The 43,111-nt window shown below is 39.5% G+C and carries 35 protein-coding genes; 22 read left to right on the top strand and 13 right to left on the bottom strand.

What is annotated here, in order from left to right:
- The coding region (locus LBQ60_16440; GenBank protein MDR2039513.1) for a RimK family alpha-L-glutamate ligase at nucleotides 1-839 on the top strand (839 nt) is incomplete at its 5' end.
- A 20-nt stretch (nucleotides 840-859) separates the two neighbouring features.
- The gene (rimI, locus tag LBQ60_16435) at nucleotides 860-1,312 is read left to right on the top strand and encodes a ribosomal protein S18-alanine N-acetyltransferase (protein MDR2039512.1); all 453 of its coding nucleotides are present in this window, start codon (nucleotides 860-862) and stop codon (nucleotides 1,310-1,312) included.
- 143 nt (nucleotides 1,313-1,455) lie between these two features.
- On the opposite strand, the gene LBQ60_16430 is transcribed toward rimI, so the two are convergent.
- The gene (locus LBQ60_16430) at nucleotides 1,456-3,222 is read right to left on the bottom strand and encodes a S41 family peptidase (GenBank protein ID MDR2039511.1); all 1,767 of its coding nucleotides are present in this window, start codon (nucleotides 3,220-3,222) and stop codon (nucleotides 1,456-1,458) included.
- Between the two features lie 348 nt (nucleotides 3,223-3,570).
- Complete coding sequence (locus tag LBQ60_16425; protein MDR2039510.1) at nucleotides 3,571-6,378, bottom strand: hypothetical protein; 2,808 nt, start codon at nucleotides 6,376-6,378, stop codon at nucleotides 3,571-3,573.
- Between the two features lie 870 nt (nucleotides 6,379-7,248).
- Between LBQ60_16425 and LBQ60_16420 the strand changes: the two genes are divergently transcribed.
- The 5 genes from LBQ60_16420 to LBQ60_16400 all read left to right on the top strand — a co-directional run bounded on the left by LBQ60_16420 (nucleotide 7,249) and on the right by LBQ60_16400 (nucleotide 12,817).
- Nucleotides 7,249-9,579, top strand: a complete 2,331-nt coding sequence (locus tag LBQ60_16420) for a TonB-dependent receptor (protein MDR2039509.1) — start codon at nucleotides 7,249-7,251, stop codon at nucleotides 9,577-9,579.
- Nucleotides 9,580-9,599: 20 nt separating this feature from the next.
- Entirely contained in the window at nucleotides 9,600-10,460 is an 861-nt protein-coding gene (locus LBQ60_16415; protein MDR2039508.1) for a DUF4249 domain-containing protein, read from the top strand.
- Between the two features lie 424 nt (nucleotides 10,461-10,884).
- Complete coding sequence (locus LBQ60_16410; protein ID MDR2039507.1) at nucleotides 10,885-11,355, top strand: sigma-70 family RNA polymerase sigma factor; 471 nt, start codon at nucleotides 10,885-10,887, stop codon at nucleotides 11,353-11,355.
- A 10-nt stretch (nucleotides 11,356-11,365) separates the two neighbouring features.
- Complete coding sequence (locus LBQ60_16405) at nucleotides 11,366-11,941, top strand: hypothetical protein (protein ID MDR2039506.1); 576 nt, start codon at nucleotides 11,366-11,368, stop codon at nucleotides 11,939-11,941.
- A 120-nt stretch (nucleotides 11,942-12,061) separates the two neighbouring features.
- Nucleotides 12,062-12,817 carry a hypothetical protein gene (locus LBQ60_16400; protein ID MDR2039505.1) on the top strand — a complete coding sequence of 252 codons (756 nt, stop codon included), beginning with the start codon at nucleotides 12,062-12,064 and terminating at the stop codon, nucleotides 12,815-12,817.
- Between the two features lie 159 nt (nucleotides 12,818-12,976).
- Here LBQ60_16400 and LBQ60_16395 read toward each other — a convergent pair whose 3' ends face one another.
- Both LBQ60_16395 and LBQ60_16390 read right to left on the bottom strand, forming a co-directional pair.
- Nucleotides 12,977-13,849: a DMT family transporter gene (locus tag LBQ60_16395; GenBank protein ID MDR2039504.1), complete on the bottom strand. Its 873-nt coding sequence runs from the start codon at nucleotides 13,847-13,849 to the stop codon at nucleotides 12,977-12,979.
- A gap of 32 nt (nucleotides 13,850-13,881) precedes the next feature.
- Nucleotides 13,882-14,751, bottom strand: coding sequence for an esterase family protein (locus LBQ60_16390; GenBank protein MDR2039503.1), 870 nt, complete (start codon nucleotides 14,749-14,751; stop codon nucleotides 13,882-13,884).
- A gap of 284 nt (nucleotides 14,752-15,035) precedes the next feature.
- Here LBQ60_16390 and LBQ60_16385 point away from each other — a divergent pair, with 284 nt between their 5' ends.
- The 3 genes from LBQ60_16385 to LBQ60_16375 all read left to right on the top strand — a co-directional run bounded on the left by LBQ60_16385 (nucleotide 15,036) and on the right by LBQ60_16375 (nucleotide 17,553).
- Nucleotides 15,036-16,094 (top strand): class I fructose-bisphosphate aldolase, encoded by a 1,059-nt coding sequence (locus tag LBQ60_16385; protein MDR2039502.1) that lies wholly within the window; start codon nucleotides 15,036-15,038, stop codon nucleotides 16,092-16,094.
- Nucleotides 16,095-16,106: 12 nt separating this feature from the next.
- Nucleotides 16,107-17,114: a 2-hydroxyacid dehydrogenase gene (locus tag LBQ60_16380; protein ID MDR2039501.1), complete on the top strand. Its 1,008-nt coding sequence runs from the start codon at nucleotides 16,107-16,109 to the stop codon at nucleotides 17,112-17,114.
- A 70-nt stretch (nucleotides 17,115-17,184) separates the two neighbouring features.
- Complete coding sequence (locus LBQ60_16375) at nucleotides 17,185-17,553, top strand: hypothetical protein (protein MDR2039500.1); 369 nt, start codon at nucleotides 17,185-17,187, stop codon at nucleotides 17,551-17,553.
- Between the two features lie 17 nt (nucleotides 17,554-17,570).
- Here LBQ60_16375 and LBQ60_16370 read toward each other — a convergent pair whose 3' ends face one another.
- Nucleotides 17,571-18,098 carry a TlpA family protein disulfide reductase gene (locus LBQ60_16370; GenBank protein ID MDR2039499.1) on the bottom strand — a complete coding sequence of 176 codons (528 nt, stop codon included), beginning with the start codon at nucleotides 18,096-18,098 and terminating at the stop codon, nucleotides 17,571-17,573.
- A gap of 140 nt (nucleotides 18,099-18,238) precedes the next feature.
- On the opposite strand from LBQ60_16370, the gene LBQ60_16365 reads away from it, so the two are divergent.
- The 10 genes from LBQ60_16365 to LBQ60_16320 all read left to right on the top strand — a co-directional run bounded on the left by LBQ60_16365 (nucleotide 18,239) and on the right by LBQ60_16320 (nucleotide 30,956).
- A complete protein-coding gene (locus tag LBQ60_16365; protein ID MDR2039498.1) occupies nucleotides 18,239-19,108 on the top strand; it encodes an MBL fold metallo-hydrolase in 870 nt (289 codons plus the stop codon).
- A gap of 669 nt (nucleotides 19,109-19,777) precedes the next feature.
- Nucleotides 19,778-21,082 (top strand): TolC family protein, encoded by a 1,305-nt coding sequence (locus LBQ60_16360; protein ID MDR2039497.1) that lies wholly within the window; start codon nucleotides 19,778-19,780, stop codon nucleotides 21,080-21,082.
- 22 nt (nucleotides 21,083-21,104) lie between these two features.
- Complete coding sequence (locus LBQ60_16355; GenBank protein ID MDR2039496.1) at nucleotides 21,105-22,271, top strand: efflux RND transporter periplasmic adaptor subunit; 1,167 nt, start codon at nucleotides 21,105-21,107, stop codon at nucleotides 22,269-22,271.
- Between the two features lie 11 nt (nucleotides 22,272-22,282).
- Nucleotides 22,283-23,023, top strand: coding sequence for an ABC transporter ATP-binding protein (locus LBQ60_16350; protein MDR2039495.1), 741 nt, complete (start codon nucleotides 22,283-22,285; stop codon nucleotides 23,021-23,023).
- Between the two features lie 46 nt (nucleotides 23,024-23,069).
- Nucleotides 23,070-24,290: an ABC transporter permease gene (locus tag LBQ60_16345; protein ID MDR2039494.1), complete on the top strand. Its 1,221-nt coding sequence runs from the start codon at nucleotides 23,070-23,072 to the stop codon at nucleotides 24,288-24,290.
- Nucleotides 24,291-24,587: 297 nt separating this feature from the next.
- Nucleotides 24,588-25,661 carry a histidine kinase gene (locus LBQ60_16340; protein MDR2039493.1) on the top strand — a complete coding sequence of 358 codons (1,074 nt, stop codon included), beginning with the start codon at nucleotides 24,588-24,590 and terminating at the stop codon, nucleotides 25,659-25,661.
- Entirely contained in the window at nucleotides 25,658-26,425 is a 768-nt protein-coding gene (locus LBQ60_16335; GenBank protein ID MDR2039492.1) for a LytTR family DNA-binding domain-containing protein, read from the top strand. The genes LBQ60_16340 and LBQ60_16335 overlap by 4 nt, the downstream gene beginning before the upstream one ends.
- A 247-nt stretch (nucleotides 26,426-26,672) precedes the next feature.
- A complete protein-coding gene (locus LBQ60_16330) occupies nucleotides 26,673-28,292 on the top strand; it encodes an ATP-binding cassette domain-containing protein (protein MDR2039491.1) in 1,620 nt (539 codons plus the stop codon).
- Nucleotides 28,293-28,800: 508 nt separating this feature from the next.
- Nucleotides 28,801-29,913 (top strand): glycosyltransferase, encoded by a 1,113-nt coding sequence (locus LBQ60_16325; GenBank protein ID MDR2039490.1) that lies wholly within the window; start codon nucleotides 28,801-28,803, stop codon nucleotides 29,911-29,913.
- Nucleotides 29,910-30,956 carry a PCMD domain-containing protein gene (locus LBQ60_16320; protein ID MDR2039489.1) on the top strand — a complete coding sequence of 349 codons (1,047 nt, stop codon included), beginning with the start codon at nucleotides 29,910-29,912 and terminating at the stop codon, nucleotides 30,954-30,956. Before LBQ60_16325 ends, LBQ60_16320 begins: the two co-directional genes overlap by 4 nt.
- Nucleotides 30,957-31,163: 207 nt before the next feature.
- Here LBQ60_16320 and LBQ60_16315 read toward each other — a convergent pair whose 3' ends face one another.
- From LBQ60_16315 to LBQ60_16305, 3 genes are all read right to left on the bottom strand, one after another.
- Nucleotides 31,164-31,925, bottom strand: a complete 762-nt coding sequence (locus tag LBQ60_16315) for a lipopolysaccharide kinase InaA family protein (protein MDR2039488.1) — start codon at nucleotides 31,923-31,925, stop codon at nucleotides 31,164-31,166.
- A gap of 464 nt (nucleotides 31,926-32,389) precedes the next feature.
- Nucleotides 32,390-34,042, bottom strand: a complete 1,653-nt coding sequence (locus LBQ60_16310; protein MDR2039487.1) for an AMP-binding protein — start codon at nucleotides 34,040-34,042, stop codon at nucleotides 32,390-32,392.
- A 10-nt stretch (nucleotides 34,043-34,052) separates the two neighbouring features.
- Nucleotides 34,053-34,634: an XRE family transcriptional regulator gene (locus LBQ60_16305; protein ID MDR2039486.1), complete on the bottom strand. Its 582-nt coding sequence runs from the start codon at nucleotides 34,632-34,634 to the stop codon at nucleotides 34,053-34,055.
- A 217-nt stretch (nucleotides 34,635-34,851) separates the two neighbouring features.
- On the opposite strand from LBQ60_16305, the gene zupT reads away from it, so the two are divergent.
- Both zupT and LBQ60_16295 read left to right on the top strand, forming a co-directional pair.
- Nucleotides 34,852-35,661 carry a zinc transporter ZupT gene (gene zupT / locus LBQ60_16300; GenBank protein MDR2039485.1) on the top strand — a complete coding sequence of 270 codons (810 nt, stop codon included), beginning with the start codon at nucleotides 34,852-34,854 and terminating at the stop codon, nucleotides 35,659-35,661.
- Between the two features lie 84 nt (nucleotides 35,662-35,745).
- A complete protein-coding gene (locus LBQ60_16295; protein MDR2039484.1) occupies nucleotides 35,746-37,863 on the top strand; it encodes a right-handed parallel beta-helix repeat-containing protein in 2,118 nt (705 codons plus the stop codon).
- Nucleotides 37,864-38,048: 185 nt separating this feature from the next.
- Here the strand turns inward: LBQ60_16295 and LBQ60_16290 are convergent, their stop codons facing one another.
- From LBQ60_16290 to LBQ60_16270, 5 genes are all read right to left on the bottom strand, one after another.
- Nucleotides 38,049-39,089: a hypothetical protein gene (locus LBQ60_16290; protein MDR2039483.1), complete on the bottom strand. Its 1,041-nt coding sequence runs from the start codon at nucleotides 39,087-39,089 to the stop codon at nucleotides 38,049-38,051.
- A gap of 499 nt (nucleotides 39,090-39,588) precedes the next feature.
- Nucleotides 39,589-40,956 carry a dipeptidase gene (locus LBQ60_16285; GenBank protein MDR2039482.1) on the bottom strand — a complete coding sequence of 456 codons (1,368 nt, stop codon included), beginning with the start codon at nucleotides 40,954-40,956 and terminating at the stop codon, nucleotides 39,589-39,591.
- A gap of 28 nt (nucleotides 40,957-40,984) precedes the next feature.
- On the bottom strand, nucleotides 40,985-42,232 hold the full coding sequence (metK, locus tag LBQ60_16280) for a methionine adenosyltransferase (GenBank protein MDR2039481.1): 1,248 nt from the start codon (nucleotides 42,230-42,232) through the stop codon (nucleotides 40,985-40,987).
- 88 nt (nucleotides 42,233-42,320) lie between these two features.
- Nucleotides 42,321-42,665, bottom strand: a complete 345-nt coding sequence (locus LBQ60_16275) for an MmcQ/YjbR family DNA-binding protein (protein MDR2039480.1) — start codon at nucleotides 42,663-42,665, stop codon at nucleotides 42,321-42,323.
- A gap of 28 nt (nucleotides 42,666-42,693) precedes the next feature.
- A partial coding sequence (locus tag LBQ60_16270; GenBank protein MDR2039479.1) for a hypothetical protein occupies nucleotides 42,694-43,111 on the bottom strand: 418 nt, incomplete at its 5' end.

The following is a 43,111-nucleotide window of genomic DNA, read 5'->3' as shown; positions in this document are numbered from 1 at the left end:
AGGCATTGAATAAATTCCTGGAAATTGCCAGAAAAATGAATATCTATGCCGAATTACTCACTGAAGACGATGCAACCAGGTTAATGGAATTCGATGCGCTTTTCATACGTACCACCACTGCCCTGAATCATATCACTTTTCACCTGTCACAGAAAGCGACACTAAATGATATGGTGGTGATCGACGATCCGATGTCTATTATACGATGCACCAATAAAGTATATTTAAATGAATTGCTGGAAAAGGAAAAAATTCCGGCACCGGCTTCCATGCTTATTTTCCGGTCGAATGATAATTCTTTTGATAACATTAGCCAGCAACTGGGTAATCCATTCATTGTAAAAATACCGGATGGGTCTTTTTCTCATGGAATGCGGAAGATCACCTGTGAATCGGAACTAAAAGATGCATTGGATATCTTATTTGAAAAATCAGCTATTTTACTAGCACAGGAGTTTATTCCCACCGAATATGACTGGCGGATCGGTATCCTGAACGGAGAACCTCTTTTTGCCTGTAAATATTACATGGCCAAAGGACATTGGCAGATATACAATCATTCATCCAATACCGGAAAAAACAAAACCGGCCTGGTTGATACGATCCCGATTTACCAGGTTCCTCAAAATATACTTAAAACAGCTGTCAAAGCAACTTCTTTCATCGGGAAGGGATTGTACGGAGTGGATTTAAAAGTGGTGAACAACAGAGCGGTTGTGATCGAGATCAACGACAATCCGAGCATTGATTATGAAGTTGAGGACGCCATATTAGGTGATGAACTTTATTACCGCATCCTGAATCATTTTGTCAGGGCAATGGAAATGAAACATTATTAACCACCGGTTTTATTACTGAGATGGAAGCAAAGATCACCATTGATACAGCTACACTCGCTGATATTGACCAGATCCTTGAAATCGAGAAGTTGAGTTTTGATTCGGACAGATTTTCAAAACAACAATTCTCTTACCTGATCAGTAAAGCAAAAGGCAGATTTTATGTCTTAAGATACGAAGGAAAAATAATGGCCTATATTTCATTGACTTTCAACCAAAGAACCTGTCTTTTTCGAATCTATTCTATTGCCGTGCATCCCGAAGGAAGGGGCAAAAACCTGGCCCAACAGTTGATAGCCAAAGCTACTGAATATGCCCGTGAGAAGGGGGCAAAAGCCATGACACTTGAAGTGAAAACCACCAATCTGGCTGCCATAAGATTATATGAAAAGAACGGCTTCACAAAAACATCCGTGAAGCACCGCTATTATACAGATGGAGAAGATGCATACAGCATGCGTCTTATATTTTAGTGTAAATTATTTTTCACAAATTATATCCTGATATAAAACACGCAAACTTTTACTCTTGCGTAAAAATAATAAAAACCGGAAATCAAAATTGCTCTTCGGGAGTAATTTTGATTTCCGGTTTTATCACCTTTCTTGATCTGGTTCTATTCTTTTTTATAAAACTCTATCTCCATACAGGAAACACGTTTAATATCATCATCCAGACTTGCTGATGACATTACCCTTAACTCAATCGTAAGAGGATCTTCGAGTGATCTGGGAAATTGAAAACATGATGGAGCATTCGATTCATGAAAATCATGGGTTGCTATTTTTTCCAATTCCGGACTGGATTTTGTACTTGCCCAGATTTCCACTTTTCCAAATAATCCGTTAATTATGTCTGTTCTGGGATAGTGAATAAAATAATCGATTTGTGGCTGTTCTTCAAAATCGAATGTCAGGACAACAGGATATACCACACTTTTCCGCCATGGAGAATGATATCTGGTATAAAAATTTCCATCCAGTGCTTTATCGATATTTTCATTCGGTTGGTGGTCACTGGCTGTTGCATTTTTGACCATCAGTTTGGTTCCTTTGGGAAATTCTTCGGGACCAGACGAAAGTTCCGGATCGATCTGATGCAGGAAAGACAATAAATCGGTCAGTTCATATTTTGATTTACTATAATCCAGCTTCACGGACGCATCCGGCAACACACCCTGGTCTTCCCTCCCATCGGGCAAAGCTTTCCAGTATTTATAGGCACAACCAAAATAAATCTGCGATTTCGGTAATTTAAATCCAGCCATATCAATATAAACGGCCGTAGCCTGACCTGTTTGTTCTCCAATATTTTTCGCCTTATCTAATTCTTTCATCCATTCAGCAACATCAATAGCTGCAGAATAACTCCCATATCCCTGAATCAGATAAATATTCCCATCAAAACCAGTCCGATTAGGTAAAGTAATATTGGTGAAGGTATCGCTTCTCATGTACCCTAATTCTTTTTTTCCATCTTCTACATAAGGGTCATATTGTTTTTGCACAGCATAAGTTAAACGAATGGTATCGTCATGTTTGATACGCTTGAATAAATGATCATTATTATCAGTATACCCTCCCCCATTGCGACTGATATCAATAAAAAGGGTCTTTATTTTCTTATCTGCTATTTCCCTGAATTGTCTATCGAACCAAGTATTCAGCTGATTTTGCATAGCCTCATCCAGTCCAAAAAAACAGCTGTTGTAATCAATGATGGCTATTGACTTTTCCGGGTACATCCGAAATGTGACCGGGGTTTGTCTATCAAACCCAGAAGGCATTTTTTTTACATCTTTCATGGGAACTCCTTCTAATACAGTGGTACCATTTTCTGTGACTACAGAATAAGGAGCCTGTATATCAGTCTGAATATACAATGACTGCGAAAATCTTGGAGATACCCTTAATTCACTTGCAGCATTTATCTCATTGATATTAATTATCTTGTTATAAATATCCGATGATTGTACCTGGTTAATAGATAATATACGACCTTTTTTAGTGCCATTCCCATCCAGTAAATACATTTCCCCTCCGACAATATCTACAGGTAAAGGGAAAAATCCATCATAATTATTCAATTCCTGATCATAATCAAATGAGACTGAAGTATGCCCGTCAAACATATCATTCAACCGGCACATATATCTATTGAAATCAATGGCTTTCATGGGTTTTGAACATAACTTATATAGCTGGTTTTTCCTTTCATCCATGGTTTCCTTTGTAACAAAAGCATAGATATTTACATGCACCTTTACTATAGTATTAAAGAAAAAGTCAATATCTTTTTTCATTTCCCCAGGCGTAAGTATGGTTGAAGCTTCTACAGGTACAGCAGGTTCCTGTCCGGAATAAAGATCGGTTCTATGCAGCATGCTCTCCTCTTGTTTGTAATCTCTATTTTCAAACGAGTTTTGAACGGACTCATTGATCCTCCGATTTTCAGATAGAAAATCATGACCATGTAACATAACAAGACAAACCATAAAACAGGAGATAACAAGTAATTTTTTTATCATAATTTTGCTTTTAAGGTTATTGCGAATACACAATAACGTATTTTCAATTCAATGTATTTATTAAAATTATTCTCTACAAATTATAACCCTGTAAAAAACACGCAATCTTTTATTCTTGCGTAAATATAATAAAAACCGGAAATAAAAATTGTTACTCAGAAGTAATTTTTATTTCCGGTTTTATCATCTACTTTTGGTCTGGTTCTATTCTTTTTTATAAAACTCTATTTCTGCACATGAAACATGCTGGTTATAATCCTGTGTCGCGGACGACATCACCCTTAATTCGATCTTAAGAGGATCTTTCAGGGATTGAGGAAATTGAAAATATGACGGAGCATTCGACTCCTGAAAATCATGGGTTGCTATTTTTTTCAGTTTCGGACTGGATTTTGTACCCGCCCATATCTCCACTATTCCGAACAACCCGTTAAGCATGTCTGTCCTGGGGTAGTAAATAAAATAATCTATTTGCGGTTGTTTTTCGAAATCGAACGTCAGGGTAACAGGATATTTTGCACCTTCTGTCCATGGAGTATGGTACATTGTTGAAAAATTCCCGTCCAATGCTTTGTTGATATCTTCATTGGGTTGATAGGCACTGGCAGTAGCATTTTTAACCATTACTTTGGTTCCCTGAGGAAATTTCTCAGGACCATCCGAAAGCGTAGGATCAATCTGATGCAGGAAAGACAACAGATCATTCAGTTCGTATTTCGATTTACTATAATCCAGTTTCACCGGTACATCAGGTAACACTCCCTGGTCTTCCCTCCCATCGGGTAAAGCTTTCCAGTATTTAAAGGCGCAACCAAAATAGATCTGCGATTTTGGTAATTTAAATCCGGTCATATCGATATATACGGCCGTAGCCTGACCGGTCTGTTCTCCTATGCTTTTCGCATTACCTGATTCCTTCATCCATTCAGCAACACCAATAGCTGCAGAATAACTTCCATATCCCTGGATCAGGTAAATATCCCCATCAAAACCGGTTCGATTAGGTAAAGTAATATTGGTGAAAGTATCGCTTCTCATGTATCCCAATTCTTTTTTCCCATCTTCTGCATATGGATCATACTGCTTTTGCACCACATAAGTTAAACGAATGGTATCGTCATGTTTGATCCGTTCGAATATATAATCGTTATTGGCCGAGTTTCCTCCCCCATTACGGCTGATATCTATAAAAAGCGTCTTTATTTTCTTATCAGCAATTTCCTTGAATCGTCTGTCGAACCAAGTATTCATCTGATTTTTCATAGCCTCATCGCGTCCAAAAGAGCAGCTGTTGTAGTCAATGATGGCTATTGACTTTTCAGGATATATCCGGAAGGTAAGATGAGATTGCCTATCAAATCCTGAAGGCATCTTTTTTACATCTTTCATGGAAACTCCTTCCAATACAGTGGTACCATTTTCTGTAACTACCGAATAAGGAGGTCGGATATCAGTCTGGATAAATAATAACCGCGAAAATTGGGGAGATCTCCTTAATTCACTTGTCGCTTTTATTTCATTGATATTAATAATCTTATTATATATATCCGATGATTGTACCTGATTGATGGATAATATACGTCCTTTGTTGGTTCCATTCTCATCCAATAAATAGATCTTTCCCCCGGTAATATGTACAGGTAACGGAAAAAATCCATCATAACTGTTCAATTCCTGGTTATAAATAAATGTGACTGAAGTATTCCCGTCAAACATATCATTCAACCGACACATATGCATATTGAAATCAATAGCTTTCATTGGTTTTGAACATAGTTCATATAGCTGTTTTTTTCTTTCATCCATGGTTTCTTTTGTCACAAAAGCGTATATGTTTGCATGTACCTTTCCTATGATATTGAAAAAAAAGTCAATATCTTTTTTCATTTCTTCTGGCGTGAGCATAGCAGAAGCCTCTACAGGAACATCGGGTCTCTGCCAGAAATAACCGGGGTCATGAGTAACCAGATTATTCCCCCAATGCTTTCGTTCGTACCCTAACGGTAACAGTGATATATACTTTTCATTGGTATTCCGGTAATTGGTTTCTATGTTAAAGAAGCTCCTTGCCGGACATTGAAACCAATAGAGGTTTTTCGCCATATAATAATCTATATACCATTCCTTATTCTGTGGATTACCGTTCCTGTTGGCATCTTCGTTAAGGATAACCGGCTGTTCCTTAATTATCCGGTCACGTACTTCAGCTATGCTCAACAAATTATCATTCTCATCTTTCAGATAAGCATTGAATGAAGGATCCATCCATATCCATTTTCTCAATGTGGTGGAATATACACTGTTAATGACATGACAATCCGGATCATTTACATCCTTAGGCAAACAGGTGATAAACCGGGATTTAAACCCCATCGACAAATAACATTCGTTCAACATAATGGCTAAAGCCCTGCAATTCACACCTCTTCCATTATTGGCTTTCGAATAATTATAGATATCTATGGCATCAATTTCACAGGTGGGCCAGTGGCTTCCATCATGCTTTACGGCATTATGCACCCAATTCAGAATGTTAATGATCTTAGAAATTTCATCACCCTGCCCGGCTACCGAGTCGAGTTTGAAATATGTTTTCACATCCCGGATACGTTTATTCCTGATATCTTCATATTCAAAAGCAGGGTAATCCGAGGCATCCTCTTCCTGATAACCTCCTGCCTGTTGTAAAATGTATGGATAATCACCCAATACACGGATCTCATCCATCAGTTGGACAAATCTTTTTTCTTTGCGGATATAATCCAGATCTGTATCCGATTTAATATGGGAATAATTAGTATATCCATGTTTCACAGCTTTCTCAAAATTCTCCATCGCTTTCTTCTTATTCTTCGTCAATGAATAAATGCATGCCAGATTATAATAATTTCCAGCTTGTACCCACTGATATTTCTGTTGATCGTTCTCTGATAATCCGGAATAAAGATCGATCGCTTCATATAAGAGAGCTTCTCCCTGTTTGTAATCTTTATCTTTAAAAACTTTTTGCATGGCCTCTTCTATTCTCCGAGTTTCAGACAGAAAGTCCTGACCATATATCATAACAGAGCAAACAGTAAAACAAAAAATAACGAATAATTTTTTCATCATTTAATTAATTAAGGTTATGACTATAAGACGATGTTTTTTTCATTTTGCTGCATCAGGTAATATCATTTAGACAGGATTTTTTTCCAACAATTGCATTGAAAAGATAAAACCCTAATTATCAGAAAAATAAAAAATCTTAAATTTATTAGTAATGTGAATCAGGGGTTGAAATGAATGTTGCGATTTTATCGGATATCCCGAAGGGATTGAATATGAATAACCACGGGTTACACCCGTGGCTGGAAGATCACCTTCTTTTGTGTCCCCGAAGGGGGCAAACGGTGTTAGTATGATATTCGCCCCCTTCGGGGACACCATAACATATTGTCCATTTTTTCCATGGGTTACACCCGTGGTTATTCACATTGAAGTCTTTCAGACCTCCTTTATTCAACCCTTGATTCGCATTAGTAATAAGAAATTGGATGGTTATCTGCTTTCACAGTCATCATATTTTGTTGTTCTGAGCACTCTATTTAGTAATAATAAAACAATTAATGTGATGATTTATGAACGTAATCCACTTTATCAATGCAACTTAAGAAAACAACAAATAGTATTGAGTGCTTATTTATCCGTACTTTTACGAATAAAAAATAAAAACAGATATCTACTGCCACCAAAATCAGATACTGCATCATTAGTAAGTAAATAATGCTGAAATAAACAAAACCAATATACCAATAAATTTAATGTCATATTTAATAACCGTAATCTATTTGATCAATGCGATTTAAGAAAACAACAAATAGCACTGGGTGCTTAATGTCTTTGAGTAATATCTGTCAATTCATTTTTTTAGGGTTATTTTTAACCATTAACGTACATGCACAAAAAAAATATACTGTTAGCGGAAGTATTACCGATGGCAGTAATGGTGAAGACCTGATCGGTGCCACCGTCTCTATTCCGGGTACATCAACAGGAGCAGTAACCAATGCATATGGGTTTTATTCTATCAGCCTCCCGGAAGGCAAATACACATTGAGGTATTCTTTTGTAGGATACACCTATAAAGATATACCATTACAATTATCCGGCGATCTGAAAATGAATATTTCATTAGATATCAATGAAACCGAGCTGGAAGAAGTGATCATTTCTGCCGAAGCTAAGAATATCAATGTATCCAAACCTGAAATGAGTGTGGAAAGGCTTTCTTCAAAAACCATCAAGAGTATTCCGGCCCTGATGGGAGAAGTAGATGTGATCAAAGCCGTACAATTACTTCCGGGTGTACAATCCACTGCTGAAGGATCCTCCGGATTTAGCGTCAGGGGAGGCGGACACGACCAGAACCTGATTTTACTGGATGAAGCAACGGTATATAACGCGTCACACCTGATGGGATTCTTCTCTGTTTTCAATAATGATGCTGTCAGCGATGTAAAACTTTATAAGGGTGATATCCCGGCAACATTCGGAGGACGATTGTCTTCCGTTATGGATATTCGTTCGAGGAACGGTAATAATCAGCGTTTTTCAGGTACAGGAGGTATCGGGCTTATTTCCAGCCGTCTCACTCTGGAAGGACCGATAGGCAATGATCAATTGACCTTTCTCTTATCCGGGCGCAGGACTTATGCCGATCTTTTTCTGAAAATGTCTACCGACAAGGACCTGCGGAAAACCAAACTTTATTTCTATGATATGAATGCCAAGTTGAATTACCGGATCAATGACAATAACCGGATTTTCCTGGCCGGTTATTTCGGTAAGGATGTACTTTCGGCAGCAGGCCTGGCCGGAATAGAGTTCGGGAACAAAACGCTTACTTTCCGCTGGAACCATACCTTTTCTCCGAAATTATTCTCTAACTTCTCATTGATAGGTAGTTTTTATGATTATTACATGGATACCAATTTCGGTTCGACGATCGATGAATATTGGAAATCACAAATGCAGGATTACGGTTTTAAAGCAGATCTATCCTATCATCTTAACCCCAAACATCATCTAAAATTCGGGTATAATTTTGTTTTTCACAGGTTCAGTCTTGGCGAAGGTGGTGGAAAAAGCGACAATTCCATACTTCAAAAAGTACTTTTCCCAAAAGAATTTGCAGCAGAGCATGCCATTTATATCGCCAGCGAGAGCAGTATCGGAGATCACCTTACCCTGAAATACGGGCTTCGCTGGGGATTGTTCCAGAACATCAGCAACGGTGAAGAGATCAAATATCTGGATGATTATCAGGTAACTGAGATCAAAACAATTGAAAAAAGGAAAATCTACCATCATCAAAACCAGCTGGAGCCACGCGTGGGGATGCTATATCAATTCAATGAAAAATACTCACTGAAAGCAAGTTATGCAAGGACTGTACAGTATATTCAACTCGCATCAAATTCTACCGCAGGTTCACCCCTGGATGTCTGGTTCCAGGCTTCCCCGAATATTAAACCCCAACTGTGCGACCAATACGCTTTGGGGTACTTCCGGAATTTTTCCGATAATGCATGGGAGGCTTCTGTCGAACTGTACTACAAAAACATGAAAAATGTAGTTGATTTTAAAGATCATGCCGAATTAATGGCCAATGAAGACCTGGAACAAGAAGTACGGTTCGGTAAAGGATACGCTTATGGGACGGAATTCATGCTTCGTAAAAACTCAGGTAAGCTCAGCGGATGGATCAGCTACACATGGTCCCACAGCAAAAGAAAAATCGATGAGATCAATAACGGGGAATGGTACCGTTCTCCCTATGACAAGCCGCATAATATATCTCTAGTTGCCACCTATGAATTGTCTCATAAATGGACTATTTCAGGTAACTGGGTATATGCTACCGGAAATCCTGTAACCTTTCCGACCGGAAGATACGAAATGGAAAACCAATACGTCCCGATTTATTCCGGTCGTAATGAATATCGTTATCCCGACTATCACCGTCTGGATTTATCCGTCACATGGAATCTGTCCAAACCCGGGAGCCGTTTAAAAAACGAGCTGAATTTTTCCATATATAACGCTTATGCCCGGAAAAACCCATGGACCATTTATTTTAAACAGGAAAAAGAAAAACCGGATGTAACTTATGCGGAAATGCTTTATCTATTTTCTATTGTCCCTTCCGTTACCTGGAATTTCACATTTTAAACCAGCAAAATATTCATATTATGTATCGTTCTATTTTTTATTTCTTCATTATCATAACAATGACTTATTCGTGTACCGCCCGAATTGATATCGACACGGAAGCTTCAACCCCCTATCTGGTCATTTATGGTTATATCACGACTGATACCATGCAACATTCCATCAAAATCACCCGGTCAAACGGTTTCTTTGCCACCACCAAACCCGAAGGAATCAGGAATGCAGAAGTATCCATCAGTGATGATGATAAAACCTATATCCTGTCCGAAAGTGATGACGAACCGGGTCTTTATCTGACAACTCCTGATGTATACGGAATTGAAGGGAAAACATATTCATTGAGCGTTTCTGTTGAAGGACAGGTTTATGGCGCTACCTCCTATTTACCAGCATCTATCATATTGGATACTGTTGTTCTTCGTCCATCCACCGCTTTTTCCAAAGCCATTGAATTAGCATTCAGCGCCAAAATCGGAACATCTGCCAATTATTATAAGTATAATGTATACAATGAAAATAAAAGCCTGATGGACACATTGTATAAATTCTATACTATTTCCGACGAGTATATCAACAGAGATAAAGAAGTTGAGGGATTAACCTGTTATTTTTTCTTTGATGATGAAAAAGACGACCTCTTAACAGGCAATAAAATTACATTACGAATGGATGTGATCACTAAGGAATTTTATGACCATATCTATAAAGCCCAGTCCGAAGTCGGGGCTTCCATCCCGCTTTTCAGTGGTCCTCCTGCTAATGTCGGTACGAACATACAACGAATGACACCATCCGATATGACTCCGGTAGCCGGTTTCTTTACAGCTTATTCAAGTAGGCGAAAAAGCACTTTTGTAGAAGCCGGATTAGTGAAACCCTAGATTCTTCATTTTATAGAGCTAAAAAAACAATATTGTACAATACGGCTGATTTTTTGTTTGATAAAAATCAGTCGTATTGTATTTTAGATTTTGATCGGCTTGACTTAACCGATTGAAAAATAGAGGTAACAAATTAGTAACCATTGGTATTTCAGTGTTTTGCGGTGCAATACTATCAAATAATTCTTTCAAATAGAAAGTTACGATTATATTCCAACACAGAAAACTTATCCACATTATTTATTTCTCTTTTTTAGAACTGGATGAGTAGTCGTATCTTTGTTTTTAGGGTCAGCGAGATGTTTCGGAATTCCCATAATTACATAAAAAACTGACTTGTATTCCGTGGGACACAATAATTATTCACTTTGATGTAGTTTTTCTATAAGTTTTGCGACTAATTACAAAAAAGCAAATGCAATAAATGAAAAGAGAAACTGAATTTATAGAACTGATAGATCCATATCAATCGATAATTTACAAAGTGTGCTTGATGTATGCTAGCAACAAAGAGGATCTGAATGATCTTTTTCAGGAGTCATTGATGAATCTATGGTTGGCATACCCAAACTATAGATCAGAATGTAAAGTATCCACGTGGATTTACCGTATTTGCTTAAATACCTGTATCAGTGATTTAAGAAAAAGAGGTAAAATGCAATTGGTGCCAATAGAAACGGGTTTGAATGTTTATGAAGATAAAGATAGTAACCAACTTCAGGAATTATATACCCTTATAAAAAAACTTAACAAAATGGATCGTGCACTCATTTTATTATGGCTGGACGAAAAAAGCTATGAAGAGATAGCCTCAATCTTACAATTATCTAAGTCAAACGTATCGGTTCGTTTATGCAGAGTGAAGGAAAAGTTAAAACAAATGTCAAATATTTAATACATTAGTTATGGAACAAGATGAAATGAAATTAGCTTGGAAAGAGTTAAACGAAAAAATGTCGGCAAGTACATTAGCTAATAAAGAAACACTTGCCTATATTTTGAAGAGCCGACGTAGAACAACATGGCAGAGATTGGTCGCTGCAGATAAGTCCACTTCTATCTTTCTCCTCTTATTTGCAGTAGGAATGATATACTATAGTGTTTTTGTAATTCATGGAGCGCCATTAATAAGTATTCAAGTTGTAATCTTATTACTGGTTGCCAGCACTCTGAATATTATTTCTTATCTAAAACTTACAAAAATGAAATTAGATGAATCTGTGCCTATATTGTATAGACAGGTATCATCCTATAAGAAACTTACTGTTTGGTCATATTTGATATGTTATGTGTTAGTTTTTATTTTGGTAGTGAGTTTACTCTTTGCTTATCCTTTATCCCATTTTGCCAAGGTATTGATGCTTTTGCTAATCCCTGTTGGTATTGCGATAGATTGTTTTATTTTCCACTGGTCTTCAAACCATATTCACACATTGGTTGATACAACTAAAGAATTGAAGGAATTGAACAAACTAGAATAAAAGATAGATCTCATCATACGCCCTCATTTTCAAAAATAAAGGAATTTACCTTTTTCCTTTTCATTTACAAACAATTAGTTAATTTTGTTTTTTATTACATTATTCAAAATTTACATACTTATGTTTGAAGCAGCATTCTGGGGATTTATTTCAGGTTCAGCAATACTTATAGGAGCAATTTTCGGACTTTTTGTGAAGATAGGAAACAAAACAACCGCTCTTATAATGGCTTTTGGCGCAGGAGTTTTAATATCAGCCCTATCAATAGATTTAATGGTTGAAGCTTTTGAAAAATCCCACAGTGCTGTTGTTGTCGGATTAAGTTTCCTGGCAGGAGCCATTGTATTTGTTGGTGGCGATTACCTGGTCGATTCTAAAGGCGGGCATTGGCGAAAACACGTCCATGGTATCTCGGAACAAGAGAAAAAGAACGGAATGGAAAATAACTCAGGTACAGCGATCTTATTAGGTACATTCCTTGATGGGATCCCTGAGTCTTTTGTTGTTGGGGCATCAGTTGCTGCAGGTGGTACAACAGGAATCGTTTTTATTATAGCTGTTTTTTTGAGCAATCTGCCTGAAGGAATATCGGGAACTTTAGGGATGAAAATGGCTGGCATGCCCAATAAAAAAATAATAGCCTTATGGATCACAACACTCATTATTACTATCCTGGCATCAGTTTTCGGTTATTTTTTTCTAGGTAATGCCCCTGAATCTTTTCATGCGGCTATAATGGCATTCGCATCGGGCGCGATATTGGCCATGCTTTGTGATACAATGATTCCAGAAGCCTTCAGATATGGCGGACGGATCATTGCATTAGTTACTGTGGTCGGCTTTATGACGGCATTTTTTCTTAGTAAATTATTTTGAAACAAATAGAAAACAAATTCAGATACTCCTAACACTTTTATTCTATCGCTTTGCATTTACTGTTTTCATGATCATTACTTAGTTAGATGAAGGATAGCCCTGAAACGAAGGAGTTATTGATATATCAGTTTGTCTGCTAGCTACGTTTTTGCTAAATGTCTATTTTAAGAGAATAATAATTATCGATCCTGCTACCATAATCACAGATCCTATCAGTTTTTTCACAATGTCCTGTTCTTTAAAAACATGATAACCAAGGAATATGCTTACAATGGTAGAAAGCTGGAAAAGAGCCAGCCCATACCCCACTTCCATATGGTTGAAAACATAGTTAGTGGTATATTGCATTACACCTATACAAAGCACCAGATACAGGTACAGAGGGATCACCTTCTTTTTCAGACGTTTTAAACCGTCTTTCAACTTTACGTGATTGACAAACAGCAATAAGAATGAAAAAGCAGCTCCAAACCAACACCATACAATGAATGAAACCGTAGTGGAAGACAACAGGATGATCTTTTTGATAAATACAGCTTCAATTGCAGTGAGTAGCATGGCCCATATCCGGTATTGAATATCTTTCCTTTTCAAAAGCCTGAAGGAAAAACGTTCTTTCGTAGTGTCCAATACAAAATAACTGCCCCAGATAATTAGTACTATTCCCAATACACCCCACCAACCGGGCACTTCACCAAGAAGGAAAAAACCGACAATGATCCCTACCACCGATTTATAGGAATTGACGGGCCCCAATACAGACAAATCCCCTGATTGAAGTGCCTTAATGAGAAACCCATTGCCAATGGATCCCATCAGCCCCATCAACAAACAATACAACCAGAAGTCGTAGGAAAATGAAAACCATCCGACATGAATAGCAAGTGGGATACAAACAACACTTAATATGAAAAATGTGAGAAAGTTTATAAAAAGCGGATGATGATCGCGGTTGGTCAGTTGCTTCTGGAAGACATTCGCCAACGGATTGGTTAAGATCCTCAGTAAAACCGCAATTCCTGTGAGTAACATATTGTTTCAGATAAACTTCCCCGGTCCTATTGCTAAAATTGTGTAAAGGATTTGGATACGAACTCCATTACAATTGGCAACTCATTCCGCCAGTATGTCCATGTATGACCGCCGTCTTTTACCCTGTATTCGTGGAATACCTCGCTTTTACGAAATAAAATGTGCATTCTGCTGTTGCCTTCGTACAGAAAATCGTCATCACCACAACTGATGTACCAACGGACACTTTTTATCTTCTTAAGCTCCTCCTGTCCGGCATTTTTCAGGATATTTTCAATACTATGCCGGTTGTAATAATCCTGCATCTGTTGTTCTGTCAGATTTCCCTGATTATTGTACCTTGATTTGAACTGTTCAAAATCCCAGTTACCCGTTGCTGCACTCAAAGGAGCGGCAGCTGCAAACATATCCGGCTGGTGAAGGGCATAAAAAATAGTTCCTCCCCCTCCCATCGAAAGTCCGGAAACTGCACGGTAACGCCTTTCAGTTCGAACCCTGTAGGTTTTCTCGATATGAGGGATCAACTCCTTAAAAAAGAAATCTTCATAATTGAAAGAACCGTCAATAACGTTAAAATATCCCTTTGTTCCGGTATTGGCATCAGGCATCACAATGATCATGGGAGCAGCTTTCCCCTCTTCAATTGCTTTGTCAGCAATATGTTGCACCTGTCCGAACTGAACCCATCCGGTGTGATCATCACCGCTTCCGTGCAATAAATACAATACCGGATAACTCAGGTCTGTCTGATCATATCCGGCAGGCAAATAGATCGAATATTTACGGTCTGCTTTAAGGATCGTACTTTTTACCGTGCGTGTTTCAAAAACCTGTCCCCTCTGGGACCAAATCACAGATGTAACCCCTGCCATCAGGACAAATACCACAATAAATCTTTTCATAGTTGATAATCAGATGAATGAATATAGTTATTAATCGATTAATGATGCATTAAATATACAACTTATCCGCAGGTGAACAAAATATGAATTGATACGAAGTATGATAATTGAATGACCAGGCTTATTTTCTTAACATTTTTTGAGAAAAAAGTCCACCGGATACAGCAAATATCTCATAAATAAAGCCTACTTTTGTAGAGTGATAACAGATTCTTTCGATTTAGACCGAAACTATCATCATTACCATCAAATACAATTGTCATACAAAACTAATTCATTCGATCATGAGCTCAACAAAAGTTATCGACCTACTGGGTGATAAACAGGAATACTACCTTGCCCATACATGTAAAACGATTGATCAGTCCTTGTTGCATTTACCTTCTCCCAATATCATTAAGGATGTGTGGTGTCCGAGCGACCGGAATAACCGTACATTAAACAGTTTGCAGGCACTACTCGGTCATGGACGTTTGTCCGATACGGGTTATGTTTCCATTCTTCCTGTAGATCAAGGCATTGAACATACGGCCGGAGCTTCTTTTGCACCCAATCCGTTATATTTCGATCCTGAAAATATTGTAAAACTAGCCATTGAAGGCGGATGTAATGCTGTAGCTTCTACATTTGGTGTCCTTGGCGCGGTCGCACGCAGATATGCACATCAGATTCCGTTTATTGTGAAAATTAACCACAATGAACTTTTGACCTACCCTAACAGCTACGACCAGATTTTATTCGGTACTGTAAAAAGTGCCTGGGAAATGGGAGCCGTTGCTGTAGGTGCCACCATTTATTTCGGTTCGGAAGAAAGCCGTAGGCAGATCGTTGAAATAGCGGAAGCATTTGATTATGCCCATGAATTGGGAATGGCCACTATCCTGTGGTGTTATTTACGCAACAATGGATTCAAAAAAGAGGGCACCGATTACCATACATCTACGGATATGACAGCACAGGCCAATCATTTAGGCGCTACCATCAAAGCCGATATCGTAAAGCAAAAACTACCCACCCTGAACGGAGGTTTTGAAGCGCTTCACTTTGGTAAGGTTGATCAACGGATGTACAAGAAACTAAGTTCACCGCACCCGATTGATATGTGTCGTTATCAGGTAGCCAACGGATATATGGGACGTGTCGGGTTAATCAATTCCGGCGGTGAATCAACCGGAAAATCTGATCTGCGCGATGCGGTAATCACTGCCGTTGTGAATAAACGGGCAGGAGGTATGGGATTGATCAGCGGGAGAAAAGCTTTCCAAAAGCCGATGAATGAAGGTGTGGAATTGCTCCATGCTATTCAGGATGTATATCTTAATGAAAAAATTACCATCGCCTGACAGAAGTAGATCATGAAGAAAAAAGATGAAATCGTTTTTTTTGGAACCAAGCCCTATGACCGTGAAAGTTTCGACATGGTCAATCCAGGGTTTGGTTTCAATATCCATTATCATAAGAGCCACCTGAACATAGATAATATCGTTTTGGTCCAGGGTGCTGAAATCATTTGTTTTTTTGTAAACGACATTGCTGATGAGCCTGTTATCAATGCTTTATATGATCAGGGGGTTAAACTATTGGCCCTGCGTAATGCCGGATTCAATAATGTGGACCTCAAAGCCGCCCAGGGAAAAATGCGGGTGGTAAGGGTTCCTGCCTATTCCCCTTATGCAGTGGCAGAGCATGCAGTAGCTTTAATGATGTCGCTCAATCGAAAAATACACAGGGCTTCATGGAGAACAAGGGACGGTAATTTTTCCCTTCATGGCCTTATCGGATTCGACATGCATGGAAAAACTGTCGGAATTATCGGAACCGGTACGATTGCCCGCGTTTTGATCCGTATATTGAAAGGATTCGGAATGAAAATCCTTGCTTATGATATATTTCCGGATAAAAAATATGCTGAAGAGGAACAAATCAGCTATGTACCCTTAGACGAACTATACCGCCATTCCGATATTATCTCGCTGCATGTCCCATTGACCGATGAAACCCGGTATATGATCAATGAAGCGTCCATTGCCAAAATGAAAGACAATGTAATGATCATCAACACCGGACGTGGACAATTGATCCACACTAATGCATTGATCGACGGATTGAAAGGAAAAAAAATCGGAGCTGCAGGATTGGATGTATATGAAGAAGAAGGAGAATATTTTTATGAGGATGTATCTGACCAGATCATTGATGATGATACACTGGCACGCCTGCTTTCTTTTAATAATGTAATCGTTACCTCACATCAGGGATTTTTCACTAAAGAAGCGTTATACAATATTGCGTTAACAACGCTTCAAAATATAAAAGATTTTAAAGAAGGAAAGGAATTGGTCAACGAAATCAAATATCAATGAGTCATCTGTAATATATCCCGTATGCTTTCCGGGTATTCCAACTTATTTCATAATTTAATACTGAAAACTTATGTGTAAAAAATTAATTCTTTTTGTGTTGCCTTTATTTCTTTTTTCCTGTTCGAAAAAAGAGCCGTTCTGCGTTACTTATAAAGTATCCGTAAATGCTTATAAACCTTATGATGTATCGATCATCTATAAGGATACGAACGGATTGGTTGCCGTATCTATAAAAGATAAGAACTGGAGTAAAGAAGTGTGTCTTTCCCGCGATGACCTTGCATCTATACTGGTAAGACACGGACTTAACCATAATTACAATGATCCGCTCGGTCAAAGCAAAGCCCCAATAGCGGTAGAGATCATACACCGAAAGAAAACAGTCTCCAGTCAGGGCCGGGACAATCAATCTATTTCCTTATTCGGGTTCGATATCTGAGGTTAAAACCAACCTGATCATTTTTTTAGCAACCGTTCGATCAATTCGGTCATTTCTTTGAATTCTTTTTCATCGAATAAACGGGTAAGCATGGCTATCTTCCCATCTTTACCTATGATCACATTCCGGGTAATGCCGGACTTTCGTTCTGCATATAAAGCAAAAATATCTGCTTTGGGATCCAGTCCTAACGGATAGGTAATTTTTGTCGTTTCTGCAAATTTCAATACGGTCTCCAGCGGTTCATCCCTGTCTATTCCCCACAAGACAAAGTCCGGGTTATTCTTATGCTTCTGCCAGATATCCCGTTCAATATAAGGCATTTCTTTACGGCATACACCACACCAGCTTGCCGTAAATTGCAACATGACCACCTTCCCTTTAGTTTCTGACAAACGTACTTTTTTACCGTTGGTTAACACCATGGTGAAATCCGGAGGCGTATCCCCTACTTTTACAATATAACTTCTATCATCGGCTTGTTGGGCTGATACGAATGATACTAAAAATAGAGATACAATAAAAAATGATAGGATCGGCTTCATTTGTTTTTCCCTTTAAAAGATAAATTAAAGCATAAATATAAATATCTTTTTGAAAAACCAAATACTGATTATATGAAATAATTTTTTACGTATCTTTGATACTCACCCGATCCCTGTATTTAAAAAGTAAATAAATCATCATGAGGCATCTCAAACCTTTTCTTTTCACTATCATCGCCATCGTTGGCTTTTCATGTTCTTCAAAAAATGATTTTACACTCTGGCAATTGCCCTCTCAAATCAATACTATTGGAAATTCTTATGTATTCCTTACCGATAATGGAAAAGTAGTAGTAATGGATGGTGGTGTAAAAGAAGAGGCGTTATATCTGCGTGGTTTTTTGGCAGCTCTTGGAAATGAAATAGAAGCATGGTTTGTGAGCCATCCACACTTTGATCATGTAGGAGCGCTCACTGAAATCCTCCGGTCCCCGCAAGGTATTTCCATAAAGAAAATTTACTATTCCGAATTTTCTCCTTCGTATCTGGATACCGAACCCATGTATTCCGAAGCAGCCTATCTTTTTTATGATCATTTGAAATCTTCCGGTATTCCACTCGTCAATATTCAGGATCCCGGACAAGAAATCAATATCGACGGTGTGCTTTTCAAGATACTTACTGTTACCAATGAAACCATTAAAAACAATACCTACAACAATTCCAGCATGGCGATAAAAGTAACAGGCAAAAGCAAAACCATACTTTTCCTTGCTGACCTTGGCATTGAAGCGGGTGATTTGTTACTGAAAAGCCCATACAGGGACGATCTGGACTGCGATTATCTGCAGGTGTCACATCACGGACAAAAGGGTGTTAGCAAGGATTTTTACCGGACCATTAAATTTAACGCCTGCCTTTGGCCCACCCCATCATGGGTATATAACAACGATATTGGAAAAGGATTCAATACCCATGAATTTGAAACGGTAGAGATACGTGAGTTAATGGAAGAACTGGGCATTAAAAAGCATTATGTCAGTTGTGAAGGCTTACATAAGATCAGGTAATCTTTAATACATTCGATTTTCGTAATTCGATGCTCCTGACGAATAGATCATGTCTGGCAAGAAAACTAATATTTATTTTCCTATAACTTCAATCTCTAATCATAGGTAACTTAACCTGAGTTCGACCTAAAGACAAAGGTTAATTAACACAAAATAAGCACAATATCACTATATGTGCACAATATGGTCGGGCAATTTTGCCAGTAAATAATTGCCGCAGGCTCCTTATTGGCGCTAAGCTGTTTGAGCAAAGCCGTCAGGCGGAGCGAGTTCTTAGCGTCAAGCCGTTTTTGATTCTTTTTGCGGCGTCAAAAAGAATCAAAAATCAATCACTTATAGTATTTCGATGAACATTGCTTATGTCGAAACTCACGTTAGCTTATGTTATTTTTTTAACCATATAACCGGAAAAACAACTGATATATACAGAGATTGAATATCATCAGGTAATTTCACAATATTTTACATTACGCACTCAAACATCTTCATGGGATGATAATATTTATGTAATGTACGTGAAGAAATCACACTTACTATAATCGACATTCTACCACTCAACATCTCTTTTTGCATTTCACCTTTGATATTAAACCGGTGAGTTAGTTTTCCGGATATCTCCTTCCAAGTCAGGATAATTTTGTTCCATCAACAAATTTAAAAAATGAAGAAATGAAAAATATTTTGTTATCGTTTATGATCGGGTTGTTACCGGTGTTTTCCATAACAGCCCAACAACCTTTGGGAGAAGCGGTGAAAATGTCATTGGAGGAGTGTATCGAATATGCTTTAGACAACAATTACAACCGTCAATCCATAGAATTGGACGAATCGGTCAGGGAAAATGCCTACCACCAATCCAAAATGGAAAGATTACCGAATTTATCGGCAAATCTGAGTGAAAACTTAAACCATACCCAGAACCGTTCCGCAACATGGGATGGCAGCTATGGTGTATCTGCCAATGTAACGCTTTTTCAAGGCGGTCAGATCAATGCGACGATCGAGAAAAACCGGTTATCGTACGAACAGGCAGGATTGAAAACCACCCAGTATGATAACACGCTTATCATCAATATACTTCAATCCTTTCTTACCACCATTGGCAATGAGGAACTGTTGAACTATCAACGCAGCCTTGTTACAGCCAGTGAAGCACAGGTTGAGCAGGGGGAAGCCCGTTTGGCAGCAGGTGAGATACTGGAAAGTGATTTCCTGCTCCTGAAAGCACAACTGGCATCCGACAGCAACAATGTGCTGGAAACAACCATCAATCGCGACAATAGCCTGATGTCGCTGAAGAATCTGCTCTCGATGGATCTCGACATACCATTGGAATTGATCTATCCTGATACGGAGCGGATCGATCTGCTCAAACATCTACCCGCCGAAGATGCCGTATTGGAACAAGCCATGACGTCAATGCCCGATATCGAAATCAGCAATTACAATGTAGAAATCGCACAGGCAGGTTTACGAATATCCAGGTCGGCATACTATCCGACATTATCGCTGAACGGAAGCATTGGCTCAGGGCACCAGCAGAATTTCAATCAATACGGCACTCAGCTTTCAGATCGCTTTAACCAACAGGCTGGTCTGACACTCAGCATCCCGATATTCAATAAAGGAAAGACAAAAGCAAATGTTACCCAAAGTCGTATCGCACTTGAACAGGCCGAATTAGCGCAGAAACAAACCACCCTTGACCTTCAGCAAACCATTATCGGAGAATACCGTAATGTTATGGCATCAATCAGTAAATATGAAAGTTCTGAAATCCGGGAAGAAGCTTATCTGAGATCATTTGAAACCTATACGCAGAAATATAACGCGGGATCTATCACCACCGTTGAGCTGTTACAGCAACAAAATAACTACATCAGCGCCATGAACGATTATATCCAAAGCAAATACGGCTTTTTGCTGAAACGAAAAATGCTGGATGTCTATCTTGGAGAACCTGTCAACATGTAAAATTTAAATAATCATAAAAATCATGAAAACTAAATTCAATTTCAAAATTACCAATATGGTAAAACGGGTGAGCACATCTGCCCTGGTAGTTGTCTTATCCTTAGCTTCCTGCAGCAACAAGCAGGTATATTTCAACACCATAACAGTCAATGACCAAACGACTGTTGAAGTCAAAGTGATGGCCACAGGAACCATACAGCCTGTTGAAGTGGTTGATGTAGGAACCCAGGTATCAGGAGTGATCGAGAAAATTTATGCCGATTACAATTCACATGTCGAAAAAGGACAGTTGCTGGCCGAACTGGATAAGCTCACCTTGCAGGAAAAACTGAACCAGGCCAATGCATCGCAGACCAGGGCTGAAAGCGAACTGAATTATGCACGTCAGAATCATGACCGTATCAAACAGTTATACGAAACAAAGGCCGCCACACAGGTTTCCTATGAAGAAGCGGTCAATCGTCTGGTTCAGGCAGAAACATCACTGGACGATGCTAAAGCAAATGTCCACCAGGCAAAAGTCAACCTTTCCTATGCATACGTATATTCACCCATCGATGGTGTAGTCCTCGACAGGTCAGTGAATGTGGGACAGACAGTAGCAGCAGCATTCAGTACACCCACCCTGTTCAAAATAGCCGAAGACCTGACAAAGATGCAGGTAGAAGCAGATGTTGACGAAGCAGATATAGGTATGGTCAAAGTTGGACAACCAGTGTCTTTTACAGTGGATGCCTATAACAACGATTTATTTAAAGGCACCGTAAGTCAGATACGCCTGCAGCCCAAAACCACCAACAATGTGGTTACCTATACCGTGATTGTGGAAGCGCCTAACCCCGGTGAAAAACTGTTTCCGGGAATGACAGCCAATATTTATGTGGAAGTAGATAAAGAACAGGGTATTTCCGTTCCGGTTGAAGCATTACGGTTTGCGTCGGATCCGGAAACCACACAGAAATATGGAATTACACCCGCACAGAACAAGTCAGGTTCACAGGTCATCGTACAAAAAGACGGTATAACATCCTTTCGTAATATTGAATTAGGAATTGATGACGGAATACATGCCATTGTTCGTTCAGGACTCGCAACAGGTGAAGAAGTCGCACTTTCAGCCAGCACGGAAAAGAAAAAAGATGCTGTACAAAGTAACGGCAATTCTGTCTTAGCACGTAACAATAAATAATGATAGCCATGATGAACGAAATAATCAGAGTGGATCATCTTCGTCGCGTATTTGAAGTTGGGAATGAAAAGGTGCATGCCGTCAAAGGTATCAGTTTCGGTATACAACAAGGCGAATTTGTCAGCATTATGGGTACAAGCGGCAGCGGTAAATCAACACTGTTGAATATTCTCGGATGCCTTGACAAGCCGACTTCAGGTGAATATTATATTGACGGTACCACTGTCGGAAAACTCACCAAAGACGAATTATCTACCATAAGGAACAGAAAAATAGGATTTGTTTTCCAGTCCTATAATTTACTGGCACGTACCAGTGCGCTGGAGAACGTTGAACTTCCCTTGTTATATAATAATGACATCACAGCGAGCGAACGCCGTAACCGCGCTGTATATGCCCTTGAGCAGGTAGGGCTTCAGGACAGGATGGATCATATGCCCAATCAGTTGTCCGGAGGACAGCAGCAACGTGTGGCGATTGCCCGGGCACTGGTAAATGATCCGGTAATTATTCTCGCAGATGAAGCCACTGGAAATCTCGATACACGTACTTCGTACGAGATCATGAATCTCTTCCAGAAGCTCAATGCCGACGGAAAAACCATTGCTTTCGTTACCCATGAATCGGATATTGCCGCCTTTACGGGACGTACCATTATGCTACGCGACGGACATATCCAGAAAGACGAAGCGGTAGATACCCATTCCGCACAGGACGCAATCGATTCCTTACCACCCAACGAAGATTATTAATATTCTGTGATAACCTCACTTTATCCATCAAATAAAACAAAAAGACATGAATTTCAAAAAATTATCCGGTGTAGCCTGGAAAGCACTATTAAGAAACAAAACCCGCTCATTGCTTACAATGCTCGGCATCATCATTGGGATCGGCTCGGTTATTGCAATGGTCGGAATCGGACAGAGCTCATCGGAAGGCATCGGCGGCGAAATATCCGAAATGGGCACCAACACGATTTTTGTTACCCGTGCAAGCCAGACGCAGGGAGGAGTTAATATTGGCTCGGCCAATGTACAAACACTGAAAGAATCGGATGTGGATGCCATACTCAAAGGTTCACGGAATATTTCCATGGCATCTCCATCGGTCAGTGCAGCAGGACAGCTTGTCTATGGTGCAAACAACTGGCCGGGAACCATACAAGGCGCCAATTCCAACTTTCTGGAAATCAGAAAATATACAATGGCATCGGGTTCGAATATTACCGAACGGGATGTGGAAACGGCTGCAAAAGTGTGTATCATTGGAAAAACAGTGGCCAATGAACTGTTCCCTGACGAAGAGGATCCGCTTGGAAAGGTGATCCGTTTTAAGAAAATTCCTTTGAAAGTGATCGGTGTACTCGAGAGCAAAGGACAAAATATGATGGGCCAGGATCAGGATGATATTGTCATAGCCCCCTACACCACTGTCCAGAAACGTATCCTTGCCATTAATTACCTGCACATGATACTTGCTTCGTCAAAATCGGAAGCAGTGGCCCATCAGGCAGCAGAAGATGTACAAGGTATCCTTCGTGAACAACACAAGATACAGGCGGGCGCAGATGACGATTTCGAAGTTTTCACCCAGCAACAGATGCTCGATACGATGAATAATGTAACAGGTATGCTGACTATCCTGTTGACCGCTATCGCTGCTATATCGCTTCTGGTAGGTGGCATAGGGATCATGAATATCATGTATGTCACCGTAACGGAACGTACCCGTGAAATAGGATTACGCATGGCTATCGGCGCGAAAAACCGTAACATTCTGATGCAGTTTCTGGCAGAAAGCACCATACTAAGCCTGATCGGAGGTGTAATAGGGCTCTTACTGGGTCTCGGACTTTCATTCGCGGCAGCGTCACTGCTCAATTGGCCATTCATATTCAGTACGGCGGCAGCAGCAGTATCCTTTGTGGTCTGCGCGGCTATCGGTATCTTCTTCGGCTGGTATCCTGCACGTAAGGCAGCCAATCTTGATCCGATCAATGCCCTGAGATTCGAATAAACGGATCAACTGTTGTCAAAGCTGCATGTTTCAATTACTTTTGTGGAAGTTCAAAATATGTAAAATGTAATATCCGTGATCAAAAGCGACATTCCCGTCATGAAGAATTTGGTTTATAAGTCCGGTATAGTCTTTAAAATAGGATTCTGATCTTTAAAATCAATTTAATGCAGCGTTCCCGTGAGCCTGCCGAATAAATTTCGTACAAATGAATTATCCATGAACATCACTGTTCACCTAACGTGATGAATAAAATATGGATATTCCATGTGACCATTGAAAATCAAATTTATCCACATGAAAAATAAAAAATTATCATACAAAGCGGCAGCAACATATGCAGGCGGTATTTACCTGATGTTATTTGTGATGATCTGGGTGTTCATATTTTTCGGAAGATCGGCTTTCATCCCGACCGAAGAAATACCCCATCATCGTCCGGATATGGAACTCGGACCCTGGATGCCTGTTTTGGGCTTTATCACCACCTATCTGTATCTTTTTATGCTTTTCGCGCTCAATTTTAAGATCATGGAAAGCCGGATAAAAGAAAGTAAAAAGGTATTTGTAGCCATCGCAGCAACATTGGCAGTAGCGCTGATCTTTAATCTTGTCTTTTTCCAGATTCAGCTTTCCATGATAGAGATCGATATTGATGAATGGAAAGCACAAGCACAGTTTGGCACGCTGGTGAAAGATGTGATATTGGCGGTAATTGTCATTTTTTCTGCACAAATTGTATACCTTTCGAAGAAGAAACAGCAAATGGCACTTGAATATGAAACCATGAAGGCGGAAAATGCCCGTTCGCGGTTCGAAGCGCTCAAAAATCAACTTGACCCGCATTTTCTGTTCAATACGTTCAATACGCTTGATTCGCTGATCCAGGAAAATCCTGAAAGGGCAAGGGATTACCTGCATCAACTCTCTTCCGTCTTCAGGTATGTTATACCTAATAAAGAGCTGACAACGCTGGAAGATGAACTGAATTTTACACGCAGCTATAATACGCTTATGCAACTGCGTTATGAAGACAGCCTTATCTTCGATTTCGATATCGATGAGCATTATCTCAGCTACGAAATTGTTCCGCTTAGCATACAGACGCTTGTTGAAAATGCAATCAAACATAATGTAATCACTGCCAATAAACCGTTAACCATTCGTATTGCTACCGCCCCTAACGATACCATCACCATTTCTAATTGCATACAACACAAAAAAGTACCTGAATTTAGTGGTGGTATCGGACTTTCAAACCTTGCAGAACGTTTCAGGCTGAAAACCAGGAAAGAGATAACAATAACCAATGCAAATGATACTTTTACGGTAATACTACCTTTAAAACAAGCCGAAAATAAAAAACCATGAACGCAATTATCATTGAAGACGAAAAAAGAGCGGCTGACAACCTCAGAAGACTGATCAGTACCACTGACCCGAATATAGAAGTCATTGCAGAACTGCAGACTATCGACGGAAGCGTGGAATGGTTCAGGGCGCACCCGATGCCCGACATTGTTTTCCTTGATATCCACCTGGCAGATGGTTCTTCATTCGAAATATTTAAAGAAATAAACATCAATTGTCCCATTATTTTCACTACTGCCTATGACGAATATGCCTTGAAAGCTTTCGGTGTGAACAGTGTGGATTACCTGCTTAAGCCCATCAGGGAAGATGATCTCAGGAGAGCGCTTAATAAAGTAAAGACGCTATCTCGTGAAAGCGATATGTCTGCGGAGAATTCCGAGCTGATTAAATCGTTGATTGAAACGTTGCGTAAAGGTTCCGTTTATAAATCATCCCTCCTGGTAGCTCATAAAGATAAGCTAATACCTGTGTCGGTAGAAGAGATAGCTTATATCTATACGGAAAATAAGATTGTCAAAACCGTTACATTCGGCGGTTCCAGCCATGTGCTTGACCAGACGCTGGAAGATACCTTACGTCATTTAGATCCCCGGATCTTTTTCCGCATCAACAGGCAGTATATTGTTTCACGCAGGTCTATAAAAGATGCATCGGTCTGGTTTGCCGGACGTCTGGCATTGAATCTGATAATATCCACTCCTGAACGCCTCTTCGTCAGCCGTTCGAATATGAAAGAGTTCAAACAGTGGATCACGGGATGAAATTTACTTTAGTGAAACATTCTTCCGTGTTAATTGCCCGATGATTTTTCAGGTATATTTCCGGAAATAAAATCTGCATATAAGAATAACTTAAGCTTGACCTGAGACATTGGAATCCGATATATTCCTTTGAAAAACACTTATATGAACAGACCGGATTGAGCCAAAAATCAGTTTCCTACATATATTACTTTTGCTTTTTCCATAAATGGCAGTACTTTTGCCGCCTTATTTTTAGATTCAGTAAATGATTACAGTAAGCAATTTAAGTATTCAGTTTGGTAAAAGGATCCTGTTTCAGGATGTCAACATGAAGTTCACTCCAGGCAATTGTTATGGCATCATAGGTGCCAACGGTGCCGGAAAATCGACCTTTCTAAAGGTATTAAGCAATGACCTGGACCCCGCGACAGGTTCCGTTACGTTCGGTCCGGGGGAGAGATTGTCCGTTTTGAGGCAGGACCATTTCGCCTTTGACGACTTTTCAGTGATGGATACTGTATTGCAGGGACATAGTGTTCTGTGGAGCATCATGAAAGAAAAGGATGCCCTGTATGCCAAGCCGGATTTCAACGATGCTGATGGTATAAGGGTATCAGAACTGGAAGAGGAATTTGCCGAACTGGACGGATGGAATGCAGAAGCGGATGCAGCAACTCTCTTGAGTGGTCTGGGTATAAAAGAGGAATTCCATTATACACAAATGAAAGATCTCAGCGGGAAGGAAAAAGTACGTATCCTGCTGGCACAAGCCCTATTTGGCAAGCCCGATAACCTTTTGCTGGACGAGCCAACCAACGACCTGGATATAGAAACGGTGATGTGGCTGGAACATTATCTTTCCGAATTTGAGAATACCGTACTGGTCGTTTCCCACGACAGGCATTTCCTGGATGCCGTATCTACCAATACGGTGGATATTGATTTTGGTAAGATCAAACAGTTTGCCGGCAATTATAGCTTCTGGTACGAATCCAGTCAGTTAGCCCTGCGTCAACAACAACAGCAGAACAAGAAAGCCGAGGAAAAAAAGAAAGAACTGGAGGAATTTATACGACGTTTTAGCGCAAATGTCGCCAAATCAAAGCAAACAACCAGTCGTAAGAAAATGATTGAAAAGCTCAATATAGAAGATATTGAACCATCATCACGACGTTATCCGGGCATTATCTTTACCCCTGAAAGGGAAACCGGGAATAAAATACTTGAAATCCGTGACCTGAGCGCTATAGTTGACGGTACTGTCCTTTTTAAAGATGTGACATTCAATGTGGAAAAAGATGACAAGATCGTTTTCCTCTCCCGTGACGCGCGTGCTATGACGGCCTTTTTTGAGATCATCAACAGGGAACAGGAGCCGCAAAGCGGTTCATTCGACTGGGGTCAGACCATTACTGAAGCTTATCTGCCTTTGAACAACGCTGATTTTTTCAATACCAATATTACCCTGGTAGACTGGATTGCACAGTTTTCGGACGACACCCATGAAGCATTCCTAAAAGGATACCTGGGTAAGATGCTGTTTTCCGGAGAAGAAGTGTTAAAAAAAGCCAATGTACTTTCGGGAGGAGAAAAACAACGTTGTATGATTGCCCGTATGATGTTACGTAATCCTAATTGCCTGGTACTTGATTCACCGGCCAATCATCTGGATCTTGAGTCGATCCAGGCATTCAACAATACACTGAAAACCTTTAAAGGCATTGTGTTGATGGCCAGTCATGACCATGAATTTATTCAGACAGTAAGCAACCGGATCATCGAACTTACCCCCAAAGGGATCATTGATAAGATGATGGATTATGATGACTACATTACATCAGATGACATCAAATCATTACGTGATAAAATGTATCATACCAAGTAAAGAATCTATCAAAATATAGATTTATTATTCCAGAAGATATGTATGGCATTATTATATATTTGCCGCATCCCACAATTTGACATTGGAGATCATCCGATCATTTTATTATATAGATAGCTGGTTGTCGGGTAATATGTTTTCAGAGCAGAACAGATAAATAACTACCATATTAATGGTAAAAGTGCGTTGAATCTAATCCTGCGTACTTTGTGGTTACAAGTAAATATCCGGTAACAATATAATTTTCCGGTTACCTGGTTGCCATGTGAACATTCTTTTGTCTGATTTATTATCAGCAAATTACATCAACAGGATATAGATATCATCAAATTCACAGACTAAAAATATCAATCAACATTTATTTATACCTATGAATGATTAGAAAATTCTAATTATTTATATTAACTTTCGGCGTAGTAAGTAACCTACATCGAAACAGAAATTTTCATAATAGAAACAGGTACTTAAGTTAACATAGGAAATAATAATATCTTAAATTATCGATAGTATGGTGATAGCCTTTGTCGTCGATCAGTTTGACGACCTCACAAATGGAACAACTGCTTCGGCACGTCGTTTCGTAGAAAATTTGCGGAAATTAGGACACACTGTCAGGATTTTGACAAGTGGTGAACCCGGTCAGGACAAATATATCCTGCCATTGACGTATATCCCCGTAGCCACGGAATTAGCCCGGAAACAAGGAATTATTTTTTCGAAAGCAGATAAGAAAATCATCAGGGAATGTTTGACGGGAGTGGATGTGGTCCACTTTTATTTACCCTTTCCTCTCGCCCGGGCAACAGAAAAAATAGCACGAAAAATGGGCATTCCTTGCCTGGCAGCTTTTCATATTCAGGCCGAAAATATTACTTATAATATAGGTTTGGGAAAAAGCGCTTTTGCCGCTAAATTTTTCTATAAATTCTTATATCATTATTTCTACAAACGGTTTGCAGACATTCATTGTCCAACACAATTTATTGCTGATGAATTAAAAACAAACAAATACAAAGCCCGTTTACATGTGATCAGTAATGGTGTGGATGAAATTTTTTTCCCCCGCGAACCTATTGCACATGATCATATCCGCATACTGATGATTGGAAGACTTTCGCCGGAAAAACGGCAGGATTTGATCATTGAAGCAGCCAAAAGATCGAAGTATGCCGATAAAATAGAATTATACTTTGCCGGACAAGGCCCTTTATTGAAAGAGTATGAAAAAATGGGCAAAGATTTACCTCATAAACCCTCATTCAAATTTTATACAACCGAACAATTAATAGAACTGATCCGTACCATCGACCTTTATGTACATGCTTCGGATGCCGAGATAGAAGCGATTGCCTGTATGGAAGCTTTCAGCTGTGGCTTGGTACCGATCATTGCGAATTCAAAGAAAAGTGCAACGGTTTACTTTGCCCTGGATAACCGTTCATTGTTCAAACAGGGCGATGCTGATGATCTGGCGAAAAAAATTGATTATTGGATTGAAAATCCGGAAGAAAAAGTGACTTTCGGAAAAAAATATGCACAGTTGGGGAATGAATACAGGGTAGAGAAATCTGTGCGGAAGATGGAAAATGTGTATAAAAGTTTAAAACCCGGACGTATATGAAACAGAAAAGTTTATTTTTCATATTGGGTGTTCTTTCCTCCTTTCCGGCTTTTGCAGAAGAAGTTCATAGTATAGAATTTCAGGGACAGGAAGGACAGACAGCTATCGACATTATAACAAAGAAAATATTTGTTTCTTTCCCTTACGAATATTTGCAGGATAGATATCCACTGAAAGAAGCGAAATTAGTCCGGATTGAAACCGAAAACAACGTACCATCGACCTTACCTGAAACAGTAGATCTGAGAACATGGGTGAAATTCAATGTCGGAGCGGACGAATGGCTGGTGAAAGGCGGTTACCAGCTACCTGGAAGTGATTTCGGCACTTGGCACCAGGAAACGATTTCAGGTTTCATTACTTTGGGGAAAGTAGAATGCGAAGAAATGGTCGGTCATGAAGACCAAACTATCTGGGATAACGGAAATCCAGCTTTTTCGGCTTCAGGAAGCAAGAACTGGCCTACAAAAAAATTGAAACTGAATGACGATTCCTATGCTGCGGAACTTACCACCCGCAGGGTAATGGGGATTATTGCCAGTGGAAATCTTTTTACCGGACGAATTGTACGTAATATGAGCCTGGGGCAGTTAATGGGGTTTACGAGCAAAGACGGTAAGGCGCTTATCGACTGGGGTGTTCCGTTCGAAGCCCGCCCTACTGCTTTCCGGATCAAATTTAAATACGAGGGGTTAGGCGATTCATGCACCATCATGTCCACACTCGAAAACAGGATCGATGGCGAACGTCGCTTTGTAGGGGTAGCATGGTACAGCGCAATAACAGACAACGATGAAACAAAAGAAGGAGTGATAAGAATCTCCGAACCTGATGCCAACGGACTGCGCACACTCGAAACAGAATTCATTTACGGAAGGCAGCATTCCAATTCGGATCCGTTTCCTCCGGGCGCAACACAGGGGGAAGCAACCGAACAGATAACACATGTGAACGTAGTGTTTGCATCAAGCCGGAGAGGTGATCATTTCAAAGGAAAGAAAAACGCAAAACTTATAGTGAAAGATTTTGAATTTATTTATTGAAAAAGCACCAATCAGACCAGATCATATTTAATACCGCACGGTAAAATGAATAGTGATATGACTCATACTTAAGTCATACCAGGTTTATAGATAGTTTCATTCAATTAAATCTTAATGAATCTTTTCTTTCATAAATTCCCGGGACAAAGATGAACCCATCATGGAAAATAGGGACTTCGGTTATTATTTTTGTTACGTTTATTTTCTTCAACGAGTTTGCGGACGGACAAAAGGACGGATCACGAAGTGAAGTATTTTCTTGAAGCGGCGGGTAAGATTAATTGCCCGATCCATAAAGATCGTGCCGCAGAAGAGATCAACATTCCAGTTACGGATTAGTGCATACCGTTCGGCTACCGTAACAATATCCCGGCGGGTAGACAGGGATTTGATCTCTTTACCACAAGTTCTTCTCGATAACCGGCGACGGAATTGCATCCGGTTAATATCAATCAGGGAGAAATGGTAGTGGTCACCTTCCCGCCGAAAGAAGACATTACCCATATTATAATCACCGTGTTTAATACCCTTACTGTGTATATATGCAGTATATTGCGCAAATTCATGTAATATGACTTCGCGCTCACTTAGACTAAAATTATCTATATCGGACATTAATTGGTCTGTTACAAAACGAGTGATATAGTAACCTGTATGGAATATTCCGTATTTAAATATCTCGATATAGGCTATAGGTTCGGCTGTTTCAATCCCTTGTTCTGCCAAACGGCAAGCAAACTTGTATGAACGTTTGGGTTTACTCCACCTCAGGAATGTGTATACGAACTGATTAGCAATAGTCGGCCTCTTATAACGTTTGACAACCAACTGGGTTCCGTCCGGAGCAGTTACCTTTTCTACAGTATTGCGTGTTTTACAGATTACTTTATCGCGATGATAGTCGGATAAAGGAATTTTATTGATAAATTCCTCCAAATGCGCATATCCTGAACTTACAAATAACTTCATGGTTGTCAAGTGTTTGTATACCTATTTTTGATGGAAAAACTTAGATCAATAATCTCTCCAGGTTAAAATCGCAACGCTCTGATCTATCAAGCTACAACGAAGTTTATTTATCGGCTACATATTCTGCATTTCTTCAATTCATAGAATTGATGGACACAAATATATTCAAAATTTCTTTTTCTTATAACGCAGTAATCAATTATTTGTTCATATCAAATGACATCTACATTTTACAAAACAGATTTTTATCCAAATGGAAGTATTGGTAAGTAATTTATATTGAAGAAGATGTCCTATAATAACATCAACACATTTCTTCTGGATTTTCCGGAAAAATAGTCATGGATAAAACTTATATATCCGGCATAATGGGTTTCATCAAATCCGAATTTACTTGTACACTTCTAAAGCAAAAAGCCGCATACGTTTTTTTTGTACACGGCTTTTATATATCAAAAAGAATACTATACGATTTCTACGCCTTGTTCTTTTAACAGATCAAGGGCCATTTCCCGCAACTTGTATTTTTGTATCTTTCCGCTACCGGTCAATGGAAAACCGTTGATAAAAAAGATGTATTTAGGTATCTTGTGACGGGCTATTTGCCCCCGGCAATAATCCTTCACTTCTTCTTCGGTCAACATTACCCCATCCTGGTTAATAATAAAAGCACCGACTTCTTCACCATATTTCGGAGAGGCAACTCCTACTACCTGTACATCCTTAACACCCGGCATTTTATAAAGAAAATCCTCTATCTCACGGGGATAGATATTTTCACCACCCCGGATAATCATATCCTTAATACGTCCGGTAATCTGGTAATTACCATTGTTATCTTTTATCCCCAGGTCGCCACTATGCAACCATCCGTCTTTATCAATGGCTTCAGCGGTAGCTTCAGGGTTTTTATAATAGCCTTCCATCAACAGGTAACCACGACAGCAGATCTCACCCGGTTCACCCATCGCACATTCTTCGCCGGTATCAGGATTCAGTACTTTAACTTCAGTAAAAGGATATTCTTTTCCCACTGTCGTACAGCGTTCTTCAAAACTTTCTGCCAGTGTGGTATGGGTCATACCCGGAGAACTTTCCGTCAGGCCGTATACACTCGTGATATATGTTATATGCATTTTCTCAACCACCGCACGCATGACTTCTTCAGGACACAAGGATCCTGCCATAATACCCGTACGGAGCGAGGTCAGGTCGAACATATCGAACATCGGGTGATTCAATTCGGCAATAAACATGGTTGGAACCCCGTACAATGCAGTACATCTTTCCTTATGAACAGAAGCCAGTACCACCAGCGGATCGAATTTTTCCACCATCACTTGTGTACCTCCGTGAGTCAGTATGGCCATAGTGGCTAAAGTTATACCGAAACAATGAAACAATGGGACACAACAACAAAGCTTATCATCGGAAGTATAACCCATTCCTTCTCCGGTAAAAAATCCGTTGTTGGTAATATTATAATGGGTAAGCATTACTCCCTTCGGAAATCCGGTGGTTCCCGAGGTATACTGCATATTCACGACATCCGTGTACTTCACTTTATCCTTCGCTTCCTGTAACTCACGATCGTCCACATTTTTTCCAAGAAGCAACAATTCCGGAGTATTATACATTCCCCTGAATTTTTCCTGACCAATATATACCACATTTTTCAGGTAAGGAAACTGTTCACTCTTTGCATACCCTCGCTGAGATTCTTTTAATTCCGGCATCATGGTATATACCATATCGATATAATTACCGTCAAACACCCCTTCAGTAATACAAAGTGTATGAATATCCGAATCCTTCATTAAGTATTCCAATTCACTCTGCTTATAATTGGTATTGACTGTAACCAGAACCGCGCCGATTTTAGCTCCGGCATATAAAAAAGTCAGCCAATCGGGAACATTGGTCGCCCAAATACCGACATGGGTTCCATGTTTTACACCGATAGACATCAGCCCTTTGGCCATATTATCCACCCGTTCGTTGAATTCTTTCCATGTAAACCGTAAATCCCGGTCGGAATAGACGAGGTATTCTTTATCTGGTTTTTTTTCTGCCCAGTACTCCAGCCACTGTCCTACCGTCTTGTCTTGTAATTCCATATCTCACAATTTAAAATGGAGTATATACAACACCCAGTATCTTTGCCGACTCTTCATTCCCGGCATGTACGTGATGGGCAACAATTGAATCGTAATAGATGCTGTCTCCTTCTTCCAGAATGAAAACATCTTTTCCGTAATTGATTTCAATCACTCCTTCCAGTACATAGATAAATTCTTCCCCTTCATGGGTGGAAAGTGTAAAATCCACTCCTTTGGCAGGTTCAATATCTATCAGGAAAGGTTCCATATGACGGCCTGCCTTATCCTGTGATAATGAGTGATATTCCATATGTTTACGGACAACGGATACATTATCTGTAAACCGTATGGTATTATTGTCCTTATTATTTTTTTTACGACTGATCACCGGACCGAGTTCTGTCTGATCGTCAAGAAATGTTCCCAGACGAACCCCCAGAACACGGGCTATTTTGATAAGTGGCGCCAGAGAGGGAATCTCAACATTGTTCTCGATTCGTTCAATCTGTTCCTTTCTCACCCCTGAACGTTCCGCTACCTCATCCAATGAAAGGTTTCTGGACTCCCGGATACTCTTTATTTTTCCTCCAATGATCTTATTACTTTCCATAATATTTAAAATACGTTATTTCTTCTTGATTACATTGTTCTATATTCGAAACGATACAAAAATAAAGGAAAGTTTATTTATCACAAAAACATAAGTGGATTTTAATTTGATAAGTACAGGTTTACTAAACAGACCCTGCATTACTGAAAAATACTTTCTTTTTAAGTTTGATTAATCGGAATAACTTACGAACTTTGTAAAACCAATACAGAATAATATGGACCAGCAAGCCGTCATCATAGCGTTCGCACTGACTTTAATCGCAGGACTTTCAACGGGCATCGGCAGTTTAATTGCCTTACTGGCCAAACGCACAAATACCCGTTTTCTATGTGCCTCATTGGGATTTTCTGCAGGTGTCATGCTCTACGTCTCATTTATGGAAATGATGCCTACAGCAAAAGAAGAACTGATCTTACATGTGGGTGAAAAAATGGGTACCCTATATCTGATACTTTCTTTTTTTGCAGGAATCGGATTGATCGCCCTGATCGATTTCCTGATCCCTGTAGATGAAAATCCACATGAATTGCAGAGCATCGAAGACATGCGAAATAAAGGAAAAATAAAAAATAAATCCCTGCATAGGACTGGAATTGTTGTCGCGTTTTCTATTGCTATTCATAATTTCCCGGAAGGGATTGCTACCTTCACTTCTGCATTGGGAAGCCTGGAAATTGCTATCCCTATTACGATTGCCATAGCCATCCATAATATTCCGGAAGGAATTGCCGTATCTGTACCCATATATCATGCTACCGGAAGCAAAAAAAGGGCTTTCTGGCTTTCTTTCATGTCAGGATTAGCTGAACCGGTGGGTGCTTTAATTGCTTTCTTTTTCCTTATGCCGTTCTGGTCTCCTGTAATCAATGGGCTAGTACTTTCTGCAGTATCAGGAATTATGGTATATATTTCATTGGATGAACTTTTGCCAACTGCTGAAAAATACGGAGAACACCATATCTCCATTTTAGGGTTGGTTTCCGGAATGGTGATCATGGCTTTCAGCTTATTTCTTTTCCTGTAATAAAATTCAAGATTCATCATTTATACTTCCTGCTATAGCAACCTTGAATCCGGAACTTTAAACTTCAAAAATAACTTTATTCACATGAACAAAAAATTGTACTGCATTCTATTAACCGTATTGATGTGGCAAAACATTTCTGCCAGGGGTATCAGATTATTCGTATCTCCTGATGGAGATGATAACCAATCAGGAAGCAAAGGACAGCCACTGGCTTCTTTAGATGGAGCAAAAAATAAAATCAGGGATTTACGGCTAAAGGACACTTTTACGGACACTATTTTTATAGAATTCTTAGAGGGTACCTATTATTTGAATCAACCTTTTGTTCTCTCCGGTCAGGATGGAGGAACAGCTAAGGCTCCGGTAGTCTTTACCTCACGGGCCAATCCTCGTCCTGTTATTTGTGGGGGAAGAGAAACCGGAAAGTTTGAAGTGGTACATCCTGATCTATGGCGTGTTTTTATACCGGAAACTGCTATGTATGGATTTTATTTTGAACAATTATACATAAACGGCCAACGCCGGTTTCGTGCGCAAACTCCTAATCGTGGAGAATTCTACAAGGTTAAAAGAGTAGATGAGACAGTTCTGGATACTTCGGGACAACGTGCGCCTGTTTATGCTTCACAAAAAGTAATACTTCACGACGACAATTTAAATATCCTGAATGATCTTTCAGAAAAAGATCTGGATGATGCCCTAATAGTTTTCTATCATAATTGGGATAATTCGAGGAAGCGCATTGAACATTTCAATATAAAAGATTCTTCATTGTTTATGGTCGGACAAGGGATGAAACCCTGGAATAAGATCAACCATCTTAGCCGGTTTATAGTTGAAAACTATGAAAAAGCACTGGATGCTCCGGGAGAATGGTTTTTACAGCATGATGGATATTTATACTATATTCCTATGCCCGGGGAGACACCTGAAAACATAAAATGTATTTATCCGGTCACGGAACATTTTCTCAAAATACAGGGTAACAAAGAACATCCGGTGGAACATATCCGTTTTGAAAATCTTTGTTTTGAAAACTCCGGATACCATACACCCGTCAATGGTAACGAACCTGCACAGGCTGCTGCTCCCATTGAGGCAACAGTAATGATCGACCATGCATCAGATATTGAATTCCTGAATTGTGATATAGCTCAGACCGGCCTGCATGCCATATGGTTTCGTAATAATTGTTCAAATTCAAGTGTGGAACATTGCCATTTATATGATCTTGGCGGAGGAGGTGTAAAAATAGGTACCACGCATATCCCGGACACATCTATCTTAACCCGGCATATTACCGTAAACAATAGCATCATCCATCATGGCGGTTATGTTTTTCCCTGTGCAGTAGGTGTTATCATCTTTCACGGAAGCGACAATAACATTACTCATAATGAGATTGCCGATTTCCGTTATACCGGTATTTCCGTAGGATGGGTATGGGGTTATGCTCCAAGCCCTTCAAAACGAAATAAAATTGAATACAACCATATCCATCATCTCGGGTGGGGAGAGCTTAGCGATATGGGCGGCGTATATACATTAGGAGCATCTGAAGGCACTACTGTCAGTCATAACGTAATTCACCACATCTATTCTTATAATTATGGCGGGTGGGGACTGTATACCGATGAAGGCTCATATCAGGTCACCATGGAAAACAACCTGGTATATGCCTGTAAAAATGCCGGTTTTCATCAACATTACGGCAAAGAAAATGTAATCAGGAACAATATTTTCGCATTCAATTACCGTTCCCAAATGCAACTGACCAGAGTGGAAGAACATCTGTCCCTTTCATTTACCAACAATATCGTTTATTACGATCAGGGGTTATTGTATATGAGCATGGGAAATGACCGATGGCCTAAAGCAAATGTCAACATTGATCATAACTGCTACTGGGATACCCGGACAACCACCCCTGAATTTCATGGAATGTCCTTCTCCCAGTGGAAAAATTTAGGCAGGGACAAACATTCTGTGATCGCTGATCCGTTATTTATGGATCCTGATAATTTTGACTTTCGTTTTCGAAAGCAAACTATTGCACGGAAAATAAAGTTCAAACCTTTTGATGCCACAAAGGCGGGTGTATATGGCAATGAAAACTGGAAATCCAAAGCCCGAATATCTCCGGAACAATCACAGCAATTTGATGAAATTGTAAGACAACTGGAAAATAATACAAAATAAAAGCGACAAAGGGCCTGTCCAAAAAGTCACAAATCACGGATGAATTACAGATTCATCCGAACGTTATGACTTGTGTTACAGCCTGGTAGTGTTAAGCGGAATTTGCAATTCCGCTTGAATATGAACTTTTTGGACAAATCCTTTATTCCTTAATTCCTTTAGAAGGATGTATTTATATAAAAATATTATTTTGGCAGGCTGACCAAAGGAATCTCCAAAGCGTTTTTAAACCCGGGGGCTGCCGCGACGATTTGAGGTATAAGGTTTACGCTTGGTGCTGCACTTGTGGAGAAAGGCTCTACCTTGTATAACATACCCTCGATGGTAACCCTTAGATTAGGTTCACCATTTATTTCTATAAAGGTATCACGGGGTGGATAGGGCTGGATATCATGGCAAACTTTGTGTACAAAATGGAACGCGCTAACTGCTTTACCATCTTTCAAACAGCTCATTTTAAAAAGATGAGCTGAAATGGTGCCGGGCAAAACCTTATTGCAAGGCGGGTTCATCTCAACCTCAGCAGTAATAATTTCGTGTTCTACAACATAATCATCCCATTCAAGGCCACAGCGATCTGCAACCTCAATGACAGTAGATCCGTAGTAAGTTGCAACATTTGCTTTAAGCGCATCTGTATTAAACGTTTTGGGATCTTTGCCATAACCGAAAACCTGTACCCAGGGTGCTGTATTATTTGAATCATCCTGTCCGCTATTTACAAGGATGGAGTCTATCCTGCCCGACATCGCTCCAAATACTACGGTTAAATACGGCGTAAACAGTCCGGGGAAAATACCTTGTTGTACATAAGTAACATTATTCTCCAGGGCACATTGATTGATCATCTCATAAAAATCCGGTGCTGTTTTTTCTGAATAATATATGGGCAAAGTGGTAGATACATTTTTTCCTGAAGATAAAGCTTTGCATATATCTTTAGCATTTGCAGTAACGCCTGTTGGAGAGATATTACCTACATCATAGATTTGCGGTGTATAGTAAAGTACCATATCGGCATCGGTCTTAAGGACTTCATCTGAGTTATTGCTGACAATAACATCGTTCTTTGGAAAACCGAATATTTCACCTGCATCCTTTCCCACCTTATTAGGATCTGAATCTATTGCACCAACGAGTTCTAGGCTTTTCCGGGAATTTATCATTTTTAACGCATATCGCCCTACGCTACCTAACCCCCAAATAATTACTTTGTATTTTTTCATATATTTCTCTTTACATTTGTTTATTAACCTGTTGTATACTATAAATATTCATAAAAAAAGATGGTCCATTTGATATTTGAGTCGTAATTTAAGTACTCAGTGCTATTTATTGTCTCCTTAAATCGCATTGATCGAGTAGATTACGTTCAGAAAGTATAACATTAATTATTTTATATTACTTAATTGATAAACCATCCATTAAATGGACAAACAATCACACTCAAAAATATGAAATTACTTTGAAACAACTGTACGAATATCTAATTAAAGAGCATTTTCACGGGTATAGAGGAAAACCTTGATTTCCATTTCTTAAATGAAAATCAGGATGATAAGTATTAAAACCCCTAAGCAATGTTCTGTTATTCCATACCCTGTATATAATATATATCTTCTTTTTTCTGTTTGATTTGAAGAATATGCTTCAAAACGTAGAGAATAAAAAAAAGTGATCGGAATTCCTTCCGACCACTTATGACAAAACTGCCTTTATTTTATACTATTTTTTCATTTCCGAAAAATACTTAAAAAAATGGGTAATGCTTTCTATTCCCCTGAAAAATTGAGTAAGCGGATAATTCTCGTTGGGTGAATGGATGGCATCTGTTTCAAGACCAAATCCCATCAATATAGATTTTACGCCCAAAGTTTCCTCAAAATCAGAAACAATAGGTATACTGCCACCACTACGGTAAGGAACCGGTTCAATGCCATATACATCTATCATTGCTTTGGATGCAGCCTGGTAGGCATCGCTCGTTACAGGAGAGACATACGCCTCACCACCATGCAAAGGAGTTACCTTTACTGTAACACCTTCCGGAACAATAGACATAAAATATTTTTCAAATAACTGATTGATCTCTTTAGACCGCTGATGAGGAACCAAACGCATGGATATTTTGGCATAAGCTTTTGAAGGCAATACGGTTTTACTTCCTTCCCCTGTGTATCCACCCCAAATACCACATACATCAAGGCTTGGACGAATTCCGGTACGCTCGAGCGTGGTATATCCGTCTTCTCCGACAAGTTCCTGGACACCTATGCTTTTCTTGTATTGTTCGATGTCGAAAGGTGCTTTTGCCATAGCAGCCCTCTCTTCCGGAGAGATCACATCTACAGCATCATAGAATCCCGGAATGGTTATATGACCTTTTTCATCAATCAACCGGGCAATCATTTTTGATAACGTAATGATCGGATTGGCTACGGCCCCACCGTAAAGTCCTGAATGTAAATCACGATTGGCACCTGTCACTTCTACTTCAAAATAACATAATCCCCTCAATCCTGCAGTAATAGAAGGCATTTCTTCATTAATCATACTGGTGTCGGAAATCAGGATTACATCACTTTTCAGTAATTCCTTATGCTGGGAACAAAATTCCTTTAACCCCGGAGAGCCGATCTCTTCTCCTCCTTCTATAAGGAACTTCACATTACAAGCTAATGACTGGCTATTCACTAGGTATTCAAATGCATTTACATGCATCATGAACTGCCCTTTATCGTCATCTGCCCCACGGGCATATATTTTTCCATCGCGAATTTCCGGTTCAAAGGGAGGTGATTTCCATAGATCCAAAGGTTCAACGGGTTGAACATCATAATGACCATACACCAAAACAGTAGGCTTATTCTTATCAATTATTTTTTCAGCTACCACCACAGGATTTGAGCTGGTAGACATTACTTCTGCTTTATCACAACCTACTTTCAGAAGCACTTTTCTAATGTGCTCCGCCATCTTTTGCATATCCGGAGCATGCTCGGGTTGTGCGCTAACAGAAGGAATACGTAATACATCAAACAACTCATCGATCATTCGTTGCTTGTTTTCTTCTATATAAGATTTTATGGTCATGATATATTTTATTATTGATTCTACCTTCTTATAATTTAAACTCTTTCTTGATAGTATCTACATAATCCAACTTTTCCCATGCAAAAAATTCCACCTCTTTCGATTTCAACCCATCATAATCCACCATTACAGTCTTTTTATATGGTTCGTTCCCAAAATGTCCATATTTTACTGTATCACGGAATATCGGATTTTTCAGCCCGAAGCGTTTCACAATAGAATAGGGTCTCATATCAAATATTTTCTCTATTTTTTTTGCAATTTCCCCGTCAGAAAGATGAACATGTGAAGTTCCATAAGTATTGATATATAATCCGACCGGCTGAGCGACCCCAATAGCATAAGCTACCTGTACCAAAACCTCATCGGCGATACCTGCAGCGACAATATTTTTTGCAATATGACGGGTTGCATATGCAGCCGAACGGTCTACTTTTGAGGAATCCTTCCCGGAAAAAGCACCGCCTCCATGTGCTCCTTTTCCGCCATAGGTATCAACAATAATTTTACGGCCGGTAAGACCTGTATCACCATGTGGCCCCCCTATCACAAATTTTCCTGTAGGATTAACATGCAATATATAATGATCATCAAACAATGGCCGTATCCTTTCGGGTAACTCAGAAATAACCCGGGGAATCAAAATCGTTTGTACATCATTCCGGATAGCAGCCAACATTCTCTGCTCTTCATCAAAATCATCATGTTGTGTGGAAACTACAATTGTATGAATACGCAATGGTTTACCGTTATCATCATACTCTACCGTTACCTGTGATTTTGAATCAGGACGCAAATAATTCATCTGCTTACCCTCTCTTCTGATCTCTGTCAGGGCTGTTAACAAACGACGAGCAACCACCAATGCCAATGGCATATATTCGTCTGTCTCACGACAGGCATAACCAAACATCATCCCCTGGTCACCGGCACCTTGATCCTCTTCCTTGGAGCGTTCCACTCCCTGGTTAATATCCGGAGATTGTTCATGTATAGCTGAAAGTACACCACAGGACGTGCTCTCGAACATATATTCCCCTTTGGTATAGCCAATATCACCAATAACACCGCGTGCTACTTGCTGTACATCTATATATCCGACTGTTTTCACTTCGCCGCTTAGTACAGCTAGTCCAGTAGTAACCAATGTTTCGCAGGCTACCTTGGATTCAGGATCTTTTCGTAAAAACTCGTCCAACAATGCATCTGATATCTGATCGGCTACTTTATCCGGATGCCCTTCGGAAACAAACTCTGAGGTAAATAAATATGACATTTTTAGTTTTAGAATTATTAAGTGTTATGTTGTTATGATTCGGACAAAAATAATACAATATATCAAAAAACACGATGATATAAAGAACTTATTTCGATAATTCCATCTTTATCGTTTGCGGCAGTTTTTCAAACACCAGATCATAAGAATGATCTGTCCATTCTTTCAAAAGGTCCTCGGAAATCAGATTTAAAGGTACTGTATTCCAGTGTTTTTTATTCATGTGGTATCCTGTTTGCACTACCGGATATTCTTCCCGTATACGAATGGCTTTTTCAGGATCACATTTGAGGTTGATCCTCATTTCCTCAAGATCCAGCAGAACAAAAATTTTTCCTCCTATCCTGAAAACCAAAGAAGTATCATCAAAGGGAGCATCTTCGGTAACCCCTTTTTTTGAAATACAGTATTCCCGATATTGTTCGATATTCATATTCCGTACTTTTCCAAAATTTATCTAATCAATCGCCTGCCTTAGGCTTTTTCTTTTTCGAAAATGGATTTTTTCGTGGGGAAGTTCCTTTGGTGGGTCCTACATCAGAAGATGCTTTTACTTTTTTTGAACTTCCGCCGGATAAATTTCCACCGCCACCCTGTTGAATACTCGATGACTTAACCCTGCTGTTCGATTTGCCGGTTTGATAAGAACCACCACCGCCATGTTGGGTATCAGACGCACTTACCCTGCTTTTTGATTTTCCTTCTTTATACGTTCCACCACCGCCATGTTGATAGTCTGAAGGCTTGGGTTTTGCCACTTTACGTTCTTTACCTTTAAAATAGGTAGCCCCCCGTTCTTCGTTATTTTTATCCGCCTGTTTTCGGGTAGCAGCCATACGCTTCTGTTCTTCCTTGGCCCTCCTTTTTTCTATTTTTTCT

This window comes from Bacteroidales bacterium, from assembly GCA_031275285.1.
Taxonomy (GTDB): Bacteria; Bacteroidota; Bacteroidia; order Bacteroidales; family UBA4181; genus JAIRLS01.
Note: the sequence above shows the minus strand (reverse complement) of the source record. Positions and strands in the feature narration are given on the sequence as shown.

Bases quoted from the DNA above. Each gene is read 5' to 3' on its own strand.
- LBQ60_16285 (MDR2039482.1), bottom strand. From the start codon at position 40,956: ATGACCATAAAATCTTATATAGAAGAAAACAAGCAACGAATGATCGAT.
- LBQ60_16375 (MDR2039500.1), top strand. From the start codon at position 17,185: ATGTGTAAAAAATTAATTCTTTTTGTGTTGCCTTTATTTCTTTTTTCC.
- LBQ60_16290 (MDR2039483.1), bottom strand. From the start codon at position 39,089: ATGAAAAAATACAAAGTAATTATTTGGGGGTTAGGTAGCGTAGGGCGA.
- LBQ60_16295 (MDR2039484.1), top strand. From the start codon at position 35,746: ATGAACAAAAAATTGTACTGCATTCTATTAACCGTATTGATGTGGCAA.
- LBQ60_16365 (MDR2039498.1), top strand. From the start codon at position 18,239: ATGAGGCATCTCAAACCTTTTCTTTTCACTATCATCGCCATCGTTGGC.
- LBQ60_16400 (MDR2039505.1), top strand. From the start codon at position 12,062: ATGTTTGAAGCAGCATTCTGGGGATTTATTTCAGGTTCAGCAATACTT.
- LBQ60_16335 (MDR2039492.1), top strand. From the start codon at position 25,658: ATGAACGCAATTATCATTGAAGACGAAAAAAGAGCGGCTGACAACCTC.
- LBQ60_16350 (MDR2039495.1), top strand. From the start codon at position 22,283: ATGAACGAAATAATCAGAGTGGATCATCTTCGTCGCGTATTTGAAGTT.
- LBQ60_16380 (MDR2039501.1), top strand. From the start codon at position 16,107: ATGAAGAAAAAAGATGAAATCGTTTTTTTTGGAACCAAGCCCTATGAC.
- LBQ60_16355 (MDR2039496.1), top strand. From the start codon at position 21,105: ATGAAAACTAAATTCAATTTCAAAATTACCAATATGGTAAAACGGGTG.
- LBQ60_16405 (MDR2039506.1), top strand. From the start codon at position 11,366: ATGGAACAAGATGAAATGAAATTAGCTTGGAAAGAGTTAAACGAAAAA.
- LBQ60_16390 (MDR2039503.1), bottom strand. From the start codon at position 14,751: ATGAAAAGATTTATTGTGGTATTTGTCCTGATGGCAGGGGTTACATCT.
- LBQ60_16415 (MDR2039508.1), top strand. From the start codon at position 9,600: ATGTATCGTTCTATTTTTTATTTCTTCATTATCATAACAATGACTTAT.
- LBQ60_16275 (MDR2039480.1), bottom strand. From the start codon at position 42,665: ATGAATATCGAACAATATCGGGAATACTGTATTTCAAAAAAAGGGGTT.
- LBQ60_16330 (MDR2039491.1), top strand. From the start codon at position 26,673: ATGATTACAGTAAGCAATTTAAGTATTCAGTTTGGTAAAAGGATCCTG.
- LBQ60_16385 (MDR2039502.1), top strand. From the start codon at position 15,036: ATGAGCTCAACAAAAGTTATCGACCTACTGGGTGATAAACAGGAATAC.
- LBQ60_16360 (MDR2039497.1), top strand. From the start codon at position 19,778: ATGAAAAATATTTTGTTATCGTTTATGATCGGGTTGTTACCGGTGTTT.
- LBQ60_16320 (MDR2039489.1), top strand. From the start codon at position 29,910: ATGAAACAGAAAAGTTTATTTTTCATATTGGGTGTTCTTTCCTCCTTT.
- LBQ60_16370 (MDR2039499.1), bottom strand. From the start codon at position 18,098: ATGAAGCCGATCCTATCATTTTTTATTGTATCTCTATTTTTAGTATCA.
- LBQ60_16325 (MDR2039490.1), top strand. From the start codon at position 28,801: ATGGTGATAGCCTTTGTCGTCGATCAGTTTGACGACCTCACAAATGGA.
- LBQ60_16340 (MDR2039493.1), top strand. From the start codon at position 24,588: ATGAAAAATAAAAAATTATCATACAAAGCGGCAGCAACATATGCAGGC.
- LBQ60_16345 (MDR2039494.1), top strand. From the start codon at position 23,070: ATGAATTTCAAAAAATTATCCGGTGTAGCCTGGAAAGCACTATTAAGA.
- LBQ60_16310 (MDR2039487.1), bottom strand. From the start codon at position 34,042: ATGGAATTACAAGACAAGACGGTAGGACAGTGGCTGGAGTACTGGGCA.
- LBQ60_16305 (MDR2039486.1), bottom strand. From the start codon at position 34,634: ATGGAAAGTAATAAGATCATTGGAGGAAAAATAAAGAGTATCCGGGAG.
- zupT (MDR2039485.1), top strand. From the start codon at position 34,852: ATGGACCAGCAAGCCGTCATCATAGCGTTCGCACTGACTTTAATCGCA.
- metK (MDR2039481.1), bottom strand. From the start codon at position 42,232: ATGTCATATTTATTTACCTCAGAGTTTGTTTCCGAAGGGCATCCGGAT.
- LBQ60_16430 (MDR2039511.1), bottom strand. From the start codon at position 3,222: ATGCTGCATAGAACCGATCTTTATTCCGGACAGGAACCTGCTGTACCT.
- LBQ60_16315 (MDR2039488.1), bottom strand. From the start codon at position 31,925: ATGAAGTTATTTGTAAGTTCAGGATATGCGCATTTGGAGGAATTTATC.
- LBQ60_16425 (MDR2039510.1), bottom strand. From the start codon at position 6,378: ATGCAAAAAGTTTTTAAAGATAAAGATTACAAACAGGGAGAAGCTCTC.
- LBQ60_16395 (MDR2039504.1), bottom strand. From the start codon at position 13,849: ATGTTACTCACAGGAATTGCGGTTTTACTGAGGATCTTAACCAATCCG.
- rimI (MDR2039512.1), top strand. From the start codon at position 860: ATGGAAGCAAAGATCACCATTGATACAGCTACACTCGCTGATATTGAC.
- LBQ60_16410 (MDR2039507.1), top strand. From the start codon at position 10,885: ATGAAAAGAGAAACTGAATTTATAGAACTGATAGATCCATATCAATCG.